Raw genomic sequence first — 44,125 nt, 5'->3', positions numbered from 1 at the left:
CGAGACAATATTAAGAAATTTATTCTTATTAACGTTCATAAAGAACTATGTTTTCCATGGCAAAGATAATGGTAGAGGAAAAAGCCACTTACATATAACACTAATAGTCAAGCATTTAAAAACCTTATTCCTTGTAATATTTTTCCACCTTGCAAGCTATCCTATCTTTCCATTTTCGCACCGTTTCTACATCTCTAAATAATTACAAAAAGATAAATATAATTATTTCAATATGAGAGTAATTCAAGGTGATTTCATTTCCAATTAATACAGATTAAGTTTGTTTTTTTCTGTAAAAATGTTATCTTTGTGGATAGGTAATGTGTATAACATTATTTTCATATGCTCACAATGATTAAATTATAGATAAATAAATTGTTTAATCTTCTAAAGTTTGCATTATGGAAAAGAATAAAATTGGCTTAAATGCAGGAAAAGTGTGGCGTATCTTAAATGAAAAAGGTGAACTTTCCATGTTCGATTTATGCCATGAGCTGGGTTTGACGTTTGAAGATGTAGCTCTTGCTATTGGTTGGCTGGCCAGAGAAAGCAAAGTCTTTTTAAGAAAAAAAGAAGGAATGCTTTTTGCAAGCATTGAGAATGTTGAATTTTCTTTTGGCTAAAGTGGAAACTAAATTACATTTAAGGTGGAAATCTACTTTATGATCTACACTACTAAAAATTTAATAAAGTGGATATGTGGGGATATTTGCGTTCAAAATATTGTAACTTTTGATTCAGCTCCATTACGCATTCAATAACAAACAGACTACATAACAGAGCTAAATCAAAACTGTCTCTCAGAGTTCTATAGTGAAAGTTGAAAGTAAAACGCCACCAAAAGAATCAATCTTGTGGCATCAATACCACTCCCAGCTTTTTCTTACCATCCATCTTCACTACTATTGGTTTCTCAAACCGCACATGCCGCAAGAATTTAGTTTCCTCAACAGCAGGCTGTGCGTTCAGGAAATCCTGATTGTAAACACCGTCATTCATAAAAGCATTAATAGTGAAGTAACCCACTCCAAACGAAGTAAGGTTCTGGAAGAAGTGTGTTCCCTGGCTGGGATCTACCCGATAGTTCGTCAGCCCGGCTTCCACAATGACACGGGCAGCAGAGATATGCGGCCACTTCACCGGAATACCGAGCCAGGTATCACTACTTCCCCATCGTCCGGGGCCAACCAGCACATAATTCTTCCCTTCGTTTAAGAACTGCTGATTCATCTTTTCTATCTCCCAGGCAATAGCCTGATTATTGGAAGCACTGTATCCGTCGGTCTTAACATAAATGATATCACACACCTCATTCATGATTCCGTGCCCTAATGAGTTGTTAGAACGCAGAATGACATCTTCATCCGGAATGGTGGTGAGATCTTCGTCAAGTATCTCTTTTGTATCGACAATGGGACGAATCTGCAACAGATAGAATGTACCCGTCTTATCCTGTTCGCGGCTCAAAGTAGCAGCAAACTCTATCTCTACAGGGCGACGCATTTCCTGTTCGCTATGCTTCAGAACCAATTGCAGGATACGAGCCAGAGGGAATACATCATGTTGCAGGATATTGGCAAACGTGATCACTTTGCGCCCTCCCGGATACAATCCATCCCGAATCACCTGATCGTAAGGATCATAAGTAGAAGCAATGTAACGCAACGCACCATCTTTTTCCGCCTCTTTCACATGAAGTTTCAGCAGATTGAATCCATCATCAATAGAAAAGTCTTCTCCGGCATTTTTAAGATCGAGCGCATAAAAACGGGTTTGCGTCTCCTTCAAGGCAATCTCCATTTCACTGGTCTGTAATACCTGATTGGGGTGATAGGGAGAGAAACGAAGCGTCATTCCGCCATCTACGATATATTTTCCCAAACCAAGAGCCAGATTGACAGTACCTTCTTCTGCTTTCTCATCTCCTATCGGATAGTAATTGAGCGAACGAGCCACACCAGACATAGACGGATAATAACGGTCGCCATACTGGTTACCCACCACTTCTTGCAGAATAACAGCCATCTTTTCCTGATCAATCACATTGGAGGTAGCCTGCATATATGCTTTACTATCTTTAAAATAGACAGAAGCATACACCCCCTTGATAGCATCAGAAAGCATACGGAGCATCTCGTACTTATCATCCAGATAAGGAATCATATAAGTATTATAAATTCCGGCAAATGGCTGATAATGTGAGTCTTCGAGTAATGAAGAAGAACGAATGGCAATAGGCGACTTCACTACATCAAAGAAGGTAAAGAAATCTTCCACCAGTCTGTCCGGCAGCTTTGCCTTCAGGAAATATTTCAGAATTATATCATCATCGGCATCGGAAAGAGCTATCTGATATAAATTATTCGTATCCATAAACTCATCAAAGACATCCGTACAGAGTACTACCGTCTTCGGAATGGCAACACGGGCATTCTCAAATTCTTCAAATTCAGGATGGCGCTTCACCATATTATCAATGAAAGCCAGTCCACGTCCTTTTCCTCCCAAAGACCCATCGCCAATACGGGCAAAATTGGAATAACGGTCGAAGCGATCGCGCTTAAAAACAGCCACTACACCCTGATTTTTCATCTTACGATACTTCACAATGGCCTCGAAGATAATCCGCCGGTGAGCATCTACATCCTGCAAGCTATTCCAGGTGATAGGTTTAAGGAATTCGGCAACAGGAAACATAGCCCGCGAATACAACCAGCGCGACACGTGATTACGGGAAATATGATATAAAAATGATTCGGCCGGAACAGCAAAGAGAATATTTTGCAGTTCTTTCAGGTTCCGCACACGGGCAATCTCCTCTCCCGTTTCGGGGTTACGAAAGACAAAATCTCCGAAACCAAAGTTATCAGAAACAATACGGCGCAGATCCACATCCATTTTCTTGGAATTCTTATCAATAAAACTGGCACCATATTTGGCAGCATAAGCAGAATTCTCCGATTCGGACGACTGAATAATAAGGGGCACGAACGGATCTTCTTTTCGTATGGCAGCACAAAGTTTAATACCTGCCAACCCATCTTTTTCTCCACGCTCTACGCGAGGAAACCGTACATCGGTAATCACCCCAAGTATATTGTTTTTATATTTTTCGTACAGCGTAATAGCTTCCTCATACGTACGTGCCAGCACTATTTTAGGACGTCCACGCATACGCAAAGTACGCTGGTGGGCATTCAGGGCCTCAGTAGAGAACTCCTGGCTCTGTTTCAAGACAAACTTATACAGGTTTGGCAACACCGAAGAGTAGAAACGGATACCGTCTTCTACCAGCAAAATAAGCTGTACCCCTACTTCTGCCACATCGTGCTCCAGATTCATCTTATCTTCTATCAATTTAATGATAGATACCAGCAGATCGGTATTACCCAACCAGCAAAATACATAATCAAACGCACTCAGATCTTCATCGGCAATACGCGCTGTAATACCATGACTGAAAGGCGTAAGAATGACTATAGGAATGTGCTCATACAGACTCTTAATGTGACGCCCGATATCAAAACTGTCATTATCTCCCGTACCCGGCATACAAATAACAAGATCAAATGTCATACTTGCAAGCAGTGCCAGAGCCTCCTCTTCTGTAGAAACCTGCGAAAAACGGGGAGGATAGCGAAGCGACAAGGAAGTATATTCGTTAAAAATTTTTTCATCAATACGCCCGTCATCTTCAAGCATAAAAGCGTCATACGGATTGGCTATCAACAGGACATTGAAAATACGCCGCGTCATCAGATTGGCAAACTGCGTATCTTTGAAATAAAGCTGATTTAATTTGTATTTACTGAGCATGGATTTCCTGTAGTTAAAAATTGAAAGACAAAATTCGCCTTTTTTATCGGGAAATGCAAATGAATTTTATAGAATTAAAGGTGGTTATTTCGCCGCTTCTGTATATATTTGTACTTTTCTCACTACAAACAACTATTTATAATGAAAAAAACAGTCTTATTATTAAGTGGAATTATGGTCATGTCATGTACATCCCAACAAAAAAAATTGGTCTATCCTAAAACAGCCAAAGTAGACAGTGTAGATGTATATTTCGGGACAAAAGTCTCCGATCCTTATCGCTGGTTGGAGAACGATACCAGTGCAGCTACTGCCGCCTGGGTAGAAGCAGAAAACAAAGTAACCAATGCATATCTTGCTCAAATACCCTTCCGTGAGCAACTGTTGAAACGCTTAACCGATCTGGCAAATTACGAGAAAATAGGTACTCCATTCAAGAAACATGGAAAATACTATTTTTATAAAAATGACGGATTGCAAAACCAGAATGTATTATATGTACAAGACTCATTAGACGGAGAAGCCCGTGTTTTTCTGAATCCGAACCAATTGTCGGATGATGGTACGGTAGCACTCACCAGCCTCTCTTTTTCCAACGATGGTAAATATACGGCATATACCATTTCGCGGAGTGGTTCGGACTGGTCCGAGATCTATGTAATGGATACCGCCACAGGTAAACTGCTCGAAGATCATATTAACTGGGCCAAGTTCACAGGAGCAGCCTGGCAAGGAGATGGATTTTATTATAGTGCATATGATGCTCCGGCAAAAGGTAAAGAATTTTCCAACGTCAATGAAAATCATAAGATATATTATCATAAAATCGGTACTCCTCAAACCGAGGATAAACTGATATACGAGAATCCTGCATACCCAAAACGCTTCTACTCTGCCAGTACAAGCAAAGACGAACGTATTCTCTTTATATATGAATCGGGAGCCGGAAGAGGTAACAATCTATTTATAAAAGATTTAAAGAGCCCCAATGCAACACTCTTGCAATTAACCACCGACTTCGACTACCAATACTCTCCTATCGAAGTTATCGATAACAAAATATACATATTTACTAATTACGGAGCTCCGAAAAACCGGATCATGATAGCCGATATCAATAACCCGCTGCTGGAAAACTGGACAGAACTCGTACCCGAAAAAGCTTCGGTTCTTTCGGATGCAGAAATAATTGGTGGCAAACTCTTTCTGACTTACGACAAGGATGCATCCAACCATGCTTATGTTCATGATCTTAACGGGAAAAGACTACACGAAATCGAACTCCCTTCATTGGGTTCTGTAAGTTTCAGTGGTACCAAAGATGATAAGGAATGTTTCTTTGGCTTCACTTCATTTACTATTCCGGGAACTACCTATAAGTACGACATAGACACAAATACCTCAGAGTTATACCGTGCTCCGAAAGTAAAGTTCAATCCGGACGATTTTATAACCGAACAGATCTTCTTCCCAAGCAAAGACGGTGTTATGATTCCGATATTTCTTACGTATAAAAAAGACTTGAAGAGAGACGGCCAAAATCCGGTATTCCTTTACGGATACGGAGGATTTGGTATCAGCCTCAACCCGGGATTCAGTACCAACCGTATTCCATTTCTTGAAAACGGAGGTATCTATGCACAGGTAAACCTGCGGGGTGGTAATGAATATGGTGAAGAATGGCACGTTGCCGGTACTAAGATGCAAAAGCAAAATGTGTTCAATGATTTTATTTCTGCCGCAGAATTCCTTATCAACAATGAGTATACCAATCCGGATAAAATAGCTATTGTAGGTGGTTCAAACGGTGGTTTGCTGGTAGGTGCCTGTATGACACAGCGCCCCGATCTGTTCAAAGTAGCCATTCCGCAGGTAGGAGTTATGGATATGCTCCGCTATCATAAGTTTACCATCGGCTGGAACTGGGCCAGTGATTACGGAACAAGTGAAGACAGTAAAGAAATGTTCGAATACCTTAAGGGATACTCTCCGTTACACAATCTGAAACCAGACACGAAGTATCCGGCCACCATGGTTACTACTGCCGATCATGACGACCGCGTAGTTCCGGCCCACTCATTCAAATTTGCTGCTACATTGCAGGAGTGCAATGACGGTACTAATCCAACCCTTATCCGCATCGATAGCAAAGCCGGACACGGAGCGGGTAAACCAATGAAAAAAGTACTGGAAGAGCAAGCCGATATATACGGATTTATTATGTATAATTTAGGAATGGATCCAACAAAACTTTAAACTATTAAGGGGATTTACGATTAGACAATCCGAAGATTCGGAGATTTACGATTAGACGATTTACAATTTACGATTGAAGTTACTTATAATTTTATGTAATCCCAATCGTAAATCGTAAATCGTCTAATCGTAAATATTAAGATCGTCTAATCGTAAATCAAATTGTCATTTTATCATTATTTAATCAAAATATCACCATAAAAAAGAGGTTTATAGAAAAGTTTTCCTATATTTGCAGTGTCAGTAGTTGACATTTTATCAGAATGAACCTTTTAAAACATAGTATTATGAACATTCAGAAAATTATGTCCTCTCTTGAGGCGAAGCATCCCGGTGAATCTGAGTACCTCCAAGCAGTCAAAGAAGTACTTCTCTCTATTGAAGATATATACAATCTGCATCCAGAGTTCGAAAAAGCCAAAATAATAGAAAGACTTGTCGAACCGGATCGCATCTTTACGTTTCGTGTAACATGGGTAGATGATAAAGGTGAAGTACAAACCAATTTAGGCTACCGCGTACAGTTCAATAATGCTATCGGCCCGTATAAAGGCGGTATTCGTTTCCATGCATCTGTAACCCTTTCCATTTTGAAGTTCCTGGGCTTCGAACAAACATTCAAAAACGCATTGACTACCCTGCCGATGGGTGGTGGTAAAGGTGGTTCCGACTTCTCTCCCCGTGGAAAGAGCGATGCTGAAATCATGCGTTTCTGCCAGGCTTTCATGCTTGAATTATGGCGCCATATAGGTCCGGATATGGATGTACCTGCCGGTGACATAGGTGTAGGAGGTCGTGAAGTAGGCTATATGTTTGGTATGTATAAAAAGCTGACGCGCGAACATACCGGTACTTTCACCGGTAAAGGCATGGAGTTCGGCGGTTCCCGTATCCGTCCCGAAGCTACCGGTTTCGGCGCCTGCTATTTCGTTCAGCAAATGCTGAAAGATAAAGGGACCAGTTTTGAAGGTAAAACAGTGGCTATCTCCGGTTTCGGAAATGTGGCATGGGGTGCTGCTATTAAAGCTACAGAATTGGGTGCCAAAGTGGTTACCATTTCCGGTCCTGACGGCTACATCTATGACCCGGATGGTATTTCCGGTGAGAAAATAGACTATATGCTCGAACTTCGTGCCAGTGGTAATGACATTGTAGCTCCTTACGCCGAAGAATATCCGAATGCAACTTTCTACCCGGGTAAAAAGCCTTGGGAACAGAAAGTAGATATCGCTATGCCTTGCGCCACTCAAAATGAAGTGAACGAAGAAGATGCCAGACAACTGGTTGCTAACGGAGTGATGTGTGTAGGTGAAGTATCTAATATGGGATGCCGCCCCGAAGCCATTGATACATTCCTTGCTGCACGTATCATGTATGGTCCGGGTAAAGCAGTCAATGCAGGCGGTGTAGCAACTTCCGGTCTTGAAATGACTCAAAATGCAATGCATATTTCCTGGACTTCAGAAGAAGTAGATAAGAATCTGCATCAGATTATGAACGATATTCATGCCCAGTGCGTAAAATATGGTACTGAAAGTGATGGCTATATCAATTATATGAAAGGTGCCAACATTGCAGGATTCATGAAAGTGGCTCATGCGATGCTTGGACAAGGAATTATTTAAGATTTACGATTGGACGATTTACTATTTACGATTGGAATTACATCTATTTATTCACAAGTAACTTCAATCGTAAATGGTAAATCGTCTAATCGTAAATCTTTGGATTGTCTAATCGTAAATCTTCGGATTGTCTAATCGTAAATCTTCGGATTGTCTAATCGTAAATAGAAAAACTTTGTTTAGTTGTATTTGTATTTGTGGTTTGCGCTACTCTCCTCCTGTGACAGGACGTGGGTAGCGCACTTTTTTACCAGAAGGTTTCATTTTCAACCAAAATAGCCTAACTTTGCATCTCAAAATCAAAACATAATAACGAGATGTTACAACCGGAATTAAAACTGCGCCGCGATAAAATACGCTGGCTGATGGCTCAACAAGGTATTGATGCCGCCCTAATCACTTGTAATGTAAACTTGCTCTATACGTACGGCCGTGTTGTCAGCGGATACTTATACTTGCCTCTTAACGCTCCCGCCCGCTTATTTGTAAAACGTCCCAACAATATATCAGGCGAACATATCTTCTCTGTCCGTAAACCGGAACAAATCATAGATATCCTGAAAGAGGAGAAATTGCCCATGCCTACTAAACTGATGCTCGAAGGTGACGAATTGCCCTATACGGAATACGTACGACTGGCTGCCATATTTCCGGATATAGAAGTCGTTAATGGTACCCCGCTTATCCGCCAGGCACGAAGTATAAAGACAGCTATTGAAATAGAATTGTTCCGTCGCTCGGGAATTGCACATGCCAAAGCATACAACCAGATTCCTTCTGCTTATCGTCCGGGAATGACTGATCGCGAATTCTCTATTGAAATTGAACGTCTGATGCGCCTGGAAGGATCACTGGGTATTTTCCGCGTATTTGGTCAAAGTATGGAAATCTTTATGGGAAGCGTACTGACTGGCGATAACGCAGCTGTACCTTCTCCCTACGACTTTGCTTTGGGAGGTGAAGGACTCGATCCGGCACTGCCGGGAGGAGTAAATGGTTCTCCGCTGAAAGAAGGCCAAAGCGTAATGGTGGATTTAGGTGGTAACTTCAACGGATATATGGGCGATATGAGTCGCGTGTTCTCTATCGGCAAACTGAGTGAAAAAGCCTATGCCGCACATCAGGTTTGTCTGGATATACAAAACGAGGTTGCTTCAATGGCTAAGCCTGGAGCTGTATGTGAAGATTTGTATAACACTGCCATTGATATGGTTACCAAAGCCGGATTTGCAGAAAACTTCATGGGCATCAGCCAGCAGGCACGTTTCATTGGTCATGGCATCGGATTGGAAATTAACGAAATGCCTGTAATTGCACCACGTATGAAGCAAGAGCTGGAACCAGGTATGGTATTTGCTTTAGAACCCAAAATCGTTTTACCAGGTGTCGGTCCTGTTGGTATTGAAAACTCATGGGCTGTCACCAGCGAAGGAGTTGAAAAACTGACGATCTGTAATGAAGAAATTATTGAACTCTGAAATAGTGATTAGTGAGTAGTGATAAGTGATTAGTAGGCTGCGCATCATGCCGCACGGTACTAATCACTTATCACTACTCACTAATCACTACTCACTACTCCTCCATCTGAGTTTCCAGCCTCAAACTCTCCCACTCCGTCCATGTAGGAGAAACCATGCACTGCGGTTCCTGTATTTTACCAATCATAGCAGTTGCTTTCTTCACGGCAGTACTGGTTTTCTCAAAGAGTTCTTTCATTGAAAGGTTTCCTTTTGCATCCTTAATCGTTTTAATCAGGAAGTAAGTATAATAGCCTTGCTTTTTATCGTGATAAACACTTGAGGTCTGATCACCACTACTTGAAGAGAAACTCAAAGTATTCCCCTGAGGCAATCCTACTTTCGGCACTACGCGTACTCCTTTCTGTGCAAGCAGCAGGGTAGCACTCTTATAGCCACCACTGAAACAAGCATCGAGAAATACGTATGCACCTTTCACCGGATACGCAGCCAGTTCTTTATATGCTTCATTCAAAAAAGCAGAACGCGTAGATTCTATTACTGCCAGTATCACTGCCACAGAATCCTCATCGAAACGTTTATTCACGAGAATGAATACAGTTTTATTTGAAAATAAAACAGAAAAGAAAAAAGAATAACATCAGAAACAAATAAAAAGACAAGATCTGTCACGGTTTTCCGTCACAGCACAATATTTTATAAAAATGACACACATACAAAAAGTACCGGTTGCATTTCACTTAATTACAACCGGTACTTTCTCTGAATCCCTATTTTTACTTTATTGGTTTAAGTCCCATTTTTTCTGCTTTCTTGAACATTAACTCACGGGCAGCCTCATATTCATTAGGGATAACACCATCTAAAATTGCATCCTTCCAACCGTACTTTATTCAGATAAACGGCAAGCACATTGATTGTAAAATCACGACGATTATGATCATCTTCCAATGTACCATCAGAAGCTGTACGAATCCTTATCGTCACAGAGGTTTCGTACAGCTACCAAGTTATTTTAATAACTTTTCAATTATCCCATTGCCTAAAATCGATCCAAACCATCTTCGACATTTTGAGATCTGTCTTTACCGAATCGTGCCCATAGCGAATACCGCAGTTATAATGCACATAGGTCTTTTGCAGATCGATGGCATCAGTGATGGCAACAGAAACTACTCCAGGCTGTGCATCTGAGCTCAAAGAATAGATGCACTGTTGTTGTTGTAATTTCATACTGTTATTAATATGGCTCAAATAGTTCTGACGCAGTGTATAACCTCCCCATGTCACATAATTAGGTGTCATGGCCTGCGCGGCATCAATCCAGCGCTTTCCTTCACTTGTTTCGTAAACAAAAGCTTCCGCTCTATCGTAAAACTCACCGGGAATAAACTGCCAAAGTTTACTACACACCCCGTTGCCAAATTGTCCCTTACAAGAATAGTCCATCGACAGAGTTTTATAAGATACATCAGTGGATGATTCCTTGCTAAACGACACCTCTAAAGCCTCCCAGGGCTCTTCTGCCAACTTGGTGGGTGAGACCTCAACAGACACTTTCCAGAAAGAGTTCTCAGTATAGTCGGCTCCATGATTCACCGTTTGAGGTTGATAACTGATTTCCCGGAAGATGCCCCCGTCAGAGTGAATTGTCACCTCACTGGATGATTCCCGCATCATGTTCCAGATATAAGCATATACATTAGCACCCTTGGGAGTTGTATAATCCTTGATATTAGCAGTAAAACCATTGCCGCCAGTATTTGTCACACTCAATATACAGTTATTGTTTTTGCTATATATCTGAAAGTTATAGGCATCTATTGCCCAAACATTATCTATTATAACATCCGGACCAGTACCCTCTCTCATCTTATAGGGAACCGCCTGCATGGAATAGTTCATATCTCCCTCTCCCTGAGTATAACCATAAATACGGTTATAAATTTCAATCCGCTTCAAAGCCTCTTTGTCAGCCATCTGCGCATTGTATCCGGGATCCGGTTTAATACCTTTAGGCTGATTATCAACGGAGCGAGCCAACAACCTCCGGTTGAAAGATTCCACTCCCTTGCCTATCATATTATCCTTAGCATACGGATCGGCAGAAGGAAAAATGCGATAATGCTGCACGTTATCATAATTGATGCCGTAATAGCCTGATTCCATATATACTCCTATTAAAGAAAGCATTTCACTTTTTTGTTCCTGAGTTGTTCCGGTCGCTACGATATAGAAATCCCGTTTATAGAATTTCAGCATACGAAACAAAGACACCGGATATTTACCGGAAATCACATCATTGACATTCAATATAACCGTCGTATAGATATCCGGATTCTTGATATCGGTAGTGAATTCCGTCTCCGGATCTGCCATTTTATCGTAGTCAACGATGGTCTTTTTCCCTATCTCCCAGGAAGCAGGTATGTTGCTAAACAGGCGGGAAGTGATATCTTTTACTTCTGCATCATCGGTTCCCATACGAATCAGGACGACATCCTTCTTTTCTTCGTTACCATCATTTCCTACCGGATCATCATTGATATCATCCTGTACACATGCCCCGAAAAGAAGACTTGAAAGTAGGAGTATCTTATATAATATTTTTGTTTTCATCGTAATCTCTTTTTAATTGTTCGTTTTACCAGTTATTATAATCAATCCATACAGTAGTGGTTTTATGCACATCCACCGTTGTATCGTAGGCTGTGCCGGCACTACTGGGAAGAGGATGTAGTATGGCTTTTCCCCAGCTGGTAAACCAGGCTCCTCCACGTTGCAACACCATTCCGTCAGTAATTTCAACAGCTACCACACCTGCCGATGCACCGGTTGTACGGGCAGTGACAGCACACTCCTGTTGGTAATTGAGCAGGTTTTGATTAAACTGCAAATCGTTGTCATAGTCGCAGAAAACATTGTCCGTACCTGGAGTACCTGCTACATGATCGTAGAGAATATCATACCATGCAGGCGAAATCATGGCAGAACCATTAATCATGCCATTTGCATTCATAGCCTTACTACCCCGAAAGAGAATTTCAGGATACCACTTCCAGCAATACTCCATCTCGGCATCGGTAATAGTACGGGTCACTTCACGGGTCATCTCCGCCAATTGATAAGTGATGGATTTCCCCCAGCGGTAATCACCTTTCAGAACGGGGCTTACTCCCAAATCAAAGCCTACACTCTTATTGTACGAATGTCCGATAGTACTTTCTGTTTCCGGCAGACCGGGTGCAAAATCAATCAGTTTCAGGTTCAGTTGCGAGCGCTGGTCATCACGGATGTTAATCTTCGTATAGGCATTGTTACGTAATCCCCAGATTAATGCCCAAGTTTCATACATGGGTGGATTGTCCAAGAACACCAGTGAATTGTCAAGCCTGTTGGAGAATCCATTGCCACCCGAACTGTAGACGGCAATCATATTATCTCCATTGGTCGGAGCATAGATACGTAGATTATAAGTATCAATGGTCCATTCTCTGTCTACCATTCCATCATACCTTTTATCATCCTTCGGAACGTAATTCCGCGTTTCTGCCGTATAAGGCAAAAGCGATTCATATCCCGTCATGTGATATTTATAGTCGCTGGTATAAACATAGAAGCGGTTGCTGATGTAAATTCTCTTCATAGCATGCAGCGCCCGTGCAGTTACTTCCGGAGCCGATGGATCGTCCGTAGGTCCGGGGGAAAAAAACATACCGCGCGTGTCGGGACTGAGCCCTCCTGTGCCGCAAAGTTTCTTCAAAGCATCCGGATCATTCACATCATAATAAGCATACCGCTGTTCACGTGGAAAACTGACTTTATAATACCCCTTATCCACATAAAGCCCAAAAAGCTTAAGCATCTGCGTTTTCAAGTCCTCGCCTTTACCATCATTGGCAATTAAAATTACTCCCTGGTGATTATGGCGAATATTTTGTATCATTTCAGGAGTATAAGTACCCGCAATAAAATCGACAGCATTACTAACGATAGTCAAGTCATTCAGGGTATCTCTTGCCATTGTGACCAGTGTTGCCGACTTATCCACTCCAGGTAAATCATTAAAAGACAACATCTTGTCATAATGATTCACAGTTTGCAGCCGATCTGCAATCTTCTTTGTTTCTGCACTTGTTCCATTAAGCCAGATGAGATAACTACCTGGTTTGGCAGTTACATCGATAGCATCAGTACTTTTATCGGTCGCAACCGATGAATCTTCTGCGCTAATCGGATCGTCCATATCACAGGAGTAAAATGCAAGCAAAACAAACAGAAAAACAAATAAAGTTTTCATATTCGTATACGTTTAAAGGTGAAACAATATGCCACATTTTCCAACCGAAATGTGACGATTCTGATTACTTCGTCTATATGACAAGAACGTATGGCAAAACGAATAGGTTCAACTCGACATACTCTGAGGTTAATATACAGTCCATCAACAAGAAGCGATTCATGCATAGAATTCCCATGAACACTGTGATGTAGAAATTTATTAGAACTTTCTAATTTATATTATTTAGTTATTTCAACTGATCGGAAGATCTGATCAGAGTTTATAACCAGGTATAACACATTCAATGTATAAATAAAAATTATATAACAAGATGCCGTTACATATTATATAAAGTTTTCTAACCATTTTAGTTCCATTATTAGAAAGCACCCTCAATACCACTTTATAGGGTGAAACAGATTCTCACATTACTCTTGAAGAGTACACTGCCATAATGTCTGTTATCAATACGGAGCTATTTAACAACTACTGCCATCTGCCACAATGTCTGCTACATTTCACTTCTACCTTCATACTCTTCCATATATGAACATTACTGAAACTACATAGAAAACACCAATCTAATACTTCTCTAATTTTATATTAGAGAAGTATAACCTTATTACCAATCAATTGTGTTAGCATTTGCGGCTTATTATATGAACTAAATTTATAAAAGTATGAAAACAAAAATGTTTTTTTTAATGGTAGCCATGCTACTTGGTGGAGATGTATCTTATGCATACGACTCTTCAGTGAACACGCCGGTTCCAAAGTCGGAACAAAGTGAACAATACATTCCAACCCCCTCATTACCGCCCCAAGTATCTGTTTGTGTGGGTGAGGCTGTTGAAATTCAGTATCCTATGATTGGATCAATGGTATGGGAATGCGAAGATCCGCCAATGGGCGTAGAGCAAGAATTATCAACATCGTTGGAGCTGATATTATTCTCTGTATAAAAGGACTTCAGGAGGGAAAATATCTGGTTAATATGATATGGCATAACCCACTTGACCCGAGCCAGCCTCCCAAGGCAAGGCAAACCATTAAAGTTATTGTTCAGCCATGCTGTGATAAATGATAAATAAGAGGAGACAATCTTTAAACGATTAAATTAAAAGCAACTAATTCGCAATGAATTAGTTGCTTTTTTCAATCTTTACAAGACTGATATATCTTCTTATTTTAGTAATACTTCATTAAACATTCATTACTGTATGGAAACAGAATGTAAAAAACTCATTCTTTTCCTTTTCTTTCTTCCATTGTTTTGTACCGTATTTACCCAAAAGAAAATGAATCGAATAGCCATAGACTTTACTTTATTGGTTTAAGTCCCATTTTTTCTGCTTTCTTGAGCATTAACTCACGGGCAGCCTCATATTCATTAGGGATAACACCATCTAAAATTGCATCCTTTATAGCACTTTTTAACGAACCAATCTCCTTACAGGGAGAAAGTCCGAATATTTCCATAATCTCCTCACCGCTTACCGGAGGCTGAAAATTACGAATACGATCTTTCTCTTCCAGATCTTTAAGTTTCTGACGTACCAGACTAAAATTATTCAGGAAACGTTGTTTACGCTCCATATTTTTAGAAGTGATATCAGCTTCACACAAAGTCATCAAATCATCAATGTCATCTCCCGCCTCAAAAAGCAGACGACGCACGGCAGAATCCGTCACAACGTCATCGGCAATCACAATAGGACGCATATGCAGACTTACCATTTTCTGCACATATTTCATCTTTTCGTTCATGGGCAATTTCATATTCCGAAAGATGGTAGGAATCATCTTTTCGCCAATGAAATTATGGTTATGGAAAGTCCATCCGATTTTGGGCTCCCACCGTTTGGTAGCAGGTTTGGCAATATCATGCAACAAAGCTGCCCAGCGAAGCCAGAGGTTGTCCGTTTTCTTACTGATATTGTCGAGTACTTCGAGCGTATGATAAAAATTATCTTTGTGTGCACGTCCATTCCGTGTTTCTACCCCTTGCAACGCTGCCAATTCAGGGAAAATAAGCGGCAATAATCCACTCCGCTCCAGATCGATAAAACCTTTGGAAGGTACAGGAGAAAGAATGATCTTGTTCAGCTCGTCTGCAATCCGTTCACGCGAAATAATCTCAATCCGTTCACAATTGCGACACAACGATTCAAAAGTATTATCATCAATGTAGAAGCCAAGTTGGGTAGCAAAACGGATACAACGCATCATTCGCAAAGGATCGTCACTAAATGTTATATCCGGATCAAGCGGAGTGCGTATAGTCCTTTCTTTCAGATCATTAATTCCTCCAAACGGATCGACTAACTCGCCAAACCGCGCTTTATTCAGACAAACGGCAAGCGCATTGATCGTAAAATCACGACGATTCTGATCATCTTCCAATGTACCGTCTTCCACAATGGGCTTTCGCGAATCACGCTGATAAGATTCTTTGCGGGCACCCACAAACTCCACTTCAATGCCGTGATACTTCACCTGCGCAGTACCAAAATTCTTGAAAAGTGCAACATGAGCGCCTTTACCCAAGCGTTTGCCCAATGCTTGCGCCATCTCAATGCCACTTCCCACCACTACTACATCTATATCTTTGGAAGGGCGTTCCAGAAAAATATCACGGACGTATCCGCCCACCACATAACACTCTAATCCGAGTGCATCGGCTGTTTCTGAAATCTGACCGAATATCTTATCGTTAAATTGCTGTTTCAGTTCTTCCTGAGTCAACTCTATCATAATTGGTATTTAGAAGTTAGAATTTTGTAGCCGGAATTGAATTCCAACTGCCAACTACTACTTTTGGAGTGCAAAGGTACAACTTTTCATCCTTCACGCTACGCTCTTCACACTAAATTTGTATTTTTGTCATTCATAACTAAAGAACAACAAAATGAAGAAACTGATTGTAGGACTATGTGCCACGCTTGTATTAGCCTCTTGCGGTAACGATGCAGAAAAAAAAGCCAATGAAAGGCTAATTACAGCCCGTATAGCCTTTGAGCAAGGAGATTATAACGAAGCCAAATTGCAGATAGACAGTATCAAAATACTCTATCCCAAAGCTTTCGATGCACGAAGAGAAGGCATAAGCCTGATGCAGCAGATAGAATTGAAAGAACAACAGCAAAGCCTGGTTTATCTGGACAGTATTTTGCAAACAAAGCAGAAAGAATTTGAATCGATTAAAAACAAATATGTGCTGGAGAAGGATGCAGAATACCAACAAACGGGTAACTACTTCTGGCCTACCCAAACAGTAGAGAAGAATCTACACCGCTCCTTCCTGCGATTTCAGGTGAATGAACAAGGAGTGATGACTATGACCTCTATTTATTGCGGCGGAAGTAACCTTCATCATTTTGCAGTGAAAGTAATAGCTCCTGATGGCAGCTTTGCCGAAACCCCTGCATCTAAAGATAGTTATGAAACAACTGATCTGGGGGAAAAGATAGAAAAAGCCGATTATAAAATGGGGGCAGACGGCAATGTAATGGGATTCCTCTACCTGAACCGGGACAAAAATATCAAAGTAGAATACATTGGAGACCGCAAATATACTACTACCATGACCCCTGCCGACAGACAAGCACTTGCCGGTATTTATGAATTATCACAACTATTGTCGTCCATCGGGCAAATAAAGAAAGAACAGGAAGAAGCTAACCTGAAAATACAATTTGTAACAAAGAAAATAGAACAGAAACAACAGAAGGAAGCGACTGAAAAAGAAACCAAATAAGTAACAAAGAAAGTACGTATTTAATACTGTGTTAAATACGTACTTTATATAGATAAAAGTACGTACTTTGGTATGTATGAAGTACGTACTTTTGCAAAGTAAAAACAGGATCATTTAATTTATCGTTAGCAATGTTAATTTCAATACCCTATACTAAAAGTACAATTGCGTCAGCTTTCATGAGATTGACATTGTTAATTTCACTCCTGTTCATATTCGGAAGGTGTATTCAGGAAGATCCGGATGTATTTTCATTGAAACCGGGAGATGCCTTACCGGAGTTCTCGGTAGAGGATAATGATGGAAATATTGTATCAACAGCCACACTGCGTGGTAAGGTATGCCTGATTGCATTCGTCAATACCGGATGCCCCGATTGCCGGAAAGAGCTACCGGAGATAGAAAGTGCTTATCAGCAATTCAAAGATAATGAAGTTGTCCGTTTCGTAATTATAAGCAGATCTCAGGGATACGAAAGTCTGACAGAATACTGGACTAATAACCAGCTTACAATCCCCTACTCCGCCCAGGAGGATGATGCTGTTTTCAAGAAGTTCGCTTCACAGAATATACCTCGCATTTATATTGCCTCTCCCCAGGGGATTATTGTTTTCACTTCCGATGACTCTTCCAATGTTGTTGCAGAAACAATCAGTACACAAATAAATAACCTTATCAAAGTTCCGGAATAATCCGGAAATAACCTGGAACGCAAATGGCCACATTTTTTTATCGCTTGGCGTACCTCCCCGTGCGGGAAGCACCCTAATTCTTATTTTTGTTTAGCGACTAATACTTCTATATCATATCCTATAAAAAGCCCGCTTTCAATCACCCCTGTGATATTCTTTATCTCTTTTTCTAAGGACTCACCAATTTCCCCAAACCAGGTATCAAGAATAAAATTTCCATTCTCGGTCAGTATGGGGCCATCTTTTCCTTTAGCCATGCGCAAGGTAATCTTTGAAGCTCCAAGTTCTTTCAACTGATTTTCTACATACACCATCGCAGTAGGAAAGACTTCAACGGGAACAGGAAACTTACTACCCAGCCGGGAAACAAACTTACTATCGTCCACAACAATAAAAACCCGGTCACTGCTTTTTATCAATAGTTTTTCTTTAAATAACGCTCCTCCTCTTCCTTTAATAAGATTGCGGGAGGGATCTACCTCGTCGGCACCATCAAAAGCCCAGTCCGGATGTTTCTCCCAAAGAGTTGTCTGTGGAATCCCCAATTGTGTACAGGTCATTGAAATCTCTATCGAAGCAGGAATCACCTCAACATGAAGCTGTTCTTTCCGGATTCTTTCGGCTATGGCAAAAAGAGTAAGATAGACAGTGGAACCGGAACCTGCACCAATTACTTCACCGTCTTTCACCTGTGCAGCCAGCTGGTGTGCCACCTGCTCCTTGCCTTCCCTGTTAATTATATCATCGGACCACTGCAAGCCGGTAATCAAGTTATTCCTCCATTCCATAAGCATGTATTTTGTTTATTATCATACAGTTTTGAATGTATTTCACCACAGAGTAACACGGAGTTCCACAGAGTTTAAATCTTTATTGAAACGCAGATGAACGCAGATTTTCACAAAGGGAAACAAATGTATGATAAAGAACTACAGTCTTTTAATCTGCGTTAATCTGTATTAATCCGCGTTTTATCAGATAAATACTACTCTGTGGAACTCTGTGCTACTCTGTGGTGAGTTTCGCTCATTTCTTTTCAAATTTAAATAAAACTGAAACAAGTTTATCTATAAATAACGAATTAAATATCCCTTTTGTTATTATCGCCTGGCGTACTTCCCCGTGCGGAAAGCGCTTTCTTTAATTCTTCGGCAATACGCCATTGAAGAGCTGCTTCTGCTTCTTTGCCTGCTTTCAACAGAGCATCTCCAAAGAGTTCATGCGCTTTGGGATGTTCAGGTTTCAATGAAGTTGCCTTATCAAGATCGGCAATGGCTCCTTCCGTATTCTCGGATTTCAGACGGAGCTTCCCACGGTTATAAAAAGCCTTGAAGCTGGCAGGACTGATGCGTATAGCCGTAGTAAAACATGTTTCGGCATCAAAATATTCCTTATTGTTAAATAAGGTGATGCCTTTACGAATCCAGGCATCTATGTAGTCAGGATAGAGTTCCAGTGCTTTGTCATAATTTGCAAGGGCAGCACGGGCATCGTGTGCCTGCGTGATGCATTCATTACCCATAAGTAAATATTCACGGGCATACTTCTTGAGATATTCCTGCTGTGCACGCATCTGCTCTTTCAGTTGCCGGTTCTGTTCGCGTAATGTATTTATTACTTCCAGTTTCCGACGGATCAGTCGGCGGGGAACCGGTTTTTCAATGTCATAGCGTGAATGAATGGCACGGAAGAATTGTTCCAGACACTCCTCCATATCTCCACGGTCGAAAGCACGGGCAGCAGCTACATATTGTACATCTGCCTGCGCTTGTTTCAACGCTTTGTCTATAGCCTGCCGGTTATTGAAACGCTGGGCAAAATTCACAATCTCTTGTCGTACAAAGACATCCGCCCGGTTAATCGGCTTTTTAAGTTGAATGCCCTCCAGCGATGTACAACGGCTTAATGCCACATATGCCTGTCCTCCGGCAAAGACTCCCCCGGTAAAATCGATAACCACACGGCTGAATGTCAGTCCCTGACTTTTGTGCACAGTGATAGCCCATGCCAGGCGAATGGGATATTGGGTGAAAGTTCCCAAAACTTCCTCTTCAATCTCCTTTTTTTCTTCATTATAGCGATAACGGATATTTCTCCAGGAATCCAGTTTTACATCACATTCCTTTCCATCATCTGTTATTACATAAATAGTTCCGTCGTCATCGTCAATACCTGCTATGGTACCGATAGTACCATTTACCCAACGGCGGTCATAGTCATTCTTGATAAATATAATCTGTGCACCCGGCTTCAGCACCAGGTCTTTAGAAGTGGGCAAACTACTTTCCGGAAAGTCCCCCTCTATTTCACCTTCAAAAGTTACCGGATCACCGGGAAGTTCGGCCAGCTTTTTATCATTGATATAGTCCACATTATCCCTTCGTGTGGCGAGAGTGATGTACATATCTTCTTCACTCTCTTCTATCTGTGTGCCATATCGGGTATTAAGTAGTTGTAAATCGGCTGCTCCGACAGTATTATTGCGTATATGGTCGAGTACACTGACAAAGACCGGATCACTCTGCCGATATACCTTCTGCAACTCAATTGAAACAAGGTCAATCTCACTAAACACACGTGCAGAGAAAAAATAGGGCGTGGGATAAAAACGATTCAGTATCTCCCGTTCATCGTTTTTCACCACAGGCTCCAACTGGAATACATCTCCTACAAGCAGTATTTGTTTCCCCCCGAAAGGTTCCCGTAAATTACGGGAATATACCCGCAGTATACGATCCACAGCATCAATAATATCTGCCCTCACCATCGAGATCTCATCAATGATCACCAGTTCTATCTGCTCAAGCAATTTCCGGTGTGGCTTTGTATATTTAAAGAATTCATGGATACGACCACGTTGAAGGCTCAGATTCGGATCGTCCGGCAGAATAGGATAAAAAGGAAGTTTGAAAAAACTGTGCATAGTACTTCCACCTGCATTAATGGCAGCAATACCGGTAGGAGCAAGCACTACATACTTCTTTTTAGTATTGGCACAGATATAGCGCAGAAACGTGGATTTACCCGTACCGGCCTTTCCTGTCAGAAAGACGGACTGGCGGGTATACTGGATAAGATTCAGGGCATCCTGAAACTCTTTATTGTTAGTATCTACTGTTGTTGCACCCACTCTAAATCACTCCGAAGTGTTTCAAAGCCTTTGCAATTCCATCTTCATCTACAGAAGCAGTTATATAATCAGCTGTCTGTTTTACATCATCTTTGGCATTTCCCATAGCGACACCAATAGCAGCATGGCGCAACATGCTGATATCATTGCCTCCATCACCGAATGACATAGTCTCTTTCAGTTTAAGACCAAAATGTGCAATCATCTCGTCGATGCCTTTTTGCTTTGTATTTCCTTTTGCCGTGATATCTGCAAAAGCCGGAAACCAACGTCCGGATTCGCTATTCGGAATCAACGATTGTATCTCCTTCTCTTCTTCTACGGTAATAAACGGAGTCATCTGGAAAATGTCCTCTTGTATGGCTTCTTTAAAAGTCTTCACCGGCATCTTGTTCACATGCAGGAAATCGTAAAATATCTGATGAACCAGTTCATTGGGCTGACAAACAGACAAGTTGTGTTCACTGACAAAAATGCAAGGATATCCTTTCTTCTCACAGATTTGTGCCAATGCCTGTACTTCACCGGGAAGAATAGCACTCTTATAAATAACTTCATCGCCCACAAAGCAATAAGCTCCGTTCATAGTGATGTAACCGTCTATCAATCCAAGATCCTGAATGGCAGACAAATTGTTGATAATCGCTTTTGGACGTCCTGTAGCAATAAAAATTTTAATTCCTTTCTTGTGAGCAGCAATCAACGCCTCGATAGTAGAGGCTGGGATAGCGTGCGTATCAAAACTCACTAATGTACCGTCGATATCAAAAAACAGGGCTTTCGTCATAGTGTTCCTTTTTATGCTACAAAAGTACAAAAAAGAAGTAGAACGACTGCGGTTTTATTTAATCTTTACGAACATTAATGCTTATCGGGTAACGGCAAAATGACGCTATCATTTCCATCAACCATATATACATGGCATTCATCAGCAGAAACAATAAAGGCTTCTTCTATAACAACTTGTTCGTTCTTATAACCAAGAAACTTGATTTTTAAGGGCTTATTTTCCAATTCCTTCCGGTAATCATCGTTCATAACCGGATATTGCCCGCTATCTTTATAATACGCATCCATAATATAATGCGTATCGCCGCCAAATTCCATTTTTTGTCCGGTCTCTAAATTAATCGTTTCAAACTTATCCAAAACAACCGGAGTTCCATCGGTATAAACAGCACGAATATTGATTTGGCGGAGCTCACACGTACAAACAACACTCTCTTCTTCTTTATCATTATGGCATCCTGCAATAACAACAAGTCCCAATAAAAGGAGAATAACAGATATTTTTTTCATAGGATGAGATGTTTTTAGTTAGCATTCTTTATTAGAAAATGCATAATTATAGTAAATACTGCATATCCCCTACCACATTTGTGGTATTTTTTTCTTTCCGGGTTAATTTTCTTACTTCTGTTTTCATTATGCAACAGATGAATTGTACATTTGCAAGCATATTAGTACTAAAACAGAATATTAAGATGAAATATAATTTTGATGAAATAATAGACCGTCGTGGAACGGAATCCGTAAAGTGGGATGCCGTGAGCGAACGTTGGGGACGTAATGATCTGCTCCCTATGTGGGTAGCGGATATGGATTTTCGTACTCCACCATTCGTAATGGAAGCTTTGAGAAAACGGTTGGAACACGAAGTGCTGGGTTATACTTTTGCCTGCGAAGAGTGGTATACTTCCATTATCAATTGGTTACAGAGTCGCCATGGCTGGAAAGTTAAGCGTGAAGAACTGACTTTTATGCCGGGTATTGTCCGTGGGTTGGCATTCGCCATACAATGTTTCACAGAGAAGGGTGACAAAGTAATGGTGATGCCGCCTGTATACCATCCTTTTTTTCTGGTAACAGAGAAAAATAAGCGTGAAGTGGTGTATAGTCCGTTGGTACTTCGTGACGGACAGTATTATATTGACTTTGACCGTTTCCGTAAAGACATACAGGGATGCAAGCTATTGATTCTTAGCAATCCGCACAACCCTGGAGGTCGTGTATGGACACGGGAAGAACTGGAACAGATAGCTGAAATATGCTATGAAAGCAAGACACTCGTCATCTCTGACGAAATTCATGCCGATCTGACCTTGCCACCGCATCAGCATATCACTTTTGCACTTGTGTCAGAGAAAGCACGTCAAAATTCACTCGTGTTCATGTCTCCCAGCAAAGCATTTAATATGCCGGGACTGGCAAGCTCGTACTGCATCATTGAGAACAAAGAGATATGTCACTGTTTTCAGGAATACATGGAGGCAAGCGAACTTAGCGAAGGACACTTGTTCGCTTATCTTAGTGTAGCTGCCGCCTATAGTAACGGCACCGAATGGCTCGATCAGGTTCTTGCCTATATCCAGTCGAATATCGATTTCACAGATGCCTTTCTTAGCGAATATATTCCGGATATTAAGATGATTCGTCCACAGGCTTCTTACCTTGTTTTTCTGGATTGCAGAACGTTGGGGCTGAATCAAAAAGAGTTGGTAGACCTTTTTGTGGACGGTGCACATCTTGCACTAAACGACGGAACTATGTTTGGTAAAGAAGGTGAAGGTTTCATGCGACTCAATGTAGCCTGCCCGCGCAGTGTGCTCGAAAAGGCATTAAAACAATTGAAAGAAGCATGTGACAACCGATAAACAATAATAAACAGAGAATTAATTACTAAAGACAAAATGAATAAAAACAGCTTTGAAGCGGAACTTCTGCATACTCCTTTTGATAAAGAAGACGCTTATCATTCACTCTCCATGCCGGTATATAATACCGCTGCTTATGAATTTGATACGGCGGAAGCTATGGAGGAAGCTTTTTGCGGACGTACGGCAGATCATGCATATTCGCGAATAACCAATCCCACCGTTCAATATTTTGAGAAACGTATTCAAACAATCACAGGTGCGCTGAACGTCACAGCATTGAATTCCGGTATGGCGGCTATCAGCAATATCTTTTTCACATTGGCACAAGCAGGAGCCAACATTGTTACTTCCGCCCACCTTTTCGGTAATACTTATTCATTTTTTAAAAGTACGCTCGCTGCATTCGGAGTTGAAGTTCGCTTTTGCGACCTTACAAACCCCGAAGCTGTTCGTGCTCAGGTTGATGAAAACACCTGCGCCATCTTTCTTGAAGTTATCACCAATCCCCAGCTTGAAGTAGCCGATTTAAAAGTACTCTCCGGCATAGCACACCAGATGGGTGCTCCCTTGGTAGCAGATACTACTGTTGTGCCGTTTCACATCTTTCATGCCAATGAATTCGGGGTAGATATCGAGATTGTGTCCAGTACCAAATACATTTCTGGCGGAGCCACCAGTCTGGGTGGTCTTATTCTCGATTATGGTACCTTCGACTGGAGTAATTCAAAGAAGCTTCGTTCCATGGCAGATCAGTTTGGTGCTTCTACCTTTACTGCGAAGTTACGTAAGGAAATCCACCGTAATTTAGGTGCTTACATGACTCCCCAGGTTGCTTATATGCAGACGTTAGGTATCGAAACAATGGAAGTACGCTATGCACGGCAGGCTGCCACTTGCCTACAGTTAGCACAACGCCTGCAAACCCTGCCTCAAGTGGAAGCGGTTAACTATACCGGCCTCGAATCCAATCCGTTCTATCAATTAAGTACGAAACAGTTTGGTGCTTATCCCGGTGCTATGCTTACATTTGACCTTGCATCACGCGAAGCCTGCTTCCGTTTTATGAATCGCTTGCAGCTCATTCGGCGGGCAACCAATTTATTTGATAATAAAACACTTGCTATTCATCCGGCCAGTACCATCTACGGTTCTTTCACCGAAGAACAACGGCAAAGTATGGATGTCAGTCCCAAAACGATCCGCCTCTCGGTTGGGCTTGAAAGTGCAGAAGACTTACTAACCGATATCAGCCAGGCATTGGCATAACCCTGCCTGAGAGATTCTACGGATTATATCGTTTTCCACAAACTAATATTTTGTTTCACTTATTGTGAGAAAATATTAGTCTGTGGAATTTTTATATACTAAATATAGAAGTCTGTTTCAAGTTTTATTCAAAGCTGATCCGAAATGAATCAGTTCACCACAGAGGACACGGAGGGCACAGAGATATTATTTTCTCTGATGAAACGCGGATGATCGCAGAACGCAGATTAAAAAACTGTAATTCTTTATTTTATCGTTATTTCCCTTTGCGAGAATTTGCGTTCATCTGCGTTTCATTAAAAATTTAAACTCTGTGCCCTCTGCGACCTCTGTGGTGAAATACATTCAAAACCGTACAAAAACGAGTCAACTACGTTATTATAACCTCTCTTCATAAAAAACATTAATACATATAAGAATATCTTCCTTTTCCATCGCTTATATCAAAAAATAAATGATATATTTGTGATATCAAAATGATATCACTAAAATCACAACTTATGGAAACAAAAGAAACTCTTTTCACTGGTTTTAAGATGAATGGTTTTGCCATGCTGTTTATTATTGCTTTATTACTGGGAGTAAGTATTGCTTCGTTCTTTCTCATTGTTCGCCCCAATGGTTTCACTGTCACTGCAGGACTTTTGGGAATTATCATTTCCATGCTTTTTATACCTGGATTCAATCGCCTGGAACCAAACGAAGCCCGTACTATGGTTTTCTTCGGCAAATACAAAGGTACATTCAAAGAAACCGGTTTCTTTTGGATGAATCCCTTCCTGGATGCAAAAAAACTTTCTCTCCGCGCTCGTAACCTCGACATAGAACCTATCAAAGTAAATGATAAAATCGGAAACCCGATTCTTATCGGACTGGTACTCGTATGGAAATTAAAAGATACCTATAAAGCCATGTTTGAGATAGATTCTCAGACCATGGCCAACGTGGCAACCGGTAGTAATGCTGTAGCCAGTCGTATGAATGCCTTTGAGAATTTCGTGATGATACAGAGTGATGCCGCCCTCCGACAGGTAGCCGGACAATACGCCTATGACGATAGTGAATCCAACGTCGAAGAACTTACTCTACGCTCTGGGGGTGAAGAAATCAACGAACAACTGGAACAAAAACTCAACGAACGACTCGCCATGGCAGGAATGGAAGTTGTTGAAGCCCGTATCAACTACCTTGCCTATGCTCCCGAAATTGCCGCAGTCATGCTACGCCGCCAACAAGCGTCAGCCATTATCAGTGCAAGAGAAAAGATAGTAGAAGGAGCTGTTTCTATGGTAAAAATGGCACTTCATAAACTTTCGGAGGAGGAAATTGTTGAACTGGATGAAGACAAGAAAGCAGCAATGGTGAGCAACCTGCTTGTTGTACTCTGCGCTGATGAGGCTGCCCAACCAGTAGTAAATACCGGAACATTGAATCATTAATCAGAATGAGTTTCGTGGCGAATATCACTAATGCTGCAAACAGAGTGTTTGAATAATAAAATAATAAATCTCTCTGCGCCTCATTATCAGACATTGATGATGGGGCGTAGGGCATAAAAACTGGAATAAGTACCGTGGCTAAAAAAGAATCTTCAACTAAAAGTTTCGTTCTGCGCGTAGATGCCGAAACAATGGATGCCATTGAAAAATGGGCAGCCGATGAGTTTCGTAGTACGAACGGCCAGCTTCAGTGGATCATCGCCGAAGCGTTGAAGAAAAGTGGGCGAATTAAAAAATCTAAGAATCCAAAACCGGAACAAGAAGAGGAAAACACATAAAATGCAAGTCACTTAAATAGACTTCCCTGTATAAATCATCTCTTTAGTTTTTATTAACTACAAAAATTAGTTTATCAACTAAAACTTTTCGTTCTTTGTCTTAAACATAGATAAAGTTATGAAAGGACTAACAGCAAAAGAAGAAGAGATCATGGGTTTTTTCTGGGAAAAAGGCCCTTTGTTTGTAAAAGAGATGCTGGCTTTCTATAATGAACCGAAGCCACATTTCAATACACTGTCCACCATTGTCCGCGGACTGGAGGATAAAGGTTTTCTTGCACACAATACTTATGGCAATACCTATCAATACTATGCTATCGTCAGTGAAGAAGCTTTCCGTAAGGGTACTTTAAAAAATGTCATTAGTAAATATTTCAATAACTCTTACCTCAGTGCAGTATCTTCTCTGGTCAAGGAAGAAGATATCTCTCTTGATGATCTCAAGCAGCTCATTGATGAAGTAGAACGAGCAAATAAATAAAAATCGAATACTATGGGACTCTTTTTTGCCTACATACTCAAATCGGCCATTTGCCTGGCATTGTTCTATCTATTCTACAGACTGTTGCTAAGCAAAGAAACCTTTCACCGCTTCAACAGGATTGCCCTGCTCGGGATTCTACCCCTGTCATTGCTCATCCCTCTGATTGAGGTCACTACTACGCAGCACACCGAAATGGCAAAAACGATGCTCACCCTCGAACAACTTCTGATAATGGCAAATTTCTATCAGGATACAGTCAGTGTTACTACTCCTGTAGAGGCTAATAGCAATACATTATCGGGCATACAGATAGGGCTGATTATTTACCTTGCAGGTATTCTGTTTTTTGCCTGTCGAAATCTCTGTTCACTCACCCGGTTATTACTACTGCTCCGTTCGGGTAAAAAAGAGAAATATCACTCCGGAATACAGGTTATCACGCATAATAAGGAGATAGCCCCTTTTAGCTGGATGAAATATATCGTTATTTCACGTACTGATCTCGAGGAAAACGGGCGTGAAATACTCATCCACGAAACAGCACACATCCACAACCGTCATTCTATCGATTTACTGATAGCAGACGTCTGCATATTCTTCCAATGGTTTAATCCCGCAGCCTGGTTACTGAAACAGGAATTGCAAAACATTCATGAATATGAAGCAGATGAAACGGTTATTAAAGAAGGCGTCGATGCAAAACAATATCAACTATTATTAATTAAAAAAGCTGTCGGCACAAGGCTCTACTCTATGGCCAACAGCTTTAATCACAGTACACTTAAAAAACGTATCACTATGATGTTAAAAGAAAAATCCAATCCATGGGCACGCTTAAAGTATCTGTATGTACTCCCGTTAGCAGCCATTACAGTAACAGCCTTTGCCCGTCCCGAGATCTCTGAAAAAGCTACAGAGATTTCAGCCGTCAAAGTTAATGATTTGACAGCAATTGTAGAAACGAAAGTGGCAGAAAATATTCCTTCTGCTGAGAGTAGCGTAGTAAATCCAACAGTTATTCCAGCACCTTTGACCGTGAAGGATACCGTGAAAACAAAGCAAAAAGAGGCCGTTATCGTTACTATCTCTTCCAAAGAAGACGCTCTGTCAGATATGGAGGAAATGCCAGAGTTTCCTGGTGGTACAGAAGCCCTTAAGGAGTATCTGGATAAAAATATGAAATACCCGGCCGAAGCCAAAGAGAAAGGCACACAAGGGCGCGTTATCGTACAATTTGTAGTAGATGCAAAAGGGAAAGTGACTTCTCCTAAAATCGCACGTAGTGTAGATCCTTCCTTAGATGCAGAAGCCCTCCGGTTAATAGAGAATATGCCGCAATGGACCCCCGGCAAGAAAACAGACGAGAAAGGAAAAAGCAAAGCAGTAGCTACCCAGTACACCCTTCCTATAGCATTCCGCCTGGACGGGAGCACTTCATCTTCCATTAAAGAAAATTTTCCAATTGAAAAAACAGACTATCCGCTCATTATCGTAGATGGCAAAGAAATTAGTAATAATATGATGAATGCGATAAATCCGGACTGGATAGAATCTATTTCTGTACTGAAAGATGCTTCGGCAACTGCTATTTATGGTGCACGCGGAGCGAATGGTGTTATTCTGATAAATTTGAAAACCAAAGAAGAATATGCGGCCCAAAAAGAAAAACCAGCAAAAACTTTAGGTGAAAGATTAGATGCCCTCTATCAAGAAAATAATGTGAAAGCTAAAGACGTTTCCTATTTTCTGAATGACAAACCTGTTTCTGCTACAGAAATCCAGGCACTGCGCCCAGAAAAAGGTAACACATATGGAGTAAAAGTTATGGACGTATCCGGAAAAACGGAAGTAAGAATAATAACCAGATCAAATGATACAGGAATACGCATCCGTGGGGTTCGTGGAGAAGTTCAAAGCGTAAATATGCCCTCTGACGGAAAGATCAGAATAGCAGGTAAAGTACAAGACACAAGCGGTAGCCCTGTAGTAGGTGCCAGCGTACTTATTGAAGGAAGCACCATCGGCACTGTTGCAGACCGTGATGGAACTTTCGTACTGGATGCCCCTAAAAATGCAACTCTTTCTATCAGCTATATTGATATGAAAACAGCTAAAGTAAAAGTAGAAAACACTACTCCACTCATTGTTACCCTAAAGGCTGATTAATAAACAAATACTCTCTCTCTTAATTGTTTCAACAAGGAGTGCCGGACATAGGGGCCGTCATTCCTTGTTTCATTTTACAAATGAAACTGTTTGATGCCAATGGCCCTTAATCTATTTTTAATCTCTTCAGACTCAGAAAGAGATTAATTAATTTTTGCCGGCAAGTCATCGAATGCTTCCGGATTTTCTATCTTTGTCCAAATTTCAATAAGATATGAAAGAGAATAAATACGATGACGAGAAATTCTTCAACCAATATAGCCAGATGTCACGTTCGGTAAATGGCTTGAAAGGTGCGGGAGAATGGCACATACTAAAAACAATGTTACCGGACTTCAAAGGAAAACGTGTATTGGATCTGGGCTGCGGTTTCGGCTGGCACTGCCAATATGCTATCGAACAGGGTGCTACATTTGCTTTGGGCATAGATATTTCTCAAAACATGATAGAGGGTGCCAAAGAAAGAAATGCTTCTCCCGCTATAAAATACCAATGTATGGCTATTGAGGATTATGATTTTCCTTCCGAATCTTATGATGTTGTTATCAGTTCACTGACATTCCATTATCTGGAATCATTTGGCGATATATGCAAAAAGGTATACAAATGCCTTAGACAGGAAGGTACATTTGTCTTTTCTGTGGAACACCCGGTCTTCACAGCTTACGGTACTCAAGACTGGTATTACGATAAAGACGGAAAACCTATACACTGGCCTGTAGATAACTATTTCACAGAAGGAAAACGCAAAGCTGTCTTTCTTGGAGAAGAAATTACTAAATTCCATAAAACACTAACCACCTATGTAAACGGATTACTCCAGGCTGGATTTCATATAACCGGACTAATAGAACCGGAACCGGACAGAGAGTTGTTCGGAGTCATTCCCGGTATGGAAGAAGAATTACGCAGACCAATGATGTTACTGGTTTCGGCTACAAAAGTGTGCTAAAATAAAAGTACAGATGAACGCTAATTAGCGCAGATACAATTTTATCTTTGTGCAGATTAACGTTAATCTGTGTTTCTTAAGCTATACATGCCGGAGCTTTATCAGACTTTTGACACAACCCCTGATTTAGTACATTATTTCACCCGTCTATTCAGTTGATTGTTCGCCTTAGCGGGTTTTGACTTTCCAATTCGTTTCCCGGTAGGCTTTGCCTTTCCGCTACTTTTAGGACGGGAAACACCAGAACGGGTATTATTATTTCTTATCGTCATAACTATGTTCCTTCGTAATATTCACCCAGAAAGTAACGGGCAATAAAATCCCAGTTCTTTCCTAATATTTCTTTTCCATTCTCAAACGGCAACCGGATATCAGGGAACAAATTCTGTTCTACACCATATTTCAACAAATCAAACGGGCAATAACCCTTATCCGTAAACAACTTATAGCCCTCTTTTACTGCCATTTCCTTATCGTATGCCACTTCATTACGCTTATCACAAAAGAAGTATGCTACGCCAGGTGCTACGAGAATTCCTTTGGGATTGGCAAAAACAACCGTATTACCAAACTCCGCATCCAGCTTATTCGGTATATCTGTCCGACTCCAATGCAAATGTTCCACAAAGAAAGTCTCCATCTGTTCATAAAGCGGGAAATACATAAGTTGCTCCCCTCCCGTAGCAGCCAAAAACAATCTCACGCTTTCCGGTAAGACTGTATCCGTCTGTATAGAAGGTATTTCTGTTCTTTCCTTCAACAATTGCTCAGAAGGCAATACCCAGTCATCGGAAGAAATTTCACAAATTGGTGCTTGTTCAAAAACAATATCCATTGCCTCATACACATTATTTGCCAATTCCAATATCTTTTCATCAAAAGGATTGGCAATGACTGCTTCATCATCATCATTTGAATTAAGCTTCCACAGTACAAAGGCAATGTCCACTTCATTTATTTCATCAGAGACATAATCTACCGGAATTTCATAAAAAGGAAGATTACGACCATATAACTTATAACATAAATCACTAAAACGTCTCCAGCCACCATCATTCGCAATACTATCTTCCAGATATATAGTAAGCAGGAGAGCGGCATTTTGTATATTTTCCGGTGTTTTATCTGCATACAACCGGGAAGAAGCGATCAGTGAAAAAAGCTCATCAGCAAATCGCAGATACCACCCATCAGTAGAGGTAATCCTTGTACGGGAATGACTTCGTAGCCATGAGGACATTGGTATCTTTCTATTTTTTATCATACTATACGTTTATTTTTTACGTAGACAAAGGTAATGATTTTCAAGACATACTATCGCGTGAGTGAGAACTTCAGACGCATACCGAAGTCAGCACTGGTCACCGGATAAGAGGAAGCAGACACAAGCGGGGTATTCTTCTGACGGTCATAATAGAGACTCACACTAAGTAAGCGGCTGAGCGTATAATCCGCAGAGAAAGATATCTTGAGTGCTTTGTTACCACTGGTAGCCTGCGTAGTGACTTGCTGAATATCCCGGCAAAGTGCAAACTGATTACGGAAAGATACATCCGCACGCAAAGCAAGGTCATTACTTATTTTATTCTTAGAGTTCTTCGTATTACGTCCGGGGAAAAGTTCCAATCCCATAATCTTATAACCCATGCCTACCACAAAATCCTTCGTTCCACTCTCTACTACCTGATTGGCAGCAAGGCTAAGATTCAGAATACGTGTAGTCTTGTACTCCACTTTGGTAGTGATACCATTTTTAAAAGTGACATCCACTCCAAATAAAGGAGAGAATTGCTCATTGATAGAAACAGCTGAAACATCGTATATAGATGAAGGAACAGGGATACCTGTTTGTACATCGTCTACAAATCCCAGATCGCCCATATAACTATGGAAACTCTGGAAAGTACTATAACTACCCACACTATAAGTACTACGATAACCATGGGTCAGGGTCACACTCTTGAAGTACTTCTTGAAAAATTCAAGTTTACTCAGTCCGCTATAAGTTATACGCCAGTTAGGCATCATCGAGAGTATTCCCGGGAAAATATCCAGCGAGCTTTTACCCGCATCCCTACCCGTATAAGCCGCCAGGAAGGCAGGTATCATTACACTCGAATTGTATTTACTAATGCTATTAAAGGTCTGTGGATAATGCTCCATTCCCGGAAGAGAAACACCTTGATACAATTGTTCGACTCTCTTTTGAATCACATCCAGATTTCCTAAGAAACGATTGAAAGAAGACGAGGAATATCCATTGGATGGATTATGACGTTCAAAAGAGCTACCAATCGTTATAACAGTCATATTAAAGTTACCACTCTGTACCTCAGGCATTCCATCGTACATAAATTGTATGGAGCGGGAATCATTACGTGTACGCCCTGCATTAAGGTCTATCTTCAAATCACGCAGAGGCTCCAGAGTCATGCGTATCTGTAGATCTTCCTGGGCATTAGTCGTAGCAGGCTCTATATTAGAATTATTCTGAATAAGCCAGTTATTCCGGATTGCCTTATCAATATAATCATCACCTGTCATACCAAAAGCAAAATCAAGACCGGGAGCGAAACCGGAACTCCCTCTCGTTTGCCCAAGCATATCCCCTATTTCGGGCTGGAAACCCGGTAAAGTCATAGCATATGTATTCTTATATGTAATGCTTACATTACGCACCATCATAGCAACACGTGCTGCCGATTGTGCAATTTTATACCAGGGGTTATCCTCTGGCTTCGGCCCTTGGATAGCCGTCAGCTTCACCCGGACACTGTCTCTGGTTTCAATACGAATCGTGTTAGCATCTATCACCTTATAGCGGATAGGATAGCGATCACCATCAACCGTCAGTGCTGAAACCTTAGGCTTTTTCGAACCTAAACTGTGGCGAACGGTTATAGTGGTATCTTTCTTCAACTGTATCTCTTTCTCATACCGTTTAGGCTTTGCTTTCTGACGACTATCGGGACGACGCGTCGAAGAGGTAGTAGCAAAACGGCGGTTAGTCTCTTTAAGAAAAGGTACCTTATTATACAGAATCTCCAGATTGAGACGGCCATTCACATCAAAAGTCCGTTGGTTTGCAATCGTATTACCCATTTCTTTCCCATCAGCTAGAGAAACACCACGATCCCAGCTATAAGAAGAATTAAAACGCGTATCTGCTGTCATCCAGTCTGTAACAGGGAACTTATCAAACGGCAATTTATACGTAGCATTAAATGTCTGTTGATAATCAATCGGACGTCCGAAACTAAGCAGACTACGCCGTATTGTATCTTTCTTTGCTTCATATTCATCCGGTTCGAGTGTTCTGTTCACTACTCCGTAAGGTTCTTCTATCTCAGCATGGGTAGCTGATGTGAAGTTCATACGAAGATTTTTAGTCAGATCCCAACGCAAAGAGAAATCACGATTCCAAAGAAAATCCTTTGCCACACTAACAGGTATTTCCGCCGGATCACTCAAGTTCTCCATATCACGCAACTGAAGCTCATAGTAATGCCGGTTCATATCTGTATTGAAAGAAATATTCTGCGGCAGATAGCTTAAGTTGAGTTCTTTAACGAACTTCATCCATTTTGATTTACTCTTCAGTCCTTTGAACGGTTCCCAGGCTTTATACACAGGCGCATAATTGTAAGAAAGCGCTCCACGCCAGTCCGTTTCGTTCTCATAGACAGTAGTACTACCCTGATTATGTCTGTTCGTGCGACTATAGCTCATTGTGAAGTTCCCCGGATCATAAGGCATCGGATTCTTACTGGTAACTCCCACACGCATATTACTCAAACTAAAATTCTTATAGGTCGTTATCGTATTAGCGATATTACGTAATGAATCTCGTTCGGCATTTGTAGACAAAGCATCCAGCGCATCTTTCAACAGCATATCCTGATCCAAGGGATTATACTTGGGAGAAGTCTTCTCACGGGAATATGAAAAATAGACCGGAGCGGTAAGTTTCACAGCCTTCGGAAAAAAACGTCCCAACTCAAACGTAGTAGTAAACTGATATTGATAATAATCATCCAGGCGACGTTCGCTTACACTCTGTTCCAGTCCACCAAAACCGGCAGTCTCTACATGTCCCGCCATACTGATACTTCCAAGATCCGACAACTGCACATTCATATTTCCCTGTGCTGCCCAGCCACCCTCTTCGTCAAAATCGGACAGACGCAATTCGTTTACCCAGATTTCGGCCGATTTCTTGGCGCGTGAATTATTACGCACACCAATCATCATCGTCTTCACCTCTGCAAGTGACGGATTACCTATGATACTTACCTTATTGGCTGGTTTGTCGGGGTCATATTCAGAATAAAGCTTTCCATAACTTACCCCCGAAAGCGAATTATTCTTTGTTTGGTTGCGCTTTTTCTTTATGTCAGTAAACACAGAAAGTGCAATATCCAACATATTGTCTTTAGGCCATACTATCAGTTTATCAACATCTGAGTCTCCATTATAATTGCCTGCCGGAGTTAGCTTCAACGGGATTTCGTATTCATAAAAGTTAGAGCTATAATCGGAACCCAGACGAATGAAAACAGATAATTCTCCGTCTTTAGGGTCAGTTACATCACCTGTTAAAGCCCCGGCATGAGTGAACATCTTCAACCGGCGGTACTGGCGCATATCCATTGTAGAATTTTTGTAAACAGCACGTGCATCACCCGGCGCAAGGTTTTCAACTTTCAAGCTCATAGCCTGTTCATTTTGCTGACGCAACTGTGGTTGTCCCGGATCAATAACACGACTAATACCCGGAGGCATTACATAGTTAATAGGTGTCTTATCTCCATTCTCTTCAATATTAACAGTTGAAACATCCAAAGTACCTGTCACTGTAGGTGCAGGATTTTGAAGGTTATATAACGGATCTGTATACGTACGCCAATCACCACGCACCAGTTCAAGAGTGGCAAAACGCAAAATTACAGGTTTAGAGAACCCGGTAAGGAACATACGCATAAACCGTATCGACTTGAAATCTCGGATACTTCCGACAGGTGTACCGCTGCGCACAGGCACTTTAAACTGATACCAGGTCACCTCTTCCGTTTGGCCGTTACGCAATTTCACTTTAGTGACACGCTTATCGGTAATATTGTTCGTACCCACTTTCAATTCAGAAGGAGTCAGATGAATACGATACTGGAAATATTTTTCTGTTTCCGAAAGTGTATTATCTTGATTAATATCTTCTATATCAGGAGAAGTCTTAGCAGCCGTCGGATATCCCTCAGGAGAATCTTCATTAGCGGCCGAGTTCCCTTCGGTATTATTGATATATTTATAACGTTCGAGAATACTCTTCTCCTCAGCATCGTAATCGGAACCCCGGAAATAATGATATTTATCACCTGCAGGCGACTCGTAGAACTTTTCAAAAACAGAAGCATTCAACTTTGGCCGGATTTCTTCCAAATACTTAACATAAGTAGGATAGGCACGTTCATCTTCTACCGAAAGTCCATTCAATCCGACATCCTGTTTTTTACGTGCTCCTGCCGTATTATCAAAAGCATATACAAGGCTACGATCTTTAGGAACACGCCCCCAGTTTGTATAGTCTACTTTTGATTCATCACCATCAATAGGCAAACCATTTTCAAAAAACTTCCTACCATCTTTCAGGATATCCTCAGATACATCTCCTAAATTAAGATACAGATATCCGCCCTCTGTTGTACTCCGGGCGTTTTTTCTACGTGTATTATCCGCTCCCGGTTCATCTCCATCTGCATAAATAAAAGGATCGAGCAACCAAAATTCAACATATTCAATATTGGCCTTCTCAAAATCGGTTGTTTCAATCTTACGCATCATACCTCCCCACCGCTTTTCCGGTTCCAGCAAGTTACCATTTTCGTCAAGGTCTCTGTCCAGATTGTAAGGGCCACGTTCCTGAGGGTAATAAGCCACATTCAATATAGACATAGTAGATGCTTCCATATTATTCAACTCCTTTTTAGGATACAGCTCAGATTCGTACACCTCACGGACATAGTGATTGGAGAGTTGATCGAGGTCATTCTTAATGTGTGTCGGAGTAAGTGAAGAGTTACGGCGCGTAAATAATCCGTCGATATGATACCATGCCAATAAAGCACGATTCTTTCCATAGGGAATACTATCAGACAATCTCGATTCGGGAAACAATTCGAGATTATCAGGTCCCGTTGCCTTAAAGGGCGTAGAAGAGAGTTGCCAATACAAAGGCTGATGCAAATCGATACCACTTTGTGCACTCTCAAAATCATCTATATAAGAAGAATTGTCCTGCAATCCTCCCCCATGTCCCGGAAGAAGCTGAGCAAATTCCAATCCGAGATTAATATTGGAAGGAGCAGTAGCCTCCACAAACGGTAACTTATCTACCATATTAGTTAACCATTGGCTCTCACGTTTCCAGGAGGTATTCAACCCCCACAAGGTGTTCGATATAGGTTCGTCTCCCATAGCCACTTTGGTAGTCAGCGGCTTCTCTTTCAGATACATCACAGTACCTCCGAACTGGAAATCAGGCGAAAAATCATACGTAAAGTTCAATCCCAACATTGTCTTACGCTGCATATTATAAGACGTATTGCTTTCGAGATTTACACTGATAGGAGTCCCGGCATCAATAATACTCTGATTGAGAATCGTAACTACTCCCATTGTATAATCAACCGAATAGTCGGAATTTTCAGTCAGTGTCCGTCCACCGGCCGTAACACGTACCGATCCCCGTGGCACATTCATCGAACCAAGACGTATTTCATTGGCAGACGAAGCACGATATTCACCTTGTAAACGGAATTTATTCTTCTCAGCCAACTGACGCGCTACGGTAAGAGTAGAGTCATATAATTCCTTGAAAACATATTTCTTAGCAATGTTCGGATTATCAATTTTTTTCTCCAGATACGATCCAAAAGGCTCTACTACCGGGAAAAAGATACGGCCATTCTGTGCATTAACCGTATATCCCTCTACAAAATCGAAAAATCCGTCACCTCCGAGCTGATTCTTACTATTCAAGCGATCCAGATTCATTACTTTAAGTAAAGGTATCTTATTGATCTTACCCTCCGGAATATAACGTAAATAAACTCCGGTGGTGTCACTCAGATAAGTGATATTTAATGTAAATTTTTCTTTCTGTACCTGATAGGCATTCAGTGAGTAAACGTTCTTCATCATCAAGTCCCAGCAAGCAGCATCCGGAGAGTTGGAAGTATTTTTTAACAGTTTAACGAAAAGACAGTCGGACGTCTCCTTGATATCGGATGAAAATTCACCGACCTGATAGGTCTTTCCATTAATAGTATAATCAAAAGCTACAGCAAGTACTTCATCTGATTGTAGAGTCTGTTTTAAAGAGATGTAACCTAAAGTAGTATTCACCGTATACTCCGAGGAGGTCAACAACCGGGCCGTCTCTATCTTTTCATAGTTCATGCCGCTTTCCATCCCAGGAATTGATCCTATCACAGAATTTACTGCACTTATATTACGTGCAGCACTATAGGTGCTTGTCATCTGCTGATAAAGATTATTATCACCATTAGCAGGTGGAAGGGTGTCCTTAGAGATTGCGATCCACGAAGCTCCCTTACTAATATAGGCTTGAGACTCTCCTAAATCCGTAAAAGCTACAATATTACGCGGGTTCTCATAATTACCTCGTTTATTCGTTACCCAAACCTCAACCCGGTTAATTTTCACTCCGGAAAGAATATTAGGTAATTGTGCCATATTACGGTCATACCTATCACGAAAATAGTGTGCCAGAAAGAAGTGACGGTTCTCATCATATTCATCTGCTGAGAAATCAAAAGGAATGGTCTGTGCCCCTCCTTTACTATTAACGGTTTTTGATTCACTCTCCTGCTGGCTGATCACCGTTTGCAACTTTAACTTTCCGAACTGCAAATCGGCACGTACACCAAACAAAGAGGTAGCACCACGTATCAGCGAGTTACCGGTAGTCATACTCACGTTACCCGCTTCAAGCAGTTTTATTATCTCATCCTCTTTGCCCTCATATTTCAGTTTCAGTTTTTTACTATCGAAGTCAAAAGTAGCGTCCGTATTATAATTCATGTCAAGGTTTACCTTATCTCCTACCTTACCGTTGACATTAATATTAATTTTCTCATCGAAATCAAATCCCCAGGTTTTACGCATACTTTCAGGCAAAGTAGGGTTCTGAACATTGTTGTACTTTACTCCAAAACTGAGTTCAGCACTTCCCTGAGTACGAATCTGAACACCACCCGGACCAAATATTTTTTCAGCCGGACCAAGATTAAATTTCATATTCGTAAAGTCAAACTCCTCTTTTCCCTTAGAAAATACGGAGTCATTACGCTGACGGTAGTAATTCTGCATGGAGCGTTTCATACTCCAGTCTAAGTACTCAGCGGGAGTCATTATGATAGGAACGTCCATTTCCTGCCCACCGATAATAGTACGGATCAAATAGCGGTTAGTCAATGCATCATACTCTACCTTTTCCTCAACAATGGGCATAGGTTGCAGTATCTGCGCTGCAACAGGCAAACTACCTAAAAATAAGAATAATATGACAATGAAATAATATACCAATGTACTAATATGCCAATGCGCCAATGTGCCAATGAGTCTGCGATATAACAGCACAGCACATTGGCACATCGATACATTGGCATATTGGCACATCATTCTCATAATCTCTTCAAGGCCAGTTTTATCACTTGTTCTACAGCAGCATCGGGTTCTTCCTTCAAAATGGCAAGTACTACCTTTTGTGAGGGAGCCGCAGCAAACCCAAGCATCGTCAGTGCAGCAACAGCTTCTTCCTGTATTTCGGTATTCATGGCAGACAACAAAGTACTCTGCCCTCCCCCTGCTACAGGGGCAGCAGTCTTTATTTTGTCTTTTAAATCTACAATCACACGCTGTGCAGTTTTCAATCCGATCCCCTTCACCGTCTTCAGCAAATTAGCATTCTCCGTACTGATAACATTAACCAACTCCGACGGCGAAAGTGCCGAAAGAATCATTCGTGCCGTATTGCCACCAATACCAGATACAGAAATCAACAACAAAAAGAGTTCACGTTCCTGCTTGTCAGCAAAGCCATACAGCACATACGCATCTTCGCGAATGGCTTCATAAATATATAGTTTACAAGTGTTTCTCCCTTGAATCGCAGAGTATGTATTTAATGAAATATTCACGGCATACCCCAAACCGTTACAATCGATTATTGCTGTTGCCGGACTAAGTTCGGCAATCTCGCCTTTGACGTATTCTATCATAATACTTTATTAACGCACGCGCACGACAAATATTGTGCTTCACTAACCTTGAGTAACAAAAACTAACTTTAACAACCATTTCACCGGTAGAAACAGAAAAAATGATTATTTTTGCAGCATAAAGAAAGAAATATGTTAAACGAAACCCATAAAAGAATGAAAAAAGTAAGAGCAGCCATTGTTGGTTATGGTAATATTGGCCGTTATGTACTGGAAGCCCTCCAGGCAGCCCCGGACTTTGAAATAGCAGGTATAGTTCGCCGCGCAGGAGCTGAGAACAAGCCAACCGAGCTAAACGATTACGCCGTAGTAAAAGATATAAAAGAACTGCAGGGAGTAGATGTAGCTATCCTTTGTACCCCTACCCGCAGTGTAGAAACATACGCCAAAGAAATTCTGGCATTAGGAATCAATACAGTAGATAGTTTCGATATTCACACAGGTATTACTGCGCTCCGCCGTGAGCTCAGCGTTTCTGCAAAAGAGCACGGAGCTGTATCTGTCATCTCAGCAGGTTGGGATCCGGGTAGCGACTCCATTGTACGTACTATGCTGGAAGCTATTGCTCCCAAAGGTATCACTTATACAAACTTTGGTCCGGGTATGAGCATGGGACATACCGTAGCAGTAAAAGCTATTGACGGTGTAAAAGCTGCCCTTTCAATGACTATTCCTACTGGAACCGGAATCCATCGCCGTATGGTATACATCGAACTGAAAGATGGCTACAAGTTTGATGAAGTGGCTGCTGCAATCAAATCTGACGCTTATTTTGTAAACGACGAAACTCACGTACAGCAAGTGCCTAACGTCGACGCACTTCTTGACATGGGCCATGGCGTAAACCTAACCCGTAAAGGGGTATCCGGTAAAACACAAAATCAGTTATTTGAATTCAATATGCGCATCAACAACCCTGCTCTGACAGCACAGGTTCTGGTTTGTGTTGCCCGCGCTTCCATGCGTCAACAACCGGGATGCTACACGATGATTGAAATTCCCGTAATTGATCTTCTCCCGGGCGACCGCGAAGAATGGATCGGCCACTTGGTGTAAATAATAATAGCCAGACTCTGTATTTATACAAAGGGATTACTCTTTTTTCGAGTAATCCCTTTTCTTTTTACTTCTTTTTTACAAAAAAAATACTGAAAATAACCGTTATTATGTCTTTTTACATATATTTGCAATATTAACAAAAACGCAAATAGCTATGAAATGCACACTAATTATACTATTTCTGCTATTCTTCTGCAGTCTGCACACCTCCGGACATACGATAGAGCCAACCCTGAAATTCGGAAAGCCATCGGATGAAGAACTAAAAATGACTGTTTACGAACCCGATACTACAGCAACAGCCATTGTATTATATGATATAGGGAAAAGCAATTACAGATATACTAATAATGAATTCGTACTTATCACACAACGTAGTGTGAAAATAAAAATACTAAAGTCGGAAGGCAAACAATATGCCGACATCAATATCCCCTATTACGCACCGGAACAAACATCAGAGAACAGAGATAATATCTATGATCTGGAGGCCTATGCCTACAATCTGGAAAATGGTAAACGAGTAAAGACAAACACTAAAAACGACTTTATCGTACGAGAGCGTATCAATGAACGGTATATGCAACTCAAGTTTTCCATACCTGCCGTAAAAGAAGGAACCGTTATTGAATATCGTTATAAACAGGCATCCGATTATTATCTTCAACTGGAAGACTGGGTGATGCAAACAGAAATTCCTACAATATACAGTGAATACAGTATCCTGATACCCAATATCTTTATCTTCAACATCAAAATGCAAGGCAGAGACCGGATAAAAGTAAAAGAGAAAGACGGTGGATACACAATAGAACATACTACTTTAGGAGGATTGGGACAAGTCAAGAAAACTCTCTCGGTACACGCACGCGAACTCACCTTTACCGCACACCATCTTCCGGCACTACCCGATGACGAAGAATATATATGGTGTAGCAATGACCACAAGGTAAGCGTTTCTTTTGATCTGCAAGGAGTGAAACAAGGCGAAAATTATAAGTCGTATACTCAAACCTGGGAAGATATTGATAACTTCTTACTGAAAGAAGATTTTGAAGATTTCGGCCAGCAGCTTTTCCTGTTTAATCCTTACCATGAGGAAATGGCAGCGTTACAACTAACAGATATGCCATTTGAAAAGAGAGTAGAAGCCATCTTCAAATTACTAAAACAGAAAATGACATGGAACGGAGAGTACAAACTCTATAGCCCCGATCTTAAAAAAACGATAAAAAAAGGAACAGGAAGTAATGCCGACCTTAATTTTATCTTTATAAATATGTTACGTGATTGTGGCATTGAAGCATGGCCCGTAGTATTACGTATGCGCAATACGGGAAGGCTTCCCATTCATTACCCATCGCTACAAAAACTAAACACTTTCGTGGTTGCCATACATACTGACAAGCAAAAGAATATCTATCTTGACTGTTCTATGCCGGAAGCTTTCCCAAATGTATTGCCCGAAAAATTAACCGTAGAAAAAGCCCGGATTATCAACAGGTTAAGTGACCAGGAAAAGTGGGTAGACCTTACTCGAATCCCCAATAATACATTTAGTATGACAATCCGTGTAACGTTGACACCCGAACAGCTGCTCACAGGAACACAAGAAATTAAACGTACAGGTCATTTTGCATTCGACCGTATCCATCAGTATAAGCAGGCTAAAGACAGTATAGATTTCATCAGAAAACACGAAGCCCAAAATGATTGCCACATTACAAATTACACACAAAAAGAGATTGATGCAGCCAATAGTTCTGTTTATGAAGCTATACAATTCACCCGGAAAGCGGACAATGCCAACGAAGAATATCTGTATATCAATCCGATGTTATTTACCCATATCAGCAAAAATCCCTTTATACAGGCAGATAGAGTAATGCCCATAGACTTGCCGCAAGCCTATATGTACACCGTAACAAACACCCTCATATTGCCTGAAGGATATCAAATAGAAGAAATTCCCAAAAGCCAGGTATATATTACCGAGAAGAAGGGGATCAGTTGTCATTACTACATCGAAAAAGAGGAAAGAATCATTCGACTGAAATATATGTTCATAGTGAAACAGCTTCACTTCGAACCGGCAGAATATCCTAACTTACAAGCATTGTGGGCCGCCACTGCCGAAAAAAACAATGCACTCATTGTACTCAAAAAACTTTAAAACATATAAGAAATGAAGCGCACACTATTCATTGTTATCGCCTGTTTCATAACAAGCGGTATTTGTGGACAAGAGACAACGGTCCCGGAGGTTAATACGAAATTCGGAAAACCATCGGATGAAGAACTCAAAATGACAGTTTATGAACCGGACACCACGGCCGCAGCTGTAGTACTCTGCAAGAAGACGAATGTTTTCTATGATGTTGTCAACAATGACTTCCGGATCAACTACATTTATGAAACTAAAATCAAAGTACTCAAACCAGAGGGAACCTCTTTTGCCGATGTTGTTATACCTTATTATGAAGATAAGAAAGGAAGTTCCATGAAAGAGATAGTAAGTCAGATAGATGCCTTCGCCTATAATATAGAGGAAGGTAAAACAGTACGTACGAAGATGAAACGGGAATTCATCTTCAAAGAACGGCTCAATGACAAATACATGCAAGTCAAATTCTCTGTTCCTAACGTAAAACCGGGAACCGTCATTGAATACAGATATAAGATATTATCTGACTTCTATTTCCATATAAATAACTGGAGTGCCCAACAGTCTATTCCTGTTCATTATACAGAATATGATATCACCGTGCCCGAATATTTCAAATTTAATTTGGACATGCACGGAACAGAGCGACTGCAAACCGAGGACGAAACAGTTGGCGTCAATCTCGTTATCGGAGGACAAGTATTTCAATGTAACGGCCGGCATTTGTGTTTCAAAGGTAACAAGCTACCGGGCCTGCATGACGATAATTACGTCTGGTGCGTAAAAGATTACGGTACACAGGTCAATCTTGAACTGAGTGGGCTTGATTTTCCGGGAGCACTCTATAAATCATTTACCCAAACCTGGGAGAACATAGATGAAGCATTACTGAATGACAGTGAATTTGGCGGACAACTTAAAATACAGAATCCATATCGGGAAGAAATGGCTGCCTTAAACTTAGATAACTTAAAAAGTAACGAAGATAAAATAGCTGCTATTTACACTTTATTAAAAAAGAAAATATCCTGGAATGAAGAATATGCACTTTATGGAGGTAAAAGTAAAAAAACAGTAAAAGAAGGTATAGGCAACAATGCCGAAATCAACTTCATCCTAATGAGCATGCTCAAGGATGCGGGTATTCCCTCTTTCCCGATAGTTATGAGCCGTCGCAGCATGGGAATACTTCCTTATGCACACCCTACCATACAGAAACTGAACACCTTCATTGTAGGTATAGCCAACACAGACAGTACACTTGT

The 44,125-nt window shown here is 41.0% G+C and carries 31 protein-coding genes (1 of these 31 cut by a window edge); 17 read left to right on the top strand and 14 right to left on the bottom strand.

The annotated features are described in order from the left end of the window. Positions 1–398 precede the first annotated feature (398 nt). Entirely contained in the window at positions 399–623 is a 225-nt protein-coding gene (locus tag HCG69_RS07980; RefSeq protein ID WP_221649620.1) for a winged helix-turn-helix domain-containing protein, read from the top strand. 223 nt (positions 624–846) lie between these two features. Here the strand turns inward: HCG69_RS07980 and HCG69_RS07975 are convergent, their stop codons facing one another. Further along, complete coding sequence (locus HCG69_RS07975; protein WP_221649612.1) at positions 847–3,816, bottom strand: PEP/pyruvate-binding domain-containing protein; 2,970 nt, start codon at positions 3,814–3,816, stop codon at positions 847–849. Between the two features lie 141 nt (positions 3,817–3,957). Here HCG69_RS07975 and HCG69_RS07970 point away from each other — a divergent pair, with 141 nt between their 5' ends. The 3 genes from HCG69_RS07970 (at position 3,958) to HCG69_RS07960 (ending at position 9,175) form a co-directional block, all read left to right on the top strand. After that, positions 3,958–6,072: a prolyl oligopeptidase family protein gene (locus HCG69_RS07970; protein ID WP_221649611.1), complete on the top strand. Its 2,115-nt coding sequence runs from the start codon at positions 3,958–3,960 to the stop codon at positions 6,070–6,072. Positions 6,073–6,359: 287 nt separating this feature from the next. Further along, the gene (gene gdhA / locus HCG69_RS07965; protein WP_221649610.1) at positions 6,360–7,697 is read left to right on the top strand and encodes an NADP-specific glutamate dehydrogenase; all 1,338 of its coding nucleotides are present in this window, start codon (positions 6,360–6,362) and stop codon (positions 7,695–7,697) included. A gap of 317 nt (positions 7,698–8,014) precedes the next feature. Then, on the top strand, positions 8,015–9,175 hold the full coding sequence (locus HCG69_RS07960; RefSeq protein ID WP_221649609.1) for a Xaa-Pro peptidase family protein: 1,161 nt from the start codon (positions 8,015–8,017) through the stop codon (positions 9,173–9,175). Between the two features lie 94 nt (positions 9,176–9,269). On the opposite strand, the gene HCG69_RS07955 is transcribed toward HCG69_RS07960, so the two are convergent. From HCG69_RS07955 to HCG69_RS07940, 4 genes are all read right to left on the bottom strand, one after another. Next, positions 9,270–9,761, bottom strand: coding sequence for a caspase family protein (locus tag HCG69_RS07955; RefSeq protein ID WP_370634137.1), 492 nt, complete (start codon positions 9,759–9,761; stop codon positions 9,270–9,272). A gap of 260 nt (positions 9,762–10,021) precedes the next feature. Next, the gene (locus tag HCG69_RS20650) at positions 10,022–10,162 is read right to left on the bottom strand and encodes a hypothetical protein (protein WP_370634136.1); all 141 of its coding nucleotides are present in this window, start codon (positions 10,160–10,162) and stop codon (positions 10,022–10,024) included. Between the two features lie 39 nt (positions 10,163–10,201). Next, positions 10,202–11,794, bottom strand: coding sequence for a hypothetical protein (locus HCG69_RS07945; protein ID WP_221649608.1), 1,593 nt, complete (start codon positions 11,792–11,794; stop codon positions 10,202–10,204). Positions 11,795–11,819: 25 nt separating this feature from the next. Then, on the bottom strand, positions 11,820–13,475 hold the full coding sequence (locus HCG69_RS07940; protein WP_221649607.1) for an ATP-binding protein: 1,656 nt from the start codon (positions 13,473–13,475) through the stop codon (positions 11,820–11,822). Between the two features lie 674 nt (positions 13,476–14,149). Between HCG69_RS07940 and HCG69_RS07935 the strand changes: the two genes are divergently transcribed. Then, the gene (locus tag HCG69_RS07935; protein ID WP_255585556.1) at positions 14,150–14,419 is read left to right on the top strand and encodes a hypothetical protein; all 270 of its coding nucleotides are present in this window, start codon (positions 14,150–14,152) and stop codon (positions 14,417–14,419) included. Between the two features lie 358 nt (positions 14,420–14,777). On the opposite strand, the gene HCG69_RS07930 is transcribed toward HCG69_RS07935, so the two are convergent. Beyond that, positions 14,778–16,211, bottom strand: coding sequence for a CCA tRNA nucleotidyltransferase (locus HCG69_RS07930; RefSeq protein WP_221649606.1), 1,434 nt, complete (start codon positions 16,209–16,211; stop codon positions 14,778–14,780). 154 nt (positions 16,212–16,365) lie between these two features. Here HCG69_RS07930 and HCG69_RS07925 point away from each other — a divergent pair, with 154 nt between their 5' ends. Continuing rightward, the gene (locus HCG69_RS07925; protein WP_221649605.1) at positions 16,366–17,214 is read left to right on the top strand and encodes a hypothetical protein; all 849 of its coding nucleotides are present in this window, start codon (positions 16,366–16,368) and stop codon (positions 17,212–17,214) included. A 179-nt stretch (positions 17,215–17,393) separates the two neighbouring features. Next, positions 17,394–17,906: a TlpA disulfide reductase family protein gene (locus HCG69_RS07920; RefSeq protein ID WP_255585555.1), complete on the top strand. Its 513-nt coding sequence runs from the start codon at positions 17,394–17,396 to the stop codon at positions 17,904–17,906. Between the two features lie 80 nt (positions 17,907–17,986). On the opposite strand, the gene rpiA is transcribed toward HCG69_RS07920, so the two are convergent. The 4 genes from rpiA to HCG69_RS07900 all read right to left on the bottom strand — a co-directional run bounded on the left by rpiA (position 17,987) and on the right by HCG69_RS07900 (position 22,335). Continuing rightward, positions 17,987–18,694, bottom strand: coding sequence for a ribose 5-phosphate isomerase A (gene rpiA, locus HCG69_RS07915; RefSeq protein WP_221649604.1), 708 nt, complete (start codon positions 18,692–18,694; stop codon positions 17,987–17,989). Between the two features lie 293 nt (positions 18,695–18,987). Next, a complete protein-coding gene (locus tag HCG69_RS07910) occupies positions 18,988–21,036 on the bottom strand; it encodes a tetratricopeptide repeat protein (RefSeq protein WP_221649603.1) in 2,049 nt (682 codons plus the stop codon). Position 21,037: 1 nt separating this feature from the next. Continuing rightward, positions 21,038–21,823 carry a Cof-type HAD-IIB family hydrolase gene (locus HCG69_RS07905; protein ID WP_221649602.1) on the bottom strand — a complete coding sequence of 262 codons (786 nt, stop codon included), beginning with the start codon at positions 21,821–21,823 and terminating at the stop codon, positions 21,038–21,040. A 74-nt stretch (positions 21,824–21,897) separates the two neighbouring features. Further along, positions 21,898–22,335, bottom strand: a complete 438-nt coding sequence (locus HCG69_RS07900; protein WP_221649601.1) for a hypothetical protein — start codon at positions 22,333–22,335, stop codon at positions 21,898–21,900. A 185-nt stretch (positions 22,336–22,520) separates the two neighbouring features. Here HCG69_RS07900 and HCG69_RS07895 point away from each other — a divergent pair, with 185 nt between their 5' ends. The 7 genes from HCG69_RS07895 (at position 22,521) to HCG69_RS07865 (ending at position 30,338) form a co-directional block, all read left to right on the top strand. Then, positions 22,521–23,690, top strand: a complete 1,170-nt coding sequence (locus HCG69_RS07895; protein ID WP_221649600.1) for a MalY/PatB family protein — start codon at positions 22,521–22,523, stop codon at positions 23,688–23,690. A 36-nt stretch (positions 23,691–23,726) separates the two neighbouring features. After that, entirely contained in the window at positions 23,727–24,959 is a 1,233-nt protein-coding gene (locus HCG69_RS07890; RefSeq protein ID WP_221649599.1) for a PLP-dependent transferase, read from the top strand. Between the two features lie 500 nt (positions 24,960–25,459). Next, the gene (locus HCG69_RS07885) at positions 25,460–26,398 is read left to right on the top strand and encodes an SPFH domain-containing protein (RefSeq protein WP_221649598.1); all 939 of its coding nucleotides are present in this window, start codon (positions 25,460–25,462) and stop codon (positions 26,396–26,398) included. 134 nt (positions 26,399–26,532) lie between these two features. Further along, the gene (locus HCG69_RS07880) at positions 26,533–26,736 is read left to right on the top strand and encodes an Arc family DNA-binding protein (protein ID WP_221649597.1); all 204 of its coding nucleotides are present in this window, start codon (positions 26,533–26,535) and stop codon (positions 26,734–26,736) included. Positions 26,737–26,854: 118 nt separating this feature from the next. Beyond that, positions 26,855–27,217, top strand: a complete 363-nt coding sequence (locus HCG69_RS07875) for a BlaI/MecI/CopY family transcriptional regulator (protein ID WP_195349826.1) — start codon at positions 26,855–26,857, stop codon at positions 27,215–27,217. A gap of 12 nt (positions 27,218–27,229) precedes the next feature. Beyond that, on the top strand, positions 27,230–29,386 hold the full coding sequence (locus HCG69_RS07870; protein ID WP_221649596.1) for a M56 family metallopeptidase: 2,157 nt from the start codon (positions 27,230–27,232) through the stop codon (positions 29,384–29,386). Positions 29,387–29,600: 214 nt separating this feature from the next. Beyond that, on the top strand, positions 29,601–30,338 hold the full coding sequence (locus tag HCG69_RS07865; protein ID WP_221649595.1) for a bifunctional 2-polyprenyl-6-hydroxyphenol methylase/3-demethylubiquinol 3-O-methyltransferase UbiG: 738 nt from the start codon (positions 29,601–29,603) through the stop codon (positions 30,336–30,338). Between the two features lie 134 nt (positions 30,339–30,472). Here HCG69_RS07865 and HCG69_RS07860 read toward each other — a convergent pair whose 3' ends face one another. Genes HCG69_RS07860 through ruvA form a run of 4 tightly spaced genes read right to left on the bottom strand, consistent with a single transcriptional unit; the run spans position 30,473 to position 39,637 of the window. After that, positions 30,473–30,610 (bottom strand): hypothetical protein, encoded by a 138-nt coding sequence (locus HCG69_RS07860; protein ID WP_221649594.1) that lies wholly within the window; start codon positions 30,608–30,610, stop codon positions 30,473–30,475. Between the two features lie 2 nt (positions 30,611–30,612). Continuing rightward, a complete protein-coding gene (locus tag HCG69_RS07855; RefSeq protein WP_255585550.1) occupies positions 30,613–31,602 on the bottom strand; it encodes a DUF3843 family protein in 990 nt (329 codons plus the stop codon). A gap of 50 nt (positions 31,603–31,652) precedes the next feature. Next, positions 31,653–39,044 (bottom strand): cell surface protein SprA, encoded by a 7,392-nt coding sequence (gene sprA / locus HCG69_RS07850; RefSeq protein ID WP_221649593.1) that lies wholly within the window; start codon positions 39,042–39,044, stop codon positions 31,653–31,655. Further along, entirely contained in the window at positions 39,041–39,637 is a 597-nt protein-coding gene (ruvA, locus tag HCG69_RS07845; RefSeq protein ID WP_221649592.1) for a Holliday junction branch migration protein RuvA, read from the bottom strand. The genes sprA and ruvA overlap by 4 nt, the downstream gene beginning before the upstream one ends. A gap of 156 nt (positions 39,638–39,793) precedes the next feature. Between ruvA and HCG69_RS07840 the strand changes: the two genes are divergently transcribed. The 3 genes from HCG69_RS07840 to HCG69_RS07830 all read left to right on the top strand — a co-directional run. Then, entirely contained in the window at positions 39,794–40,693 is a 900-nt protein-coding gene (locus HCG69_RS07840) for a diaminopimelate dehydrogenase (RefSeq protein ID WP_221649591.1), read from the top strand. A 157-nt stretch (positions 40,694–40,850) separates the two neighbouring features. Then, the gene (locus HCG69_RS07835) at positions 40,851–42,869 is read left to right on the top strand and encodes a DUF3857 domain-containing protein (protein WP_221649590.1); all 2,019 of its coding nucleotides are present in this window, start codon (positions 40,851–40,853) and stop codon (positions 42,867–42,869) included. 12 nt (positions 42,870–42,881) lie between these two features. Then, a protein-coding gene (locus tag HCG69_RS07830; protein WP_221649589.1) for a DUF3857 domain-containing protein crosses the window boundary here: on the top strand, positions 42,882–44,125 show its 5' portion. Its footprint extends 748 nt past the window's final position; only the first 1,244 of its 1,992 coding nucleotides appear in the window; its start codon is at positions 42,882–42,884; its stop codon lies beyond the right edge, outside the window.

This window comes from Bacteroides sp. K03 (assembly GCF_019734355.1).
GTDB classification, from domain to species: domain Bacteria; phylum Bacteroidota; class Bacteroidia; order Bacteroidales; family Bacteroidaceae; genus Bacteroides; species Bacteroides nordii.
The sequence above is the reverse complement of the archived record's forward strand: the minus strand, read 5'-3'. Positions and strand labels throughout refer to the sequence as shown.

What these genes read in the sequence shown, in the direction of transcription:
- HCG69_RS07975 (WP_221649612.1), bottom strand. Translation starts at nt 3,816, where the DNA reads ATGCTCAGTAAATACAAATTAAATCAGCTTTATTTCAAAGATACGCAG.
- HCG69_RS07970 (WP_221649611.1), top strand. Translation starts at nt 3,958, where the DNA reads ATGAAAAAAACAGTCTTATTATTAAGTGGAATTATGGTCATGTCATGT.
- gdhA (WP_221649610.1), top strand. Translation starts at nt 6,360, where the DNA reads ATGAACATTCAGAAAATTATGTCCTCTCTTGAGGCGAAGCATCCCGGT.
- HCG69_RS07960 (WP_221649609.1), top strand. Translation starts at nt 8,015, where the DNA reads ATGTTACAACCGGAATTAAAACTGCGCCGCGATAAAATACGCTGGCTG.
- HCG69_RS07945 (WP_221649608.1), bottom strand. Translation starts at nt 11,794, where the DNA reads ATGAAAACAAAAATATTATATAAGATACTCCTACTTTCAAGTCTTCTT.
- HCG69_RS07940 (WP_221649607.1), bottom strand. Translation starts at nt 13,475, where the DNA reads ATGAAAACTTTATTTGTTTTTCTGTTTGTTTTGCTTGCATTTTACTCC.
- HCG69_RS07935 (WP_255585556.1), top strand. Translation starts at nt 14,150, where the DNA reads ATGTTTTTTTTAATGGTAGCCATGCTACTTGGTGGAGATGTATCTTAT.
- HCG69_RS07930 (WP_221649606.1), bottom strand. Translation starts at nt 16,211, where the DNA reads ATGATAGAGTTGACTCAGGAAGAACTGAAACAGCAATTTAACGATAAG.
- HCG69_RS07925 (WP_221649605.1), top strand. Translation starts at nt 16,366, where the DNA reads ATGAAGAAACTGATTGTAGGACTATGTGCCACGCTTGTATTAGCCTCT.
- HCG69_RS07920 (WP_255585555.1), top strand. Translation starts at nt 17,394, where the DNA reads ATGAGATTGACATTGTTAATTTCACTCCTGTTCATATTCGGAAGGTGT.
- rpiA (WP_221649604.1), bottom strand. Translation starts at nt 18,694, where the DNA reads ATGGAATGGAGGAATAACTTGATTACCGGCTTGCAGTGGTCCGATGAT.
- HCG69_RS07905 (WP_221649602.1), bottom strand. Translation starts at nt 21,823, where the DNA reads ATGACGAAAGCCCTGTTTTTTGATATCGACGGTACATTAGTGAGTTTT.
- HCG69_RS07900 (WP_221649601.1), bottom strand. Translation starts at nt 22,335, where the DNA reads ATGAAAAAAATATCTGTTATTCTCCTTTTATTGGGACTTGTTGTTATT.
- HCG69_RS07895 (WP_221649600.1), top strand. Translation starts at nt 22,521, where the DNA reads ATGAAATATAATTTTGATGAAATAATAGACCGTCGTGGAACGGAATCC.
- HCG69_RS07890 (WP_221649599.1), top strand. Translation starts at nt 23,727, where the DNA reads ATGAATAAAAACAGCTTTGAAGCGGAACTTCTGCATACTCCTTTTGAT.
- HCG69_RS07885 (WP_221649598.1), top strand. Translation starts at nt 25,460, where the DNA reads ATGGAAACAAAAGAAACTCTTTTCACTGGTTTTAAGATGAATGGTTTT.
- HCG69_RS07875 (WP_195349826.1), top strand. Translation starts at nt 26,855, where the DNA reads ATGAAAGGACTAACAGCAAAAGAAGAAGAGATCATGGGTTTTTTCTGG.
- HCG69_RS07870 (WP_221649596.1), top strand. Translation starts at nt 27,230, where the DNA reads ATGGGACTCTTTTTTGCCTACATACTCAAATCGGCCATTTGCCTGGCA.
- HCG69_RS07865 (WP_221649595.1), top strand. Translation starts at nt 29,601, where the DNA reads ATGAAAGAGAATAAATACGATGACGAGAAATTCTTCAACCAATATAGC.
- HCG69_RS07860 (WP_221649594.1), bottom strand. Translation starts at nt 30,610, where the DNA reads ATGACGATAAGAAATAATAATACCCGTTCTGGTGTTTCCCGTCCTAAA.
- HCG69_RS07855 (WP_255585550.1), bottom strand. Translation starts at nt 31,602, where the DNA reads ATGATAAAAAATAGAAAGATACCAATGTCCTCATGGCTACGAAGTCAT.
- sprA (WP_221649593.1), bottom strand. Translation starts at nt 39,044, where the DNA reads ATGAGAATGATGTGCCAATATGCCAATGTATCGATGTGCCAATGTGCT.
- ruvA (WP_221649592.1), bottom strand. Translation starts at nt 39,637, where the DNA reads ATGATAGAATACGTCAAAGGCGAGATTGCCGAACTTAGTCCGGCAACA.
- HCG69_RS07840 (WP_221649591.1), top strand. Translation starts at nt 39,794, where the DNA reads ATGAAAAAAGTAAGAGCAGCCATTGTTGGTTATGGTAATATTGGCCGT.
- HCG69_RS07835 (WP_221649590.1), top strand. Translation starts at nt 40,851, where the DNA reads ATGAAATGCACACTAATTATACTATTTCTGCTATTCTTCTGCAGTCTG.